The organism is Micromonospora sp. NPDC049903, assembly GCF_044460945.1.
Lineage (GTDB): Bacteria > Actinomycetota > Actinomycetes > Mycobacteriales > Micromonosporaceae > Micromonospora.
Window position 1 is genome coordinate 274,697 of the sequence record NZ_JBITKL010000002.1, and the last position, 55,907, is coordinate 330,603.

Below are 55,907 nucleotides of genomic sequence, written 5' to 3' on the forward strand. Positions count from 1 at the left end.
ACCAGCGGGTGGGCGATGATCGAGCCCGGGCGGCCACCGGTACGCAGCAAGCCCAGCGCCCGGGCCGCCGGATTGACGAGTACGGGTACGTCCTCGGGGTCGAGCACCACCACTCCGGCACGCAGCGAGTCGATCGCGCGGCGGCCGAGCCCGACCTGCACCTCGTCGGCGATCGTGTGCCTCCCCCTACCGAGCCGGAGACCGGCCCACCCACGTCCGGCGGAGCCCGCCGACCGGCGCGCCGCCGGGACGAACCGGGACAGCAACAGTCCGGCGACCACGCCGACCACCAGGGCCGAGGCCACTCCCACCGTCACCGCCCACGTCACCCGGCGATCGTAGGGTCATTGTTAACCCGGCTACCGTACGGAACGGGACGAAGCACTCTCACTTCCGGGAAAGTTCACCTGCGCGTCCGGCTCAGTTCATCGGCGTTCACCTGAGGTCCTCCCGGTGCTCCTAGCTTGGGCGGCGTACCTGCACGAACCCTCGCCGGCACGTGCCGGCGCCGACCGACAGGACGTGAGTATGCGCGACGAGTTCCGGGCCGATCTCGACACGGTCAGCCAGATGCTGGTGGAGATGGCCGAGGGGGTACGGGCGGCGCTGCGCCAGGCGACCCGGGCCCTGCTCACCGCCGACCGGCAGGCGGCCGAATCGGTGATCGCGGGCGACGCCGGGATCGACGCGCTCTACCGGCAGGTGGAGGAGCGGGTCTGTGACCTGCTGGCCCGCCAGGCACCGGTCGCCTCCGACCTGCGCGCCATGATCACCGCGCTGCACGTCGCCGCCGACCTGGAACGGATGGGCGACCTGGCCGACCACGTCGCCAAGACCGCGCTGCGCCGGCACCCGTCGCCGGCCGTGCCGGCGGAGCTGCGGCCGGTCTTCACCGACATGGCCGGCATCGCCGACCGGATGGCCGAGAAGATCGCCTCCGTGCTGGCGCGTCCGGACGCCACCGTCGCCGCCGAGTTGGACGGCGACGACGACGCGATGGACGAGCTGCACAAGGGGCTGTTCGGGGTGCTGCTCGGCGAGGACTGGCCGTACGGCGTGGAGACGGCCATCGACGCCACCCTGCTCGGGCGCTTCTACGAGCGGTTCGCCGACCACGCGGTGAACAGCGGCGAGCACGTCGTCTACCTGATCACCGGCGAGCCCGTCACCCCCGCCTGAGACCGAAGGAAGGGTCCCCTGCTAACGCCTCGTGCATAGCAGGGGACCCTTCCTAACGTTCGGGCCCCACGGGCAGGGTGCGATCAGCGACCCTGGTTGGCCACCGCGGCGGCGGCGGCCTTGGCGGCCTCCGGGTCGAGGTAGGTGCCGCCCAGCGTCTGCGGACGCAACTGCGGGTCCAGGTCGTAGCGCAGCGGGATCCCGGTCGGGATGTTCAGCTTGGCGATCGCCTCGTCGCTGATCTGGTCCAGGTGCTTCACCAGCGCCCGCAGCGAGTTGCCGTGCGCCGCCACCAGCACGGTCCGGCCGGCCAGGATGTCCGGCACGATCGAGTCGTACCAGTACGGCAGCATCCGCTCGACGACGTCCTTGAGGCACTCGGTGCGCGGCATCAGCTCGGTCGGCAGCAGCGCGTACCGGGGGTCGCCGACCTGCGACCACTCGTCGTCGTCCGCGATCGGCGGCGGCGGGGTGTCGTACGAGCGGCGCCAGAGCATGAACTGCTCCTCGCCGTACTCGTTCAGGGTCTGCTTCTTGTCCTTGCCCTGCAGGGCGCCGTAGTGCCGCTCGTTGAGCCGCCACGACCGGCGCACCGCGATCCAGTGCCGGTCGGCGGCGTTCAACGCCAGTTCGGCGGTGCGGATGGCGCGCCGCATCACGCTCGTGTGCACCACGTCGGGGAGCAGGTCGTGCTCGCGCAGCAGCTCGCCGCCGCGGCGCGCCTCGTTCTCCCCCTTCTCGGTCAGGTCCACGTCGACCCAGCCGGTGAAGAGGTTCTTGGCGTTCCAGTCGCTTTCGCCGTGCCGCAGCAGGACCAGCGTCCCGACGGTGGGTCCCTCGCTAGCTGTCATGCGGATCATCCTGCCGCAACCCGCGAGTGGACGCGCGGGAAGGGGGGTGACGACCACCACGTGGAAAACGGGGTGACCGGCCTTCCGGCCGACATCTAAGTTGTAAGGGATCATCTCGATCATTGGTCATTACCGAAACGGGGGTGCGCCGAGGTGCGCGCGATACGGGGCTGGTTCCGGGACACCACAGGCGGGCTACCGAAGACGTTCTGGTATCTCTGGACCGGGACGCTGATCAATCGTCTCGGCTCGTTCGTCCTCGTCTTCCTCGCCATCTACCTCACCCAGGAACGCGGCTTCTCGGCCACCCAGGCGGGCCTGGTGATCGGCGCGTGGGGCGTCGGCGGCGCGGTCGGCACCACCGCCGGCGGTACGCTCACCGACCGCTGGGGACGGCGACCCACCCTGCTCACCGCCCACCTCGGCGCGGCGACCATGATGCTCGCCCTCGGCTTCGCCCGGGACCTGTGGACCATCGCGGCGGGCGCGCTGCTGCTCGGCCTCTTCGCCGAGGCGGCCCGGCCGGCGTTCGGCGCGATGATGATCGACGTGGTGCCGGAGCGCGACCGGCTGCGCGCGTTCTCGCTCAACTACTGGGCGATCAACCTCGGCTTCGCCTGCGCGGCGGTGCTGGCCGGCTTCGCCGCCCAGGCCGGCTACCTGCTGCTGTTCGTGGTCAACGCGTCGACCACGCTGGTCACCGCACTGATCATCTTCATCCGGGTGCGGGAGACCCGCACCGTCACCGTGGGCATGCCCCGCGACGGCAAGCGCACCGGCGCACTGCGCACCATCCTCACCGACCGGGTGTACCTGGGCTTCGTGGCCCTGAACCTGCTCGGTGCGCTGGTCTTCCTTCAGCACATCTCGATGCTGCCGATCGCGATGGCCGACTCCGGCCTGAGCCCGGCCACGTACGGCTCGGTGATCGCGCTCAACGGGGTCCTCATCGTCGCCGGCCAGCTCTTCGTACCCAGGCTCATCCGGGGCCGCAACCGCTCGCACGTGCTCGCCCTGGCGGCGGTGGTGATGGGCGTCGGCTTCGGACTGACCGCCTTCGCCGACGTGGCCTGGTTCTTCGGACTCACCGTGCTGATCTGGACGCTGGGCGAGATGCTCAACTCGCCCTCCAACGCCACCCTCATCGCCGAACTCTCCCCCGGCGAACTGCGCGGTCGCTACCAGGGCGTCTTCTCGCTCTCCTGGCAGCTCGCCGGAGCGGCCGCGCCAATCCTCGGCGGCCTGGTGCGGGAGCAGGCCGGCAACGCCACGCTCTGGCTGGGCTGTGCCGCCATCGGCGCCGTGATGGCCGTCGGTCACCTGGTCTCCGGGCCGGCCCGGGAGCGGCGTGCGCTGGCGCTGCGTACCGCCGGTGCCGCCCCCGTGGTGACCCTCCAGTCGACCGCACCGCAGCCGGCGGCACCTCAGGCGGCCGAGCCGGTGGCGACCGGCAAGAGCTGAGTCCGCCCCTCACGCCACCTCGCCGATCCGCTCGGGCAAGATCTGTTAGGTGTCCGAACAGATCGAGGAGGTCGGGGTGCGGGCCGCAGACCAGCACGACGGCGGTACGCCCACCGGGCCGCGCCGCTGGCTCGCCGACACCGCCGGAGGACTGCCCGCCACCTTCTGGTACCTCTGGGCCGGGCTGCTGATCAACCGGGCCGGCGCGTTCGCGATGCTGTTCCTGTCGCTCTACCTGACCGCCGCCCGAGGGGCCAGCGAGTCGCTGGCCGGGGTGGTCGTCGGGGCGTACGGCGCCGGTGGGGCGGCCGGGGTGCTGCTCGGCGGGGTGCTGGCCGACCGCTGGGGACGACGGTCGACCCTGGTGTTCGCGCACCTGGTCACCGCCGGGCTGATGGTCGCCCTGGCGCTGAGCCAGCACCTCGCGATGATCGCGGCACTCGCCCTGCTGGTCGGCGTGACGCACTCGATGCCCAGCCCGGCGTTCGTCGCGGCGATCGTCGACGTGGTGCCGGAACACCGCCGCTCACGCGCCTTCAACCTCCAGTTCTGGGCGTTCAACCTGGGCATGGCGGTGGCCTCGCTGCTCGCCGGACTGCTGGCCGAGGCGAGCTACGTCGCGCTCTTCCTGGTGGACGCCGCCGCCACGCTGGCCACCGCGTTGCTGATCGCGTGGAAGGTCCCGGAGACGCTGCCCGCCAGGTCGACAATCGCAGCGGGTACGCCACCACAGCCGCTGACATCCGTCCGGCGTCGACAGCGTCGCCCCGGCCTGCACACCGCGCTGACCGACCGGCATTTCCTGGTCTTCGTCGGGCTGACCTTCGTGCTCGCCGTACTGACCATGCAGGCGTCGACGATCATGCCGCTGGCGATGCGCGCGGACGGGCTCGGCCCGTCGGCGTACGGCACGGTGGTGGCCCTCGGCGGGGTGCTGATCGTGTTGGGGCAGCTCTTCGTACCCCGGCTCATCGACCGGCACCGCAAGGGCACCGTCCTGGCCGTCTCCACGGCACTGCTGGCGGTCGGCTTCGGTGCGCTGGCCCTCGCCGACGACCTCGCGTTCTACCTGGGCGCGTGTGTGATCTGGACGATCGGCTCCATGCTGGCCGCGCCGCCGAACGCGCAGATCAACGCCGACCTGGCGCCGCCGGCCCTGCGGGCCCGCTACCAGTCGGTGTTCTACCTGGCCTTCCCGGCGGCGTCGTTCGTGGCGCCGACGCTCGGCGGGTTCAGCCTCCAGCAGTGGGGCGACGGGCACTGGCTGATCGTCGGCGCGCTCGGGCTGGCGGCGGCCGGTGGCCACCTGCTCGCCGGGCCGCCTCGGGAACGCCGGGTGGCCGCGCTGCGGCAGGCTCCGGCGGAACCGGTCGGCACCTCGGTCGCCGCCGCGTCCTGAACGCGCCTGCCGGCGGGAGCTGGTCGTCGACGCCTGTGCGGTATCCGTCACACGCGTGGTGCCCGGTACGCGGGGCGTACCGGGCACTCGCGTCGTACGACCGGCGGCGGCGGGCGGCACTCACCCCCGTAAGCGACGCCCGCTCACGCCGCCGGTCCAAACAGGTGGGGCACCGTCCCCCAACGGTGTTGATCCACCCGTCCCCCGACACCCCACTCGGTGCACGGACCTGATCGATCCGCCGCTCCCCCGAACGGTTCCGAGCGTGGCGCGGTGCAATAAAGTTAGTTCGGCCAGCAGGGGCTATTCAACTCGAACGGCTGTCTTGCCCGTCACAACGCGCAGTTCCGGCCCCCGGACCAGCACGTTTGCCCCTACTTGGCGCCAACAGCGGGTACCCGACCGCGATTCCCGCAAACCTCAGCCGTCCTCCCGATCGGGTGACTCGGTGCGGAAGAAGTTGCTCTGCCGACCGTCCCGCATCTGCTCCTGGAAGATCAGGTTCAGCCGCCGCAGATCGAAGGTGTGGAACCACTCCTCCCAGGTGATCTCGCGGATCCGGCTGCTCTCCCGGTACCCCGGGATGTTGAACGTCAGCACCCCGGCCCGCCCCTCCCGCTCGGTCCCGCTGATGGTCGCCGGCTTCGCGCCGCGCGCCCGGGCCCACCGCTGGATCACCTCGTGGTTGGTGGTGACCAGGCTGCGACCGGGACGCTCCGGCCGATCCTGAAGCGAGGCGATGACCTGGGACGACCGGGTCGATCGCGCGGTCGACTTACCGGTACGCACCGCACCGCCCCGCGACGACGCGGCCTTCGCGACCCCGGCCCGCCCCGACGTGCTCTTGCGGGCCGTGGTGCTCTTGCGGGCGGCGCTGGTCGTCTTCCGGGCCGTACCCGTCGTCGCCTTCCGGGCCGTCGTCGCCTTCCGGGCCGTCGTTGCCTTCCGGGCCGGAGTCGTCTTCCGGGCGGCGGTCGTCTTGCGGGCCGGACCCGAGGTGGTCCTGCGGGCCGTCGTTGCCTTCCGGGCGGTGGTCGCCTTCTGGGCCGGCCGCAACGTGGTCTTGCGGGCCGTCGTCGTCTTGCGGGCCGTCGTCGTCTTGCCGGCCGGGGTCGCCTTGCGGGCGGTGGTCGTCTTCCGGGCCGGGGTGGTGCTCCGGGCCGCAGCGGTGCTCTTGCGGGCGGTCGTCGTCTTGCGGGCCGCAGCGGTCGTCGTCTTGCGGGCCGCAGCGGTCGTCGTCTTGCGGGCCGACGTGGTCCGCTTCGCGGGTGCCGCCTTCGCCCGGCCCGGCGCGGTACGGGCCGACGTGGTCTGCCGCGTCCCGGCCGCCTTCGTGGCCTTGGCCCGACCGGCCGGGCCGCTGCTGCGGCGGGCGGCACCACCCGACCGCATGGCCTTCGCCAGCGTCTTCACCAGTTCGGGCTTGCGCAACGCGGAGATCCCCGAGACGCCGTACCGCCGCAACTGGCCCCGGATGTCCTCCGCCCGCATCTGCGAGATCTCCGACTCCGACATCCGGGCGGTGCTGCTGTTCCGTCGTGTGGTGCTGGTCGCGGTCCCGCCGCGACCCGAGCTGCTTCGCTGAGCCATGGACGCTCACGCTCCTCGACACTCGGTCTCGGCGCGGCGGGTCCCAACGCCGCACCGCGCGGTGCGGCGGCTTACCCGTCAGGAGCGCTCCGAACCCCCGAACGTGCCAAACGGCTCGTCCCGCTGCGGAAACGTCTCGCCCCGCGACGCCGACGGCGCGTCGCGCGGAGCAGGCGCGTCGCGCGGAGCAGGCGCGGCGCGCGGAGCAGGCGCGGCGCGCGGAGCAGGCGCGGCGCGCGGAGCAGGCGCGGCGCGCGGAGCAGGCGCGGCGCGCGGAGCAGGCGCGTTTTGCGGAGACAGCTCGACGCAAAGACGGTCGCCCTGCTACGGCGACGGCTTGGCCTGGCGGAGACGGCTCAGCCTACGGAGACGGCTCGGCCTGCGGAGACGGCTCGAAGAGGTGCGCGAAGGCGGCGAGGTTCGCGGTGGATTCGCCCCGCTTGACCCGCCACTCCCACTCCCGCCGGATCGAACTGCCGAAGCCGATCTCCAGCATCGTGTCGAAGGATTCGTCGGCGTAGGTGAGTACCGCGCCGAGCAGTCGGTCGAGTTCGTCGGCGTCGACACCGGCGGGGTTGACCCGACCGGTCAAGTAGACGTCGCCGACCGCGTCGACCGAGAACGACACCGCGTACATCCGGGCGTTGCGCTGCAACAGCCAGGCCCACAGTTCCTCGCGCCGCTCGTCCGGCTGGCGCATCACGAACGCCTCGATCCGCAGCGCGTGCTCGCCGACGATCAGGTTGCAGATCGTCTTGAGCTTGTGCGTACCGGGCAGGGTCACCGCGTACGACCCCGGGCCGGTGGACTCCCAGTCCAACTCCCGCTCGGCGCAGACCGACTCGATCAGGGCCCCAAGGTCACTCATCGGATCAACTCTACGGCCGGCACTGTCCGTACGCCGTGCTGCCGAGGTGTTAGGAAGGGACCCCTGCTATGCACGAGGCGTTAGTAGGGGTCCCTTCCTTACACGCAGCCCTTACACGCAGCCGTTGCACGGAACTCTTACGCGCAGCGCTACCAGGATCGGGAGGCCGTGAGTTCGGCGGTGAGGCGGGCACGGTGGGCGGCGATCGCCTCGCCGTAGACCGTCAGCAGGCTGGCCGCGGTGCGGTGCCAGGAGAAGTCGCGAGCGTGTCGGGCCGCCGCCACGGACAGCTCGGCCCGGCGGGCCCGGTCCGGCAGCAGACGGCCGAGCGTACGCGCCCAGTCGACGGGATCGTGCCCACGGACCAGGACGCCGCTGACCTGATCGCGTACGGCGGTGACCAGGCCGCCGACGGCGGCGGCCACCACCGGCGTACCGCAGGCCTGGGCCTCCAGCGCGACCAGCCCGAAGCTCTCGTTGTACGACGGCACCGCGACCAGATCGGCCGCCTGATAGAGCAGGGGCAGGTCGGCGCCGGTGCGCGGCGGCAGGAAGTGCACCCGGTCGGCGACACCGAGCGTGGCGGCCAGCTCGATCAGCGCGGTGGGTCGGTCCAGTCCGGTGCCGCTGGGGCCGCCGCAGATCACCACCGCCACCTCCTGCGCCAGGGCCGGGTCCCGGTCGCGTAGGGCCGCGATCGCACGGATCAACACGTCCGGGGCCTTCAGCGGCTGGATCCGACCGACGAAGGCGACCAGGTGCCCCCGGACGGGCAGGCCGAGCCGGGTCCGGGCGGCGACGGTGGCGGCTGCCCGGTCGCCGGAGAGCGGACGGAAGCGGTCGAGGTCCACGCCGGGTTCGACGACCGCGACCCGGGTCGGGTCTGCGTCGTACCGGTCGATCAGGTCCCGCGCCTCGACCTGGGTGTTCGCCACCAGCCGGTCGGACTCGGCGACCACCTGTTCCTCTCCGATGACCCGAGCCTTGGGTTCCGGCCGGTCCCCGGCGGCGAGCCGCGCGTTCTTCACCTTGGCCAGGGTGTGCGCGGTGTGCACCAGCGGTACGCCCCAGCGCTCCTTGGCCAGCCAGCCGACCTGGCCGGAGAGCCAGTAGTGGGAGTGGATCAGGTCGTAGTGGCCCGGTGGGCGGGCCGCCTCGGCGCGCAGCACTCCGGCGGTGAACGCGCAGAGTTGGCCGGGCAGTTCCTCCTTGGTCAGTCCTTCGAGCGGACCGGCCATCACGTGCCGTACCTGCACACCGGGGGCGACCTCCACCACCGGGGGCAGGTCACCGGAGGTGGCGCGGGTGAAGATCTCCACCGCCACGTCCGCCTCGGCGAGCCGCCGGGCAACCTCCAGGATGTAGACGTTCATGCCGCCCGCGTCGCCGGTGCCCGGCTGGTGCAGGGGTGAGGTGTGCACCGAGAGCGTCGCGATCCGCCGGGGGCGGGGCCATGGCAGGGCACCTCGCTGACGTCCGACACCGGTGTGCATTTCCGCCACGTCCGCTCCCTTTGCCACGGTTGATGCCGACGCGCACGACCGGCGCTCCTGCGTCAACCTCCACGCCGGATGTCATCTTCCCGATCGGCGGCCGGAAATACGCCGTCCAGGCACCCCGGCGTGACCGACCTCATCACCAGGGTGCCGCTCCCGGCGGCGACAGCAGGGGCGAGAATGGCCGGATGAGTCGTGTCGCCAGGTCCGCGCGATGGCGACACTGAGGTCCCGGCCGCTCGGTGTGGTGACCCGGGGTACCACCAATCCCAATCGGCTGCGCCGGGTGGACAACTGGATGGTGGAGAACTGCGCGGACGTGCTGCGGGACGCTCCGGACCCGCTGGTGGTCGACCTCGGTTACGGTGCCACGCCGGTGACGGCGGTGGAGCTGCGCGCCCGGCTGGCCGCGCGGGTCCGCGCCGACGTGCGGGTGGTCGGGCTGGAGATCGATCCGGTACGCGTCGACGCCGCCCAGTCTGCCGCCGACCCACCCGGTCTCACCTTCGCCCGGGGCGGCTTCGAGCTGGCCGGGCTCCGGCCGACCGTGGTCCGCGCGTTCAACGTCCTGCGGCAGTACGACGAGAGCGAGGTGGCCGCCGCCTGGGCCACCGTGCTCGCCGGGCTGGCTCCGGGCGGGCTGCTGGTGGAGGGCACCTGCGACGAGCCGGGTCGACTCGGCAGTTGGATCCTGCTCGACGCCACCGGTCCCCTGACGCTGACCCTGGCTGCCCGGCTGACCACGCTGGAGAACCCGGCCGAGCTGGCCGAACGGCTGCCGAAGGCGTTGATCCACCGGAACGTGCCGGGCGAGCCGATCCACGACCTGATCCGCGCCCTGGACGACGCCTGGCGGGCTGCCGCCGGCTACGCCCCGTTCGGCCCGCGCCAACGCTGGCTACGCGCGGTGTCCACGGTGCGCGCCCAGGGCCGGCCCGTGCTGCGCCGTCCCCGCGAGTGGCGTCAGGGCCAACTGACGATCCCTTGGCCCGCCGTCGCCCCGCGGGGGCGCGTGTAAGGAGGGGTCCCCTACTAACGCCTCGTGTATAGGAAGGGTCCCTTCCTTACATCTCAGCCGGCCCGCCCACGGACCGGGCGGTGGGTGCGGCGGGTGCGGTGAGCCGTCAGATGGTGCAGTTGACGAGGACGGGTTCGGGGTGGAGCGTCACGGCGAACCGGGCCTCGACGGTGTCACGGATCTCGCGGGCCAGCGTGATCAGGGCCTCGGTGCTGGCGGTGCCGGACTGGTTCGCCAGCGCCAGGGTGTGCTTGCTGGAGATGGCGACGCCCTCGGGACCGGGATGGCCCTTGCCGAAGCCCGCCTTGTCGATCAGCCAGGCCGCGCTGATCTTGATCCGGTCCCCGGCGCCCGGCCAGGCCGGCGGCTCCCCGATGTCGGCGGCCCGCTGCCGCAGCAGTTCGTAGCCGGCGGTGTCCAGCACCGGGTTGGTGAAGAACGAGCCGACCGAGCGGGTGTCCGGGTCGGTCGGGTCCAGCACCATGCCCTTGCCGGCGCGCAGCCGCAGCACGGTGGCACGCGCCTGGGTCGCCGGCACCCTGTCACCGACCGAGACACCGAGCGTACGGGCCAGTTCCGCGTAGCGCACCGGGCCGGACAGCAGCGAGCGGGCCAGCCGGAAGTCGACCGAGAGCACCACCAGCCGTTGGCTGTACTTGAAGACGCTGGCCCGGTACGCGAAGCCACAGTCCACGGTGGGGACCGTCGTCACCTCCCCGGTGACGCGGTCGTAGACCTGCACGCCGACGATGGTCTCCGCGACCTCCTGCCCGTACGCACCGACGTTCTGGATCGGGGTCGCCCCGGTCGAGCCGGGGATGCCGGACAGGCACTCCAACCCGGACCAGCCGTTGGCCACGGTGGCGGCGACGAGGTCGTCCCACGGCTCGCCGGCCTCGACCCGTACGGTGACGTTCGCCTCGTTCTCGGCGAGCACGCGCAGACCCCGGGACCGGACGAGGACCACGGTGCCGGGGAAGCCGGCGTCGCCGATCACCACGTTGCTACCGCCCGCGAGCAGCAGAACGTCGTCCTGGGCCTCGCGTACCCGGGTGACGATCTCGTCGGCGGTGGTGGCGGTGACAATCCGGCGAGCCGGGCCACCCAAGCGTAATGTGGTGTATTGCGCCAGATCGCCGGTGCTGGCGGGTTCAGCGGCGACTGTCGGCTGGGCGTAGGCGTCGAACACGCCTTTCACCCTAGGCTGGTGGGTAGCCGCGGCACCCATTGGTGGCCGGGTCACCCCCGGGAGGATGGCGATGAGCAGATTGCAGGGCAGCAAGGACTTCTGGATCGGCGCGCTTCGGACGGAGGGTCCGGCGTTCGCCGCTGCGGTGGCCGAAGCCCCGCCCGAGACACCCGTGCTCTCCTGCCCCGGCTGGACGGTCGCCGACCTGGCCCTGCACCTCGCCGGCGTCTACCGCTGGGCGCACGCGATCGTGGGCTCGGGCGGGACGACGGCCCCGGAGCGCCGGGCACAGCCGGTCGAGCCGGTGCCGGGTGTGACCGCTTCGGCGCAGTGGCAGCAGGCGTACGACGAGCTGATGGCCCTCTTCGACACCCTCGACCCGGAGGCTCCGGCGTGGAACTGGGCGCCGCAGCCGAAGAAGGCGGGTTTCTGGCCGCGTCGGATGGCCCACGAGACCGCGGTGCACCGCTGGGACGCCCAGCTCGCCATCGCGGCCGGTGAACCGATCGAGGCCAAGCTCGCGGCCGACGGGGTGAGCGAGGTGCTGGACACCTGGCTGCCGGCGGGTCGGCGGGCGGCGACCGGGCAGTGGCGCGGCGTGGTGCGGTTGAGCGCGAGCGACGCCGCCCAGGAGTGGTATCTGCGGCTGCGCGGCGAGGGGGTGGCCCTGCTCGACACCGGCACCATCCTCGACCACGACGACCACCACGCCCGGGTGCACGTCAACGCCACCGCGAGCGACCTGCTGCTGGCGCTCTGGGGACGGGTCAGCTTCGACACCCTGACCGTGGCCGGCGACCGCGCCCTGCTGGACGGGGTCCGCGCCGCCTGAGTCCGCGTCGGCGGCCGGCCACGCCCGACCGTCGACACGGCCGCTTGACCGGCACGACGGCCAAGCCGACATGGCCGGCACGACGGCCGGTAGAGCCAGCACAGCCGGCGAAGCCGAACGCGGCCGGCACGACAGCCGGCGAAGCCGACGCAGCACGGACATGCCACGGGCGGTCCTCCCGATCGGGAGGAGCGCCCGTGGCCATTCTGTGACCTCGTCGAGAGAGCGCTCTCTTGACATCGATCGACGGCGGACCGCAAGCTTCGTGAGAGCGCTCTCTGGGCCTTATCCACCACCACCCCCGACCTGAGAGGGGTCACCAGACCATGGGCACCTTCCCGCGCCACCGCCTCGCTGCGGTCGCCCTGGCCGCCGTCGGCGCGTTGCTCGTCACCAGCGGCTGCGGTGGCGGCGACGACGCCGAGGACGGCACGATAACCCTCACCGTCGACGTCTTCGGACAGTTCGGCTACGAGGAGCTGTACAAGCAGTACATGGACGCCAACCCCGGCGTGAAGATCGTCGAGCGGGGCACCGGCGGCAACCTCGACGAGTACTCGCCGAAGCTGACCCAGTGGCTCGCGGCGGGCAAGGGCGCCGGTGACGTGGTCGCCATCGAAGAGGGTCTGATGGTCGAGTACAAGGCCAACCCGGACAACTTCGTCAACCTGCTCGACCACGGCGCCGCCGACCTCAAGGGAAACTTCCTGGAGTGGAAGTGGAACCAGGGGCTCACCGCCGACGGCCAGAAGCTGATCGGCCTCGGCACCGACGTCGGCGGCATGGCGATGTGCTACCGCACCGACCTGTTCGACAAGGCCGGGCTGCCGACCGACCGCGAAGAGGTCTCCAAGCTCTGGCCGACCTGGCAGGAGTACATCGCCACCGGCGAGAAGTTCAAGGCGGCGAACACCGGCGCCGCGTTCCTGGACGCCGCGACCAACACGTTCAACACGATCGTGCTCCAGACCGCCGGCAACGCGCAGGGCTACCACTACTACGACACCAGCGACAACCTGGTGGTGGACAGCAACCCGGCGGTGAAGCAGGCCTGGGACACCACCATGGCCATCATCAACGCGGGCCTGTCCGGCAAGTACGGCTCCTGGTCCGACGAGTGGGTCTCCGCCTTCAAGCAGTCCAAGTTCGCCACGATCGCCTGCCCCGCGTGGATGACCGGGGTCATCGAGGGCAACGCCGGTCCGGAGGCCAACGGCAAGTGGGACATCGCCCGGGTGCCCGGTGACGGCGGCAACTGGGGCGGCTCGCACCTGGCCGTACCTCGCCAGAGCAAGAACCAGGACGAGGCGATCAAGCTGGTCAAGTTCCTGACCAGCGCCGAGGGCCACATCGGCGCCTTCAAGGCCAAGGGCCCGCTGCCGTCGTCGCCGCAGGCGCTGGAGGACTCGGCCATCACCGAGGCCACCAACGCGTACTTCTCCGGCGCGCCGGTCGGCCGGATCTTCGGTGAGGGCGCCAAGACCCTCAAGCCGGTCTACATGGGCCCGAAGAACCAGGCCGTACGCACCGAGGTCGAGAACGCGGTCCGCACCGTCGAGCTGGGACAGCGCAACCCCGAGCAGGGGTGGCAGGACGCGATCGCCAACGCCAAGAAGGCTGCCGCCAAGTAGCCGGCCCGACGGTCCCCACCCCGTCGCCGATCCACCGAAACGACGCGTCCACGTCGACGCGACGGCGACCGGCGGATCGGCGCGGGGCGGGGGCGTGGAAAGGAGTCACGGGTCATGGCGTTGCAGCTCGACGCGCACCCGCCGGCCACCCCGGCACCGCGGAACACCCGCCCGCCACGGTCCGGCCGACTGAGCCGGATCGACGCGAAGTACTCGCCCTACCTCTACATCGCCCCGTTCTTCGTGATCTTCGCGATCTTCGGGGCGTGGCCTCTGGCGTACACCTTCTGGGTCTCGCTGCACGACTGGGACCTGCTCGGCAGCAATCCCACCTTCATCGGCGCGGACAACTACACCCAGCTGCTGGTCGACAGCGACTTCTGGCACTCGGTGGTGAACACGCTCGGCATCTTCGTGATCAGCACCGTGCCGCAGTTGCTCCTGGCGCTCTGGCTGGCCAACCTGCTCAACCGGCACCTGCGTTTCCGTACCGGTTGGCGGATGGCGGTGCTGGTCCCCAACGTCACCTCCACGGCCGCCGTGGCGATCGTCTTCGGGGTGCTGTTCGGTCGCGAGTTCGGCATGGTCAACTGGATGCTCGACCTGGTGGGCCTCGATCCGATCGGGTGGAAGTCCGACCGGTTCGCCTCCTGGGTGGCCATCTCCGCCATGGTCGACTGGCGCTGGACCGGCTACAACGCGCTGATCTTCCTGGCCGCCATGCAGGCCATCCCCCGCGACCTGTACGAAGCGGCGGCGATCGACGGCGCGAACCGGGCCCGGCAGTTCTGGGCCGTCACCGTGCCGCTGCTCAAGCCGACGATCATCTTCTGCGTCATCATCTCCACCATCGGCGGGCTCCAGCTCTTCACCGAGCCCCGGCTGTTCCACTCCGGCACCAACGCGATCCGGGGCGGCCCGATGCGCGAGTCGCAGACGCTGACCATGTACATGTTCGAGAACGCCTTCGCGCCCTACTACAACTTCGGCTACGGCTCGGCGGTGGCGTGGCTGCTCTTCGCCCTGATCGCCATCGTCGCGGCGATCAACGTACTGATCATCCGCCGGCTCGGGGCCGGCGCCCGACCGAACGTCGGCGGGCGGAAGGGAGGCCCGCGATGAGCGAGCGAAGCGAGGTGGCGCGATGAGCCGGCTCTGGCGGGCCAGCCCGCTCACGTACTGCGCACTGATCGCCGCCACCGTGATGTCGCTCTTCCCGATCTACTGGATGTTCGTGGTGGCCAGCCGCAGCAGCGACGCGATGGGGCAGTTGCCGCCACCGATGACGCCCGGCGGCAACCTGGGCGCCAACATCGCCCGGCTGTTCGACAACACCGACGCCTACTTCCTGACCGGTCTGATCAACTCCGCGATCGTGGCGACCACGGTCACCGTCTCGGTGGTGTTCTTCTGCAGCCTGGCCGGGTTCGCCTTCGCCAAGCTGCGGTTCCGGGGCCGCAACGCGATGCTGATGGTGATCATCGCCACCATGATGGTGCCCACCCAGCTCGGCGTCATCCCGCTCTACATGCTGATGACGAAGCTGAACCTGAACGACCGGCTGCCCGCCGTGATCCTGCCCGCGCTGGTCACCGGCTTCGGCGTCTTCATGATGCGCCAGTACGCCGGTCAGGCGGTCAGCACCGAGCTGATCGAGGCGGCCCGGGTGGACGGATGCGGTACCGCCCGGATCTACTGGAACGTGGTGGTACCGGCACTGCGGCCGGCCGCCGCCGTGCTCGGCCTGCTCACCTTCATGACCACGTGGAACGATTTCCTCTGGCCGTACGCGGTGCTCAACGACCCGGAGAATCCCACCGTGCAGTTGTCGCTGCGGGCCCTGTCCGACGGCTACTACCAGGACATGTCCCAGGTGTTCACCGGTACGGCCATTGCCACGCTGCCATTACTGCTGGTGTTCGTCCTGTTCGGCCGCCAGATCATCGGCGGGATCATGGAAGGTGCGGTGAAGGCGTGAGCGAGCGTCAGCGAGCGAACCATCGACACAGGGCCGTGCCTCGTGGCGGCACGCAGCGAAGCGGAGTGCCGGCATGAGCGAGTTGAGTTTCCCGGAGAACTTCCTGTGGGGTGCGGCCACGGCGGCGTACCAGATCGAGGGGGCGGCCCGCGACGACGGGCGCGGCGACTCGATCTGGGACACGTTCAGCCGTACGCCGGGCAAGGTCCACGCCGGGCACACCGGCGACGTCGCCTGCGACCACTACCACCGGTACGCCGACGACGTGGCGATGATGGCCGAGCTGGGCCTCCAGGCGTACCGCTTCTCGGTGTCCTGGCCCCGCATCCAGCCCGACGGTAGCGGGCCGGTCAACCCGCGCGGCCTGGACTTCTACGACCGGCTGACCGACGCGCTGCTCGGGCGGGGCATCGACCCGATCGTCACCCTGTACCACTGGGACCTGCCGCAGACGTTGCAGGACCGGGGCGGCTGGACCGACCGGGACACGGCCGAGCACTTCGCCACCTACGCCAGTGCCGTGCACACCCGGCTCGGCGACCGGATCGACACCTGGACGACGCTCAACGAGCCGTGGTGCTCCGCCTACCTCGGGTACGGCAACGGCGTGCACGCGCCCGGGGTGCAGGACGCGGGGGCGGCCTTCTCCGCCGTACACCATCTGCTGCTCGCGCACGGCCTGGCCGCCCAGGCTCTGCGGTCCGGCGGGGCGGCCAGGGTCGGCATCACGCTCAACCCCGCCGACGTGCAGCCCGCCGATGCGGACAGCGCGGCCGATGCCGCCGCCGTACGCCTGGTCGACGGCCTGCACAACCGGATCTTCCTCGACCCGCTGCTGGTCGGCGGGTACCCGGACGACGTCCGCGAGCACGTGGCGCGGCTGGTCGAGCCGACCTTCGTCCGGGACGGCGACGAGAAGATCATCGCGGCGCCGATCGACCTGCTCGGCATCAACTACTACTCCCCCACGTACGTCGCGGGGCGTCCGGACGGCGGCGGGGGCGGTGGCGCGTACCCGGGCACCGAGGGCGCGGTGGAGTTCCTGCCGGCGGTCGGTCCGCTGACCGACATGGGGTGGATGATCGAGCCGGCCGGGCTGACCCGGCTGCTGGAGCGGATCGCCGCCGACTACCCCGGCGTGCCGTTGCTGATCACCGAGAACGGTGCGGCTTTTCCGGACAAGACCGCCGACCCGTCCAGCCCGCTCCAGGACTCGGACCGGATCGCCTACCTCGACGGCCACCTGCGCGCCGCGCACGAGGCCATCGCCCGGGGCGTCGACCTGCGGGGCTATCTCGTATGGTCATTGCTGGACAACTTCGAGTGGGCCGAGGGGTACCGGAAGCGGTTCGGCATCGTGCACGTCGACTACCTCACCCAGCGGCGTACACCGAAGTCGAGTGCCCGGTGGTACCAGGAGGTGATCTCCCGGAACGGGCTGTGACGAGATGGTGGTTTCTCCTATGACGGGGGCACAGCGGCCCACTCTGGAAGCGGTGGCACGACGGGCCGGGGTGTCCCGGGCCACCGTCTCCCGGGTGGTCAACGGCTCGACCACGGTCGCCGAGCCGATCCAGGAGGCGGTCCGTCAGGCGGTGGCCGAGTTGGGGTACGTGCCGAACCTGGCCGCCCGCACCCTCGTCACCCAACGCACCGACTCGATCGCCCTGGTCATGCCGGAGGAGGCCACCCGGGTCTTCTCCGACGACCAGGTGTTCCCGGGCATCATCCGGGGCGCCGCGCAGGAGTTGGAGGCCGCCGACAAGCAGCTCGTGCTGATGCTGGCCGGCTCACCGGCCGGTCACGAGCGGGTGGAGCGGTACACCACCGGCCGGCACGTCGACGGAGTGCTGTTCGCCTCGCTGCACGGCGCCGACCCGCTCCCCGCCAAGCTGGCCGCGCTCGGCATCCCGGTGGTGTGCAGCGGCCGTCCCCTCGACGGCGCGGACATCCCGTACGTCGACGTCGACCAGGTGGCCGGGGTGACCCGCGCAGTCCGGCACCTGATCGACGGGGGCCGCCGCCGGATCGCCACCATCGCCGGCCCGCAGGACATGGTCGCCGGGATCGAGCGGTTGACCGGATACCGGGAGACGGTGGCCGCCGCCGGGCTGCCGGAGATGGTGGCCGTCGGTGACTTCACCCGCGAATCCGGGGCCGCGGCCATGCGGGAACTGCTCGCCGCCCACCCCGACCTGGACGCCGTCTTCGCCGCCTCGGACCTGATGGCGCACGCCGCCATGCGTACGCTCCGCGAGACCGGACGGCGGGTGCCGGACGACGTGGCGGTGATCGGCTTCGACGACATCGAGACCGCCGCCTACACCGATCCGCCGCTGACCACCGTGCGGCAGCCGATAGTCGAGCTGGGCCGGCAGGGCACCCGCCTGCTGCTGCGCCTGGCCGCCGGGGAGGACGTCGAGCCGGCGCTGATCCTCCCCACCGAGCTGATCATCCGCGAGTCCGCCTGAGGTAAGGAAGGGCACCTTATTAACGCCTCGTGCATAGAAGGGGTCCCCTCCTAACACCGAAACCAGGTGGCACCCGGCTCGCCGAGCTGGTTAGCCTGCCCCGCATGTCCAATCCCGTCCGATTGCTGTCCGTGCCCGCCCTCAGCGCCACCGCCCCGTACGCCTATCTGGCCACCGTGGAACCCGCCACCCGCCTGGTCTACACCGCAGGCGCCTGCCCGCTGGACGCCGACGGGAACACCGTCGCCCCCGGTGACTACGCGGCCCAGGCCCGGCAGGTCATGGCCAACCTGGAGACCGCGCTGCGCGCCGCCGGTGCCACGCTCGCCGACGTGGTCAAGAGCACCGTCTACGTGGCGTCGTCCCAGCAGGCCGACCTGGTCGCGACGTGGGACGTGGTACGCGACGCCTTCGGCGACCACGACGCACCGAGCACGCTGCTCGGCGTGGCCGTGCTCGGCTACGACGACCAGCTCGTCGAGGTCGAGGCGATCGCCGCCGTCCCGGCCGGCTAAGGTTCCGGCCGGCTGACGTCGCAGCCAGGAGGCGTCGCAGTCGGCTGACGTCGTAGCCAGGAGGCGTCGCAGCCGGGATGTGTCGCAGCCGGGATGTGTCGCAGCCGGGATGTGTCGCAGCCGGGATGTGTCGCAGCCGGGAGATGTCGCAGCCGGCGATCGTCTCCGGCCTACGCCCGGCACCGACCGGGTTACCGGCCCGGCTGTAGGCCCCGCACCGAGCCTGGTCACCGGTCCGGCAGTAGGCCTCACAGGTAACAGGGCGACCGGCCCGATCCAGGCCCACACCGAACAAGGTGACCGGCCGGGCCCAGGACCCGCACCAAACGGGTGCGCCGACCTGCCGCAAACCGGAACCGGCTGGGTACGCCGCCCGCCGCACACAGGAACCGGTTCGTGCGCTGCTCTGCCGCACACCCGGCTGGCGCCCACTTGAATGCCGCCTGTTGCCGCATCCCGGCTCTCCCCGGGTATGCGAAGGCGGGGTGACCACGAAGGTGGGTAGCTTTGTTGTCGCTGGGACGACAACAGATCTACCCACCTCGCGGTTCAATCGATCCGTGCGGATACCCCGAGACGACGCCGACCCGTTGCAGTGGCTGCTGTTCGAGCAGTCGGGAATTCTCACCTGGGCGCAGGCCACCACCGTGCTGAGCCCGTCCACAGTGCGCCACCTGCTGACCTCCGGGCGATGGAGCCGGGTGTGCAGGGGCGTACTGCGGGCCGAGTCGCCCGGCAGGCCGTACTCGACCGCGCAGGCATGGTGGGCGGCTGTGCTCGCGGCCGGGGAGGATGCGATCCTCGCCGGGCTGGCGGCGGCGACGGCCGGCGGGCTGCGCGGCACCTATCGCTACGACACCGTCGACGTGCTGATCCCGCACCATCGCCACCGCGCCGACCTGCTGCGCCGGCTACCACTCGGCCTGCCTGCGGTGCGGGTACGCCGGGCTCGACACCTGCCCGACACCGACCGCCAGCGGGCGCGCCCCGACCGTACGTCGATGGCCCGATCCCTGGTCGACGCGGCGCAGTGGGTGCGTACCGACGACGAGGCGCAACAGATCCTCGCGGCCGGCTGCCAACAGCGGCGGGTGACCCCGGCGGAGATCGGGACGGTGTTGGATCGGATGCCCCAGGCTCGCCGGGGCGCGCTGATCCGGGAGACGCTGCACGACATCGCGGGCGGCGCGGAGGCGCTCTCCGAGATCGACCTGGCCCGGCTGTGCCGCCGCCACGGGTTGCCGCCGCCGCAGGGACAACATCGGCGGCGGGACACCGACGGTCGGAATCGCTACCTGGACGCCTACTGGCCTCGGTGGTCGCTGCACGTGGAGATCGATGGCGGGCACCACATGGACGCCCGACACTGGGCCGCTGACCTGCGGCGACAGAACAAGATCTGGATCGAGGGCGACCGTATCCTCCGTTTCACCGCCTTCGACGTCCGACACCGCCCGACCGAGGTGGCGGCCCAGATCCGCGCGGCCCTGAAGGCCGCCGGCTGGCAGGGCTGAGGGTGGGTACGGCTGAAGTCGTCCCCGCCGCCCCGACGCGGCGGGGACAGGCTTCTGATGCCCGGCCCCTTGCCTCTTCGCGGTCGCCGTGCAACCGACATCGCGCCCACCTCGCCGAGCCCCACTGCCTCTCTTCCGCCACCTCACGCCCAACGGCGTGCCACCGGACCGCAGCCCTGTGGACCTCCGAGCGGCGGAACGGCGGAGCTGAAGGTGTTAGGAAGGGACCCTTCCTAACACCTCAGAGGGTCAGCGTCAGTGCGACGGGGACAGGCAGCACGGTTGGGCTGTCAAGTCGCAGCACCGCCGCACACAGCTCTGCGAATCCGTCGAGGCCCAACGTCGCGGCACCGCACCGCCGCAGCCGCGCCAACCGCCCGTCGGCAACGCCGACGTCGCGGCACCGCCCGGCCGCAGCCCGCGAACCGCCCGCCAGCGAAGCTGATCGGGGAGGTGGGGTGATGTGTTTGGGGGCCCACCACCACACATAAAACCACCACCCCGCGCTAAAACCCCGGCGGGACCCGCGGGGGGGCCGGGAGGCGCCCCCCCCCGCCCCCCGCCCCCCCCCCCCCCGCCCGCTTTCTTCTTTGGGTTGTGTTGTTTATTTACCCCCACCCCAACCCACCCCACCCCCCCCCCCCCCCCCCCCCGGCGATAAACCCGAGGCGGAACCGGCGGTGGACCGGCTAGCCTCCGCCGGATGCCGCAAGCACCGTTCCTCATCCGCCCGGCCCGCCCCGACGACGCCCCGGCGGTGGTGGCGCTGCGGAGGCTCGTGTTCCCCTTCCTGCTGCGAGGAGTCGCCTCCACCCGACAGTTGATCGCCACACCGCCGCCGGGTCTGCACTGGGCCGGCTTCGTCGCCGAGGTCGACGGGCACATCGTGGGCTGGGTGTGCGCGTCCCGAAACGAGCACACCGCCGAGGCGGTCGGCGAGGTGTCGTTGCTGCACGTACACCCTGACCAGCGGCGACGCGGGATCGGCGGCGCGTTGCTGGCCCAGGCGATCACGCACCTCGCCCCGCTCGACCTGACCCGGCTGCACGGGCGTGCGCTGCCGGAGGCGCTGCCGTTCGCCCGCCGGCACGGCTTCACGCCGAGCCGCCAGGAGCAGTTCTCCGCCCTGGACCTGCACACGCTGCCACCTTTGCCGACACCTCCCGACGGCGTACGGCTGGTGTCGCTGGCGGATGTCGACCCGCGCCACGTGCACCGGGTGGACGTGCTGGCCAGTGCCGACGAGCCGGGCGACGTCGTGTCCGGCGCGATCAGCTACGCCGACTGGCTCGCCACCACCTGGGACAACGTCGGCCTGGACCGGGCGGTCAGCACCGGGGTCGAGGTCGACGGCGAGCTGGCCGCGATCAGCCTGGTGAAGCGGGACGGTACGCGGATGTGGTCCGATTACACCGGCACGGTGCCGCAGCACCGGGGACGTGGACTGGCCCGGCTGGTCAAGCTGGCCGCGCTGCACCGCGCGGCGCAGGGCGGGGTCACCACTGCGTACACCGGGAACGATGCGGCGAACGCGCCGATGCTGGCGGTCAACACCCGGCTCGGTTATCGGCAGGTCGCCACTCAGTGGTCCTGTGTCCGAGAGCTGTGAACAGCGGCCCAGTCCGTGAAGCGGGCCGCCAGGCCGCTGCGGCCCACGTCCGAGCCCTGCTCGCAGAGCTGGCCGGCGGCCTCCTCGCGCAGCGTCGTCAGGTAGGCCACCAACTCGACCCGGCGCGTGCGGTACTCCGCCAGCAAGCACAACTTGGCGGGAGAACACGGCCACCCGGCACCGCACGCCCGGCAGCGCCAGGTGGGGCGCGCGGGCTGGTGCGCGGCGAGGTCACCGTTGCACCGGTCCCGTGCCCGCCGCCGGAGCGCCGCGGGGAGCGACGCACGGGCGGCGAAGCCGCCACGCGCTCCATCCCCGCGACCTGCACGAACAGCGTCCGCCGGGCGGTCGCATTGCCCGCCGCGTTGAGCTGATAGACCTCGATCCAGGCCCATCCGTCGTACGTCGTCAGATCGAGCTTCCGAATCACCCGCACCATGATCGGCTTGCTGAACTGTGGGGACGCTGCCCTGCTCAGGAGGTACACGCCGAGGCAGATCGTCGGACTCGCGTCCGCCCGGCGCACGCTCACCAGCCACGCGCCGGACGGACATCGGCGAGATCCGCCCGCACCTGCGCATAGCGGCGACGGACCCGCAGTGTCCGGTCCTCTTGCACCTCGTGGCCGTACACCTCGATCCACACGCTGCCGTCCCGCGCGATCCGGTCGCCCACCTCGGCCACGTACAACGTCAATTCCCCCGCGCCGGGGCGGTAGGCGCCCTCGGGCACGCGGACCACGTCACCCACGGCCAGGCCCGTACGCGGAACGGGCTCACCCCACCGCGAGGCGGGTACGGCGTTCACAGGCTCGGACACGGTGCCTCCTCCGTCGACGTTGGAGGGGGCCGCCCTGAGTGCTCGCCCACGGGCGACCCCCGACGGCACGACCAGCGGGCCACCCCTCGGCCTCCACTCGCCCGCACCGCTGGCGACACTCTGATATGGAGACCGTTACGCTCGGAAGGCACTTCGAGCGTCCGGGCCGTGCTGACTGAACACGCGCCAGTCCTGAGGCGACATGGGTAGTCGATCTTCGAGGTGGGGGGCCTTGCATGTCTGACATTCCGAATCCTGTGGCGACGTTCATCGTTGGCGAGATCCGCCGCGCACGGGGCACGTCCGGCATGACGCAGGAGGCATTCGGCCGTGCCGCTGGTTTCAGCGCGTCCCACGTCAGCGCAGTCGAAGGCGGCACCAGAGCACTCACGAGCGACTTCATCCGAGGGGCTGACCGCGCATTGAACAACGGCGGCCTGTTCGAGCGTCTAGCGACGAAGCTCGGTGCGCCATCCTGGTTCCTGCCGTGGCTCGATGCCGAGCGCTCCGCGACACAGCTCCGCTACTTCGAGCCGAACCTGATCCCCGGCCTGTTACAGGTGGAGCATTACGCCCGTGTCGTGCTACGGACCGTGGACAGCCTGACCGATGACGAGGTCGAGCAGCGCGTCAAGGGGCGCATGGACAGGCAGACCATCCTGACCGGCGAACGCCCGCCGCAGTTCGTCGCCGTGCTGGACGAAGCAGCGCTTCGCCGAACAGGCGATGACCTCGGCGGGATCATGGCTCAGCAGGTCGCCCACCTGATCGCGCTGACTGAGCTTCCGCATGTCCACGTCCACGTCATCCCACTTGGTAGCGGCCTACACGTCGGACTGTCTGGACCATTCGCGCTGGCGCGGTCGGCAGAAGGCGTGTGGGTCGGCCACCTTGAGAATCAGCTAGGCGGGGACGTCGTCGATAAAGACGATGATGTGGCTACGCTTCAGGCGAGGTGGGAAAGCGTCCGGAATGAGGCGCTACCGCGCCGGCAGTCCATCGACCTTTTGAAGGAAGTTGAGAGCCATCATGGACCTCAGTAACGCCCAGTGGCGCAAGAGCACTCGCAGCGGCGCGAGCGGCGGCAACTGCGTCGAGGTCGCGGACAACCTTCCCGGGGTCATCGGTGTGCGGGACTCCAAGGACCCCACCGGCCCGGCCCTGACCTTCGGCCCGACGGCGTGGCGAACGTTCATCAACCAGCTCGCCGAGCAAGCCTGACCCAGACCTACGACGAAGCGCCCGTCCAATCGTGGGCGGGCGCTTCTCGTCGTCGACCAGATGAGCGCGTCGGCGCAAATCGGTGGAACCGTCGGGTCAGCCCGCCTACGCTGGCCGGACTCAGGTTCGTACGTGGTGAGTGAGGTGCATTGATGACGGTCCGAGCAGCGGCGACCGGCTCCGGTCGACCGCCCTTCGCAGGCACCCTGACCGCATCGAATCCAAGGAGCATCTCCCGTGGATCTGCCACGTATCTTCACCATTCGCGAGAGTAACCACCGCATTCACAACCCGTTCACGCCCGGCAAGCTCGCCGCCCTGGGCCAGGCGCTGCGCTTGGCCCCCGGCACCCGTGTGCTCGACCTGGCCAGCGGGTCGGGCGAGATGCTGTGCACCTGGGCCCGGAACCATCAGGTCACCGGCACCGGGGTGGACATCAGCACGGTTTTCACCGAGCAGGCGCGTGCCCGCGCCGCTGAACTCGGCGTCGCCGACCGGGTCACCTTCGTGCACGACGACGCCTCCGGGTACGTCGCGGACGAGCCGGTCGATCTCGTCGCCTGCATTGGCGCCACCTGGATCGGTGGTGGCCTTCCCGGCACCGTCGAGCTCCTGAGCAGCAGTCTCCGTCCCGGCGGTCTGATGCTCGTCGGCGAGCCGTACTGGCGGCGGGAGGTGCCGGACCAGGAGACCGCCAAAGCATGCCTCGCGCAGGACGCGGACGACTTCCTGCTGCTACCGGAGCTGGTCGAGCGGTTCGGCGACCTCGGGTACGACGTCGTGGAGATGGTGCTGGCCGATCAGGACAGTTGGGACCGGTACCAGGCGGCACAGTGGCTGAACCTTCGCCGCTGGCTCGACGACAACCCCGATGACGAACTGGCCGGCACGGTACGGGCGGAGCTCACCACCGAGCCTGTTCGGTACACGCGGTACCAGCGCGAGTACCTCGGCTGGGGGGTTTTCGCATTGTTGGCCCGCTGAGGCGAGTCCACACGCGGTCGAGAAGGGGCGGGGCGGCATGGCCGCCCCGCCCCTGCAAGCAGCAGGCAGGCGTCAGCCGATCGCCTGGACGCGCTCGGCGACGGCCAACGTGTCCGCACCGAACAGGACCAGTCGGGCCTCGGTGACCGTCGTCGGGCTGGCCGCGCGCAGCACCGAGAGTGCCTGGCGAACCGCGTCGTCGACCGGCCAACCGTAGATCCCGGCGGAGATCAGCGGGAAGGCCACGGTGCTCGCGCCGAGGTCGTCGGCGACGGCCAGGCTGTTGGCGTAGCAGGCGCGCAGCAGCGGTGAGCGGTCCTCGGTGTCCGTCCAGACCGGACCGACGGTGTGCACCACCCAGCGGGCCGGCAGGTCACCGGCGGTGGTCGCGACGGCCTCGCCGGTCGGCAGGCCCCGGCCGTACCGGGAGGCGCGCAGCGCGCGGCACTCGGCGAGGATAGCCGGTCCGCCCCGGCGGTGGATCGCGCCGTCGACTCCCCCGCCGCCGAGCAGCGACGAGTTGGCGGCGTTGACGATCGCGTCCACCCGCTCGGCGGTGATGTCCCCCTCGACCAGCGTGACGTCCATGCTCACGCCTCCGTGATGGGTTGGCCGAGCGTACGACGGGCCAGCAGGGCGGCACCGGCCACCGCCGCCGGCATCAGCAGGACGGCACCGAGCGGGATCAGGAAGCAGACGAAGACGGCCACGCCGAAGCCGAGCGCGGTGGGGCGGTCCGCCTTCAACACGGCCCGACGGTCCCGCAGGCCCTTGCCCCGACGATAGAAGGGCGCGCCGACCAGTTCCACGGCGAGCAGCCAGCCGCCCACCATCGCGCCGATGACGGGTACCACGGTCTGGCCGAGCAACGGGATGAAACCGGCGGCGAACAGCGGAATGCCGACCAGGACGGCCAGCGCCACCAGGCGGAGCGAGTCGGCGATGCTGCGCCGCAGCGACGGCCAGAACGGCACCTCGACCGCGTCGGGGGTGCCGCCGTACCGCTGCTCCACCCGCTCGGAGATCTTCTCGTAGAACGGGTCGCCGATGACCAGCGTGACCGCCGTGAAGGTGAGCACGGTGAGCAGGCCGCCGAGGCCGAGGATCGCCAGGCCGGCGATCACCCGGACCGCGTTGCGCGCGGTCGTCGCCCAGTCGTCGGCGAACGGGGTCACGAACGGGGCCAGGTCGCCGACGAAGTACACCAGGGTGGCGTACACGGTGAGGAAGATCGTCCCGGAGATCAGCGCGGGCACGATGCCGAGCAGCATCAGGCCGGGACTGCGGACGTACAGGGCGATGCCGCGCAGCAGCAGCGCGGCGCCGCCGACGAACCGGCGGGCGCTGCCCACGGCGGCGCCGGGGATCGCGGATGCGTTCACGTCGCAGAGCCTAGTCACCACCGCCACATCAACCGGTTGACGGATCGCCGGGATCAACCGTGGCCGCCGCCGGGCGTCGCCCGTTGGTCGATCCGCTGCCGGGCCGCCGCCGCGACGCTTGAGGGGTACGGGAACGCGGCGGCGGGAGGCGGCATGCCGGTCATCGAGGTGACCAACCTGCACAAGCGATACGGCGAGACGGTGGCGGTGGCGGACGTGTCCTTCACCGTGGCGGCCGGGGAGATCTTCGGTGTGCTCGGGCCGAACGGCGCCGGCAAGAGCACCACTGTGGAATGTGTCGCCGGGCTCCGCGTCCCTGACGGGGGCGGGGTGTCGGTCCTCGGGCTCGACCCCCGCCGGGACGGCACCCGGCTGCGCCAGCACGTCGGCGTACAGCTCCAGGAGAGCCAGCTGCCCGACAGGCTGCGGGTCGCGGAGGCGCTGGAACTGTACGCGTCGTTCTACCGCCGCCCGGCCGACCCGGAGCAACTGATCGAGGAGTCGGGCCTCGGCGCGAAGCGGAACGCCCCGTACGGCAAGCTCTCCGGCGGCCAGAAGCAGCGACTGTCGATCGCGCTGGCCCTGGTCGGCAACCCGAAGATCGCGATTCTGGACGAGCTGACCACGGGCCTGGACCCGCAGGCCCGACGGGACACCTGGGGGCTGATCGAACGGGTTCGGGAGCGGGGCGTGACGATCGTGCTGGTCACCCACTTCATGGAGGAGGCCGAGCGGCTCTGTGACCGGATCGCTGTAATCAACCAGGGGCGGGTGGCGGCCCTGGACAGCCCGGCGGGTCTGGTCGCGGCGGTGGCACCGGAGCAGCGGATCCGGTTCCGGCCGTCCGCCCCGGTGGACGATCGACTGCTCACCGACCTGCCACAGGTGACCACCGTGACCCGCAGCGGCAGCCAGGTGGTGGTGGCCGGCACCGGTGACGTGCTGCACGCGGTCACCTCGGTCCTCGCCCGCAACCAGATCATCGCCGCCGACCTGCGGCTGGAGCAGGCCACGCTGGACGACGCGTTCGTCGAGCTGACCGGGCACCGGCTCACCGACTGAAGGGACGACGATGCACGCTTTCGGCCAGATCCTCAAGACCGAGACCAAGCTCTACCTGCGGGACCTCCCGACGCTGCTGCTCACCGTCCTGCTGCCCACCGGGATCCTGACGGTGCTCGGGCTGATCCCGTCGTTCCGCGAACCGGACCCGAACTTCGGTGGGCAGTCCTTCCTCACGTACTTCACCCCGTCGCTGCTGGTCGCCTCGGTGGCGATGGTCGGGGTGAACGTGCTCCCCTCCGTGCTGGCCACCTACCGTGAGCGCGGCATCCTGCGGCGGCTGGCGACCACCCCGGCCAGCCCGGCGGCGCTGCTGGTCGCCCAGCTCGTACTCGCCCTCGCCGGGATCCTGGCCAGCGCGGTGCTGCTCGCCCTGGTCGCCCGGTTCGCGTTCGGCTCGCCGTTGCCGCAGCATCCCTGGGGGTTCGCCGCCGCCCTGGTCCTGGGTACGGCGGCGTTGCTGGCGCTGGGACTGGTGATCGCGGCGGTGGCCGGCACCGGCCGGTCGGCGCAGGCGATGTCGGTGCCGCTGTTCATGGTGGTGATGTTCTTCGGCGGGGTCTACCTGCCCCGGTTCCTGCTGCCCGACGTCCTGGCCGACCTCGGCGCCTACCTCCCGCCCGGGGTGCAGGCCCTGCTGGACGCCTGGACCGGCACCGCACCGCAGCCGCTGCACCTGGGGATAATGGCGGCGATCGCCCTGACGGCCGGCACCGTCGCGGCGAAACTGTTCCGCTGGCAGTGAGCGGAGGCGAGATGACCAGCAGCGACGAATCCGACGTTCAGCTCGCCGTCTGGCAGGACCGGGAGGCGAAGCTCTACCGGGTGCTGCCCTACGGCGGGCTGGCCGTGGGCACCCTGCTGTCCACCGTCGCGCCGACCGCCCGCAGTCTCCCGTTGGCGGTCATCCTGCCCGTCGCCGGTGCCGCGGCCTGCTGGGTCGCCTGGTTCGTCACCCTGCATCCGGGCTGGCACGGCCGGCGCGGACCGATGACGTTCTTCTACGTGGGGCTGCTCGGCTTCGCCACCACGCTGGTGATCGCCAGCCCGTGGTACGGCTTCTTCGCCTGGGTCGGCTTCGTGTACGCGTTCTTCCTGCCAGGCAGGTGGCCGATGGCCGGGGTGGCCGTCACCGCCGCGTTGCTCGGCACCTCGCAGAGCGGCGGGCTTCCGTCGATCTCCTCACACTGGCTGGTCTGGCTGGTGATGGTGCTGTTCAACCTGGTGGTCGCCGGGGGCGTGAGCTGGTTCGCCTTCGTGGCCGAACGGGAGGGCGAGAAGCGCAAGCGGCTGGTGGCGGAACTGACCGATGCCAACGCACGGCTCGCCGAGACCGTGCGGGAGAACGAGGGGCTGCACGCGCAGCTCATCACGCAGGCCCGGGAGGCCGGGGTGCTCGACGAACGCCAGCGGATGGCCCGGGAGATCCACGACACCCTGGCCCAGGGGCTGACCGGCATCATCACCCAACTGGAGGCGGCCGAGCAGTCGCGGGACCGCTCGGCCGACTGGCACCGGCACGTGGACAACGCCTTGGACCTGGCTCGGGAGAGCCTCACCGAGGCCCGCCGGTCGGTGCGGGCCGTGCGCCCGGAGCCGCTGGAGACGGCCCGGCTGCCCGACGCGCTCGCCGAGTTGGGTGGGCGCTGGTCGGCCCGGCACGGGGTGGCGGCCAGCGTCAGCACCACCGGTACGCCTCGTCCGCTGCACCCGGAGATCGAGGTGACGCTGCTCCGGGCCGCTCAGGAGGCGTTGGCCAACGTGGCCCGACACGCCGCCGCGTCCCGGGTCGGGCTCACCCTGTCGTACATGTCGGACGTGGTGACGCTTGACATCCGCGACGACGGGTCGGGGTTCGACGTCGACGGCGGCGGCGAACCGGACCGGGACGGCGGCTACGGTCTGACCGCGATGCGGCAACGGGTCACCAGGGTCGGTGGTCGGCTGGCCGTCGAGTCCGAACCGGGTACCGGCACCGCCGTCTCCGCGTCCGTGCCGGCGCTGCCGGGAGCGGCCGCATGACCGGCCCGGTACGCCTGCTCATCGTCGACGACCATCCGGTGGTCCGGGACGGTCTGCGGGGCATGTTCACCGGCGACCCCGGGTTCGAGGTGCTCGGCGAGGCGGCGGACGGTGCCGAGGCGCTGGCGCTGGCCGAGGCGCTGCGGCCGGACGTGGTGTTGATGGACCTGCGGATGCCGGGCATGGACGGGGTGACCGCGATCGGGCGGCTGGCCGCCTCCGGCAGCCCGGCGAAGGTGCTGGTGCTGACCACCTACGACACCGACGCCGACGTGCTGCCGGCGATCGAGGCGGGCGCCACCGGCTACCTGCTCAAGGACGCGCCCCGCGAGGAGTTGGTCCGGGCGGTACGCGCCGCCGCCCGGGGCGAGTCGGTGCTCTCCCCCAGCGTCGCCGGACGGCTGATGGGGCGGCTGCGGACCCCGCGTACGCCGGCCGAGGAGCCGCTGAGTCAGCGGGAACTCGAAGTGCTCACGCTCGTCGCCCGAGGCTCGTCGAACCGCGAGGCCGCGGCCCGGCTGTTCATCAGCGAGGCCACCGTCAAGACCCATCTGCTGCACGTGTACGCCAAGCTCGGGGTCAACGACCGGGCGGCAGCGGTGGCCGCCGCGTACGACCGGGGCCTGCTCACCCCCGGCGGGCGGTGACCGGTGCGCGCCGCCCGACTGATCTCGCTGTTGCTGTTGTTGCAGTCCCGGGAGGTGATGACGGCCGCGGAGCTGGCCCGCGAGCTGGAGGTCTCCGAACGCACCGTCTATCGGGACGTGGTGGCGCTCTCCGCCGCCGGGGTGCCGGTCTACGCCGACCGGGGACCGACCGGCGGTTACCGGCTGCTCGGTGGCTACCGGACCCGGTTGACCGGGATGACCCGGGACGAGGCGGAGGCCCTCTTCCTGGCCGGGCTGCCCGGCCCGGCGGGTGAGATGGGACTCGCCGACGCGGTGGCGGCGGCGGAACTCAAGGTGCTCGCCGCGCTGCCACCGAGCCTGCGCGACGCCCCGGCCCGCACCGGACAGCGGTTCCACCTGGACGTGCCGGGCTGGTACCACCACCGGACCGCACCGCCGACCTGGCTGACCGAGCTGGCCGGAGCGGTCTGGCGGGACCGTGTGGTGACGCTGCGCTACCGGCGTGGGGAGCACGAGGTGACCCGCCGGATCCGCCCGTACGGCCTCGTGCTCAAGAGCGGGACCTGGTATCTCGTCGGCCGGGTCGGCGAGGACGTCCGCACCTACCGGGTGGACCGGGTCACCGCCGTCACGACGGAGGAGGAGACCTTCGAGCGGGAACCGGACTTCGACCTGGCGGCGTACTGGCAGCGCCAGGCGGCGTCGTTCCTGCGGAGCATGCTGCGGGCCGAGGTGACGCTCCGGCTGAGCCCGGTCGGCCTGCGCGTGCTCCGGCACCTGGTCGATGCCCCCTTCGGGTACGACGAGGCGGTCGCCGCCGCGAGCGGACCCGACGAACAGGGCTGGTCGACGATCCGGCTGCCCGTCGAGTCCGTCGACGTGGCCTACGCCCAACTGCTCGGGCTCGGGCCGGAGGTGGAGGTCTGCGACCCGCCCGAGTTGCGGGCCCGACTGGCCGAGGCGGCGGCCCGGACGGTCGCCCTCTACGCCACAGGCCGTCAGTCGCCCACCGATGGGGACAGCGGGCGTGGGCGGGCGGCGGTCGAGGACAGCGGGCCGTGAGCCGCCGACCGGCGTGCACAGCCGGTCGGCGGTCGGGGGTCAGCGGTAGCCGGTGACGTCAGCGGGGCGACCGGCGTCGACCACCTCGCTGATGTAGCGGAAGGCGTCCGGCTGACTACCGTCGATGTCGGTGAAGCCGTACACCTGGGACAGCTCACCGGCGGAGACGGACCGGCCGTTCCAGCGGTGCCGGTCGGAGTCGGTGGCGAGTGCGGCGACCGCCCGGCCGACGAAGGCCGGCGTCTCGGAGATCAGGAAGTGCGGATCGGTGGCGACACCGTCCCGCCAGTTCTCCTCGGTCACGCCGAAGTGCTCCAGCATCGCCTCCGACCGCAGCCATCCTGGGCTGAGCGCGACGGCCGTGCCGCCGTACTCCTTCAGCTCGTGCGCCCAGATGAAGGCGAGCCGGTTGACCGAGGTCTTGGCCAGGTCGTAGAAGACCGACAACCGGTAGTTCTCGTCGTTGTACGCCTTCGTGCCGTCGCCGACCTCCACCACCAGCCCACCGGGACGGCGGGTCAGCAGCGGCAACGCGAAGTGGCTGGTGATCACGTGGGTCTCCACCGCCAGCCGCAGCGTCCGGAATCCGGCGTCGAGCGGCTGTTCCCAGACCGGCTTCTCCCAGGTGATCAGCGGATCGGCACCCCACACGTCGTTGACCAGCACGTCGAGTCGGCCCTGCTCGGCGTCGATCCGCTCGACCAGGGCCCGCACCTCGTCCGGCACCAGATGATCGGTCCGGACCGCGATCCCGGTGCCTCCGGCGGCGGTCACCAACTCGGCGGTCTCCTCGATGGTCTCCGGCCGGTTCAGCTCGGAGCGCGCCGCCCGGCTGCTGCGACCGGTGGCGTACACGGTGGCACCGGCCGCGCCGAGTTGCACCGCGATCTGCCGACCGGCTCCCCGGGTGGCCCCGGCGACCAGCGCCACCTTTCCCGTCAACGATGTCGTCATGACGGTCACGTTGCCAGCGATACCTGACAACCGACGTCAGCTTTGGCGACGACGTCCCGCCGGCTCGTGGCGACGAGTCGGATCTGGCGACGCCGACGTCAGCCCTGCCGCCGTCAACCGTCCTACCGTCAGCCCTGCCGGCGGCGTCCGCCCGGCCGGGCGCGAGCGGAGAAGGCCGCCGCTCCGGACCGCGTCCCGCCGGCCGGTGCCGCGCCGGAGCGCGCCGCCTGCGACCGCGCGCCCTGGGACCGACCGGAACCGGCCTGCGCCCCCTGGGCACGCTGACCCCGCCCCGAACCGGTCTGCGCCTCCTGGGATCGACCTGCGCCGCCCTGATTGCCCCGGGACCGGCCGCTGCCGGCCTGACCACCGTGGGACCGGCCGCCGCCGGACTGCGCCGTCTGGGGTCGCGCCGCACCGTTCTGGGTCGCCCCGGTCGGTGCCGACGTACCGCCGCGACGGCCGCCCCGGTTCGAGCGCGGCTCGCGTACCGGCTCGGTGGACTCCACCGGCCGGGCGACGAGCGTCCGCTCCCCCGGGGCGATCTCGCGCAGCAACGCGTCACCCGGACGCAGCCGGGTGGTGGTCGCCCGGATACCCGCCTTGCGGGTCAGCTCCCGCACCTCGGACGCCTGCTGGTCGGTCATCAACGTGACGACCGTGCCGGCCGCTCCCGCCCGGGCGGTACGACCCGACCGGTGCAGGTACGCCTTGTGCTCGGCGGGCGGATCGGCGTGCACCACCAGGGCCACGTCGTCGATGTGGATGCCCCGCGCGGCGATGTCGGTTGCGACGAGCGTCTGCACCTCGCCGTCGGAGAACGCCTGGAGGTTGCGGGCCCGCGCCCCCTGGGCCAGGTTGCCGTGCAGCTCGACGGACTTCACTCCGGCGGCGACCAGGCGACGGGTGAGCGTCTTGGCCCCCCGCTTGGTGCGGGTGAACACCACACTGCGACCCGGCGTGGCGACCAGGTCGACCAGCACGGCGAACCGCTCGTCGGCGAGCACGTGCAACACGTGGTGCGTCATCGCGGTGACCGGCGACCGCGCCGAGTCGACACTGTGCGTGACCGGGTCGGTGAGGAACCGGCGGACGAGCACGTCGACACCGGCGTCCAGGGTGGCGGAGAAGAGCAGACGCTGACCGCCGCGCGGGGTCTGGTCCATCAACCGCCGTACGGTGGGCAGGAAGCCCAGGTCGGCCATGTGGTCGGCCTCGTCGAGCACGGTGATCTCGACCGCGTCCAGGTGCGCGTGACCCGCGTCGACGTGGTCGGCGAGCCGACCCGGGCAGGCCACCACGACGTCGACCCCGGCCCGCAGCCCCTTGATCTGCGGGTTGGCGGCCACACCACCGAAGACGGTCATGGTGCGCAGCGACAGGGCCTGCGCCAGCGGGGCCATCACGGCGTCGATCTGGGAGGCCAGCTCACGGGTGGGCGCGAGGATCAGCGCCCGGGGACGCCCGGCCCGCCGAGGCGCCGGGGTGGCCGCCAGGCGGGTGAGCACCGCCAGCACGAAGGCGTACGTCTTGCCCGAACCGGTGCGGCCACGGCCGAGCACGTCGCGTCCGGCGATCGCGTCGGGCAGCGTGGCCGCCTGGATCGGGAACGGCCGGTCCACCCCGGCCGTGGCGAGGACGCGGGTGAGCGCCTCGGGCACGCCGAGGTCGGCGAAGGTGGGAGTGGTCGAGGAGGTGTTCTGCTGCTGTGGGCGGCGTGCCGCCATGAATGCTCCGAACGTCGAAGAGAGATCCCGCCCGGCGCTGACCGCTTACCGGCCGCGGCGCGTGGCCTGGGAACATCGAGCCGGCCCGCCAGGACAGGGCCGCAAGGTCAGTCTACCCCCTGCCGCCCACCCAGGTGCGGGAGCACGATCTGCTCAGGTGGTGGCGACGTCCTGCCACTTACGCTGGCCGTCCATCCACGCTCCGGCCAGGATCTCCGCCGACCGCAGGCCAGGACACGGAATGATCTTCGACCCGCCGGCGCCGCCGCCGGCCCGGGCCTCGACCTCCCACGACTCGCCGTCGGTGCGGATGAACACATCGCGACGTCCACGCACGGTGCGGTCGCCGTTCCACCAGTGACGCTCGGTTCTCACCCACAGACCGTACAGCAGAAATCGCCACCAAAGATGAGATGATCTTGTAATCTGTCGCGACGATCGGGTAAAGGATGCCGAGGCCGGACCGGCTCGGCGGGTCCGAACAGGCCGTCCGTACGAACTCCGACCGGCGGCTAGTCGGCGAGGCGGATGCGTACCCGGCGGTTCGCCCGGCCCTTGCTCTCGACCTTGACCACCCGGACCTGGCCGATCTGCGCGGTGGACGCCACGTGGGTGCCCCCGTCGGCCTGCACGTCCAGCCCGACGATGTCGACGATGCGCACCTCTGCCTCGTCCGGCGGGATCAGGTTGGACTGGGTACGGATGATGTCCGGCAGGGCCAGCGCCTCCGTACGCGGCAACACCCGGGTCGCCACCGAACGGTCGGCCACCACCTCGGCGTTGACCAGTTCCTCGATCCGGGTCTTGAAGTCCGGCGGCACCTCGGGCAGGTTGAAGTCCATCCGTGCCTCGCCGGGTTCCATGTTGCCGCCGGTGACCAGCGCGCCGAAGTCGCGGAAGACCACCCCGCAGAGCACATGCAACCCCGAGTGGGTACGCATCAGCCGACTGCGCCGCTCGTCCTCCACCGCTCCGGTGACCGTACTGCCGACCGGCGGCAACGGATCACCCTCGGCGGGGATCAGCCAGAGGTCGTCGCCCTTGCGGGTGCCCACGATCCGGGTCTGCACCCCCTGCCACAGCAGGACGCCGTGATCCGGCGGCTGACCGCCACCGCCCGGATAGAAGGCCGAGCGGTCCAGCACGATGCCCTGCCCGGGGTCGCTGTGCAGGACCGTGCACTCCCACTCGCGCAGGGTCGGGTCGGCCAGGTCGAGGCGGTGGGTGCGGCCATGGTGTGTGACGCCCATGACAGCGCAGGCTACCCGTTCAGGAACTCGGAGATCCGGCCGCGCAGATCGGCGCGTTCCGTCCACAGCACGCCGGGGCGGGCGTACCGGTGCAGGGTGGCGCCCGGCAGCACGGCGGCGAGTTCCTCGGCCACCTCCACCGGGTGCAGGTCGTCTCCCTCGGCGGCGATCACCAGGGCCGGCGCGGTCACCGCCGCCAGTGCCCCGGCGTCCGGCACCGGCACCTGCCCCGGCAGGTCGGCCAGTCCGGCGGCGAGTCCGTCACGAAGCAGATGGTCCAGCCGCTGCCGCAGGTACGCCCAACCGGCCGGAGTGTTGCGCACGGCCGGCGGCATCTCGGCCGAGACCACCTCGGCCACCGCCGAGGCGTCCCCGACCTCCACCGCCGCGAGCAGCTCGGTCAGCCGGGCGTGGGCCAGCGGCCCCCGTGGCCGGTCCAGCGCGGCGGGCAGGAAGAAGACCAGCCGGTCGAAGCGGTCCGGGCTCTCCACCAGCAGTCGGCACAGCGCGCCCGCACCGAGACTCACCCCGAAGGCGCGGGTCGCACCGCTGAGATCGGCGACGGCGCGCAGGTCCCGGGCGAGGTCGAGGTAGCTCCACGGGCCGTCCGGCGCGTCCGAGCGACCGTGGCCACGGAACTGGAAGAAGACCTTGCGTCCGTTCACCCCACTGCCGAACGGGCGGGTGGTGGCGATGCCGTTGCCGAAGCCGTGCGCGAACACGGTGACCGGGTCACCGACGCCGGTGACCAGCCGCTCCAGGCGTACGCCGTGCGGGGTGTCGACCAGCTCGGTGTCCGGGTCGGGCAGCGGCGGGCGACCGGTACGCGGTGCGCCCGGCCCCGGCCCGCAGGTGCGGGGTCCGCCGTCCGGTGGTGGTGGCCAGCGGAACGCCCTCACCAAGATCCTCTACCGTCGCCCAGTTCACGCAGGCCGACGCGCACGTCGAGCAGGTAGATGAGGGCGGCGGCGACACCGATCAGCCCGAAGATGCTCAGCGTGCTGCGGGTCAGCAGGGTCAGCAGGGTCGTGACCGCCAGGATCGCGATCCAGCCACCCTTGGGCAGGGTGCCGATGGCGGGGAAGGCATCGGAGCGCTGGGTGACGGCGTGCACGAGTGCCACCCCCTGCACGACCAGTGCGAACACGAACAGGATCAGTTCGATCACGTAGCGGACGTCGAAGACGAAGATCGGCGCGGCGTTGGCCATGACGGCAAGCTTATGCTGGCGACCCCGGTCCCGTCCGACAGGACGGGACCGGGGTCGCCGTGATCGATGCGTCTGTCGTGGTCACTCGGACGCGGGGCGGGTCCGCTTCGTGGCCCGGGGCAGCTTCGCCGACGGCGTGGCCTTCTTGGCGGCGGCCGGCTGCCGGGTGCTCACCTTCGCCGCGGTGGTCTTCCTGGCCGCGGCCTTCTTGGCGGCCGGCTTGGCCTCCACGATCTCGGCGACCTCGGCCGGGCTGGGCGCCTCGGCCTTCTTGCGCCGCGTCACCGGCGCGGCGTCCGGCGCGATCGCGGTGGGCTCCACCGTGGCCTCGGTGGCGTCGATGTCGGCGTTCACCGTCTCGGCGGCCTCCACCACGCCCGCACCGACGACCCGCTCACCGTGCGCGACCAGCGCCCCGTACGCGGCCAGCGCCCGCTCCTGGGCGGCGTGGGCACCGGCGACGACCACGGCGGCGTTGCGGGTCGCCAGCTCACGCAGCCGGTCCAGGTCGGCGGCCTCGCGCAGCTTCTGCACGTCGGCGGCCTCACGCAGCTTCGCCGGGTCGGCGGCCTCACGCAGCCGGTTGAGGTCGGCGACCTCGCGCAGCCGGTTGAGGTCGGCGGCCTCACGCAGCCGGTTGAGGTCGGCCGGCGTGGCCTTCTGCCGCAGCGACTCGGCGGTCTGGTTGGCGTTGCGCAGCGCGTCGTTGGCCTTCTGACGCAGCTCGAACCCGGCGACGACGGCCTTGCCACCGAGGTCGCTCACGACCCGCCCGCCGTCGGCGGTGACCCGGTCGCGCAGCTCGCCGACCACAGTCGGCAGTCGCCGCAACTGCTTCAGGGCGAGGTCGCCGGCACCGGCGGCGGCGTAGAGCGGAGCGGGAATGCGGTCGGTCTTCGGCTGGGTCATGACTTCTCCTCCTGGGCCTCGGCGGAGGCCTTGCGGACCACCGTGCGGGCGGCCTTCTTGGCTGGGGTACGGGTCGGCGCGGGGGCCGGACCGGCCTCCGTCACGGCGACCGATTCGAGAACGGCCTCGGTCGGCGATCCCTCGGCTGTGGTGGGACCGGTGGCGGCCAGGTTCGCCACGTCGGGCGAGGTGAGGTCGGGAACGTCGTTCGCGACGTTCGTCCCACCGGCCACGTCGGTGTGCGCGGCGTCCTCCCGAGCGGCGTCCGCAGCGGCGGTCGCGTCGGCGAGCCGGGCGTTCTCCCGACGGAACGTCTCGTAGATCTGGGTCAGGGACTGCTTCTGGGCCATGGTCAGGTCCGGATCCACCGCGATGGCCGCCAGTACGCCCTGACCCTCCTTGTCGTCGAGGAGCCCGGCGCGCAGGTACATCGCCGGGGTGGAGACCCTCAGCGCACTGGCGAGCTGCTGGAGCACCTCGGCACTGGGACGGCGCAGGCCCCGCTCTATCTGGCTCAGGTAGGGGTTGCTCACCCCGGCCTGCTCGGCGAGCTGCCGCAGCGAGATCTTCGCGTTCCGCCGCAGGTCACGAATGAACCCGCCGACGTCGGGAAGGTCCTTGGAAGTGGCCATGACTCCACGCTAACCGGCACTGCTAGCTCCTGCAAGCAAAACGCTAGCCCGAGTTAGCAGGGTCTCATCGGGCCGGATTCGCGCCCGCGCTCGCTGGTCGTGCCGTCCTCGCCGCCTCCGGTTCGCAGGCCCCGCGCACGGCGGTCACACCGTCCCGCCGCGTGCGGGTTTGCGCCCGCGCGCGCCCGGTCGTACCGTCTCGCCGTGACCAAGATCGAAGTGAATGGCGCACGGTTGGCGTACGACGAGACGGGCTCGGGATCGCCGGTCGTCCTCCTGCACGCCGGCATCGCGGACCGCCGGATGTGGCACGCGCAGCTCGACGCGCTCGCCGTCCGGCACCGGGTGATCGCCGTCGACCTGCGTGGTTACGGCGAATCCGAGCTGCCGTCCACCGCCTTCGCCCACCACGACGACGTGGCCGGGCTGCTCGACGCACTCGACCTGCCCCGGGCCGCCCTGGTCGGTTGCTCGTTCGGCGGCGCGGTGGCGATCGACACCGCCCTGGCTTACCCGGCACGGGTCAGCGCACTCGCCCTGCTCGGCACCGCCGTCTCCGGCCACGAGTGGTCCGAGCAGACGAACGACCTGTGGGAGAGCCTGGTCGGCGAGGTGGACCCGGAGGACTTCGCGGCCACCGCCGCCGGGGAGGTGCGGTTCTGGGTGGTGGGCCCGGAACGGGACCGGGCAGACGTCGACCCGAACCTGGTGGCGTTCGCCACCGCGATGGACGAACGCGCGCTCGCCGCCGAACTGGCGCTCAGCGCGGTGGACATCGCCGAACTGGATCCGCCGGCCAGTGGGCGGCTCGACGAGCTGACCATGCCCGTACTGGTCATGGCCGGTGCGGCGGACGTACCCGACATCCGGCACCTGGCCGACCGCATCGCGGCCGAGGCTCCGCACGCGGTACGCCTGCCCGACGTGCCGGACGCGGCTCACCTGCTGCCCCTGGAGCGCCCGGCGCCGGTGAACGCCGCGCTGCTCGACTTCCTGCCTGCGGCGCAGGGATGAAAGGAGGGGTCCCCTGCTAGCGCCTGCGGTATAGCAGGGGACCCCTGCTAACCACTCAGCCGGCGCGAACGACGGCGCACTCAGCCGGCGGCGAACGACGGCGGTTGCCGAGGCGTCACCAGAGCGGACGGACGGCGCCGACCGGCAGGCCACCGCCGAAGAGCGGCACCTCGGCGAACTCCGCGAGCACCGGCGCGTCGACACCGAGCCGACGCAACGCGGAGACCAGCACCGGCATCCGGGGGCGACCAGCGCCGTCGTCGATCTTCAACGCCACCGCGCCGACGCCGGGCAGCGCCGTCGCGATCACGCCCTCCGCGCCCACCTTCGCCAGCAGCCCCGGTACGCCCCGCATCAGCCGGGTGTCGTCGGCCTCCGTGCCACCGACGATCTCCGGGTGCCCGCGCATGGCGTCGGCCACCGTACGCGGAGCCGTGCCCTCCTCCGCCGTCACCAGCCGCAGGAACGCCCCGGCCAGCCCGGTCAGCGACGCCGACAGCACCGGCGCGCCGCAGCCGTCCACACCGACCGCCACGGCCGACTCCCCGGTCAGCTCCTCGACCGCGTCCCGCAGTCGCTGCTGGAGCGGGTGCTCCGGCCGCCAGTACCCGTCCAGCGGCCAATCGGCGGCACGGCAGGTCAGCACCATCCCGGCGTGCTTGCCGGAACAGTTCATCTGGAGTCGGGTGGGACCGCCCCCGGCCCGCAGCACCGCCTCGCGGGCCTGCTCACCGACCGGCAGGTCGGGCGGGCAGTGCAGCGCGTCCTCGTCTAGACCGGCGGCGGCGAGCAGCCCGGCCACCCGGGCCAGGTGGAACTCCTCCCCCGCGTGGCTGGCCGACACCAGGGCCAGGTCGGCCGACCCGGTCAGCGGCAGCCCGGTGCCGATCATGCCGACCGTCTGCATCGGCTTGTTCGCCGAGCGCGGGAAGACCGGCGAGGTCACGTCACCTGCGGCGTCGACCACCGCGCCGTCGGCGTCGAGCACCACCACCGACCCCCGGTGTACGCCCTCCACGAAGCCGGACCGGACCACCTCGGCGAGGGCCGCGCCGCCCTCGTACGTCTCTCCCACAACGTGGACGGTACCGACGATGCGGTGTGGGCCGGCACCGGGGTGAGCAGGGACGCCACCTCCGGGTGTACAGCGACGGTGGGGAATTCTCCCCTTACATTCCGAGCATCTCGCGCGCCTCGGCGGTGGTCATCGGCGGGCGCTGCGCGAGCTGGGCGAAGCCGACCGCGCGGGCGACGAGCTGCATGTTGGACTCCACCGGCCGCCCCTTGGCGTACGTGATCGTGTCCTCCATGCCGACCCGCAGGTGGCCTCCGGCCGACAGACTCGCCAGCAGCACCGGAATGCTGGTGCGGCCGACACCGGTCGCCGAGAACGTGGTCCCCTCCGGCAGGTCCCGCAGCATCTGCTGGGCCGCGACCAGGGTCGCCGTGGTGCCCGGCATCCCACCCGGCACCCCCATCACGAAGTCGACGTGCACGTGACCGCCGTGCGGCAGCCCGTACCGGCCGAGCAGCCGCTGCAACGCGGTCAGGTGGCCGAGGTCGAAGATCTCGTACTCGGGCACGACGCCCCGCTCCTGCATCCGGGTGTGCAGGTCGACGATGAACTCCCAGCGGTTGAGGAAGACGTCGTCGCCGAAGTTGACCGTGCCCATGGTGCACGAGGCCATGTCCGGTCCCGCCTCCAGCACGGCCAGCCGGTCGGACTCCGGGTCGGTGACCGCCCCACCGGTGGAGAGCTGCACGATCAGGTCGGTGCTCTCCCGCAGCGCCGCCACGGTCTCCCGCAGCCGTCCCTGGTCCAGCGTCGGGCGCGCCTGGCCGTCGCGGATGTGGACATGGATCACGGAGGCGCCCAGCGCCTCGCACTCCTTCGCCGTGAGCAGCAGCTCGTCCAGGGTCACCGGCAGCGCCGGCACCTCCGTCTTGGCCGACTCCGCGCCGGTGGGGGCAACCGTGATCAACGTCGCTGTTGTCATGCCGGCGATCCTAGAACCCCCGGCCCGGTCTCGGGCGCGGGCAGGTGCCGTCAGCGCGAGCAGAGAGCGTCGGCTGAGCAGGGCGTCGGTGTTAGCAGGGGACCCCTGCTATACCGCAGGCGTTAATAAGGTGCCCTTCCTTACATCACTGTGGGTCGATGGCGGCGGTGCTCTCGCCGACCCGGAGCGTGGCGTCGTCGGCGACCGAGCGCTTCACCACGGCCAGCGCGATCTGGCCCTGCTCGTGGTGGTGCACGGCGGTGCCGACGAAGCCGACCGTCCGGTCGCCCAGCGTGATCGGGGTACCGGCGGCCGGGAGCTGGTCGGTCATCACCCCGTCGAGGTGCAGCAGGACCAGCCGACGCGGCGGACGCCCCATGTTGTGCACCCGGGCGACCGTCTCCTGCCCCCGGTAGCAGCCCTTGTCCAGGTGCACGGCGGGGGCGATCAGGTCCACCTCGGCGGGGATGGTCCGGTGGTCGGTGTCGACGCCGACCCGGGCCCGGTGGGCGGCGACCCGCACCGCCTCGTACGCCCACAGCCCGGCGGGCCGCACCCCGCCGTCGCGCAGCCGGTCCACCACCTGCGCCATGGCGGCCCGGGGCACCAGCAGGTCCACGCCGAGCGGTACCCGGCGCGCCCAGCCGCCGCCGGGCAGCGGCTTGACGTCGTACCGGGCGGTCGGGCGGGCGGGCAGCTCACCGGAGCGGAACTTGGCGCCCGGTACGCCGAGCACCTCGGGCTCGGCGAGCGGCGGCACGTCCAGCAGGGCCACCGCGTCGGGCGCCTTCGGCCCGACCAGCGACAGCAGCGCGTACTCGGCGGTGGCGTCGCGGGGCTCGACCCGGCTGAAGAAGCGCATCTTCTCCAGGTAGCCCAACAGGCCCCCGGTGGCGCCGGGCTCGGTGTCCAGCCAGAGGGTGTCGCCGTCCTCGGTCACCATGGCGTGCTGCTCGACGTGCCCGTGCGGCGAGAGCACCAGCAGCTCGGTGCCCTGCCAGGGCCCCAGGTCGGCCAGGTGCTGGGTGGTGAGGGTGTGCAGCCAGGAGATCCGCTCCGCGCCCGGCACCGCGACCACGCCCCGGTGCGACCGGTCCACCAGGCCGACCTCGGTGTCCAGCAGCCGTTGCTCACGCATCGGGTCGCCGTAGTGCGCGGCCACCGACCGTACGCCGGCCGCCGCGTGCGCCGGCTCCGGCTGGTCCCGGCTGGCCTCGTCGATGCTCTCCACGGTCACCGCACCCGCGATGTCGATCATTTCTGCTCCCCGTCCCCGTCTCCGCACCGTTCGCACACGCCGAAGAAGGAGACGTGGCCGATGTCGACCCGGAAGCCCCGCTCCGTCGCCAACTGGTCGGCCAGCGGCCGCAGCAGCTCGGGCTCCATCTCGTCGATCGCGCCGCACTCCCGGCAGACCAGGTGGACGTGCTGGTCCTCACCGGCGGCGTGGTAGGTCGGCGACCCGTGCGACAGATGGGTGTGGGTGACCAGGCCGAGCCGCTCCAGCAGCTCCAACGTGCGATAGATGGTGGTGATGTTGACACCGGCGGCGACCTCGCGGACCGCCGTGTGCACCTGCTCCGGGGTGGCGTGCCCCAGGTCCAGCACCGCTTGCAGGATCAGCTGCCGCTGCGCCGTCAGCCGCAGCCCACGGGCGCGGAGCAGTTCCGCCAGGGAGGATTCGGACACCCTCCGATCATAGTTCGGAGATGCGCGTACCTCCGTGTGCGGGCGTCGGCACTAGGCTCGGCCGCATGGTGGCGTCGCGGATCGGCGTACTGGGCCAGGGCCTGCGACCGCCCGGCGAGCCACTGCTGCGCGGCGACGACCTCGGCGTCCTGCACGGCGACGGGCTGTTCGAGACCATGCACCTGCGCGGTGGTCGGCCGTGGCTGCGGCAGGAGCACCTGGCCCGGATGCGGGCCGGCGCAGCCGCCGTCGAGCTGCCCCTGCCGCCCGACGCCGACCTGGTCGCGCTGCTGGAGGACGTCGCCGCCGGTTGGCCGACCGAGGTCGAGGGCGCGCTCCGGCTGATCTGTACGCGCGGCCCCGAAGGCGGCGGAGGACCCACCGTGTACGCCACCCTCGCCGAGGTGCCGACCACGGCTCGGCTGGCCCGCCGGGACGGGGTACGGGTGGCCACGCTTGCGCTGGGCGTACCCGCGCACGCCCGACCGGATCTCGACTGGCTCCCCGCCGGCCTCAAGTCGACCTCGTACTCGGCGAGCACCGCCGCCCGCCGCTGGGCGGCCCGGGCCGGCGTCGACGACGTGCTCTGGGTCTCCTCCGACGGGTACGTGCTGGAGGGACCGACCGCCAACGTGGTCTGGCTGGACGGGGACACCCTGTGCACGGTGCCGGCCCGGGACACCGGCATCCTGCCCGGCACCACCGTCGCGTGGCTGCTGGCGCACGCCGCCGAGTTGGGCTGCACGGCCGACGAACGGATGGTCACCCCGGCCGGGCTGCGCACCGCCGACGGCGTCTGGCTCACCTCGTCGGTACGCGGCGCGGTGGCGGTGCGCAGTCTCGACGGCACGCCGCTGCCGCCCGGTACGCGTACCGGGGCGGTGCAGGAACTGCTCGGTTTCCCGCTGCCCTGACGGCTGGCCGGGGGGCTGCCCTGACGGCTGGCCGGAAGCCGAACGCCAGACGTCGGTCGGCTCAGCCGGCCACCCGGATCAGGCGTGCCGACAGGTGTGGCGTGAGTGGCTGGCCGACCGCGGCCATGTCCTGCGCGTACAGCAGCGCTCCCTCGACGATGCCGAAGAGCCGGTGCCCGGCGGTCACCTCCTTGGCGGTGGAGGTCCGCACCACCGCGTCGGTGACGAACTCGATCTGCGTGCCCTTGCGCCGCCCGACGTGCAGCTCCATCACGCCGGTGGGGACGGTCAGCAGCGCCTCCAGCTCGTCGGTGACCCGGTCACCGTCGAGCACCGGACGCCACCAGCCCACCTCCCGACCGGCCGGACGCACCGGCTGGCTCTGCTCGTCGAGGATCCACGCCCGCGACTCGTAGTGCAGGAACGGACGGCCGTCGTGGCTGATCCGGATCTCCTGGGCGAAGTCGAAGTCCTCGATGGTGGGGAAGCCACCCCGGCCGCGTCCCCGCCAGACGCCGACGTACGGCAGCAGCCCGTCCAGGCTCGGATGCAGCTTCGGCCCGACCCGCAGGTCGTGGCTCTCCTCGAAGGGGTACGGCTCGACCGGCGGCGCGTTCAGCCACGGCGGCGGTGCCAGCGGATTATCGTCCGACGCGCTCAATTATCTGCCTCTCGCTATGAGGACCGCCAGGTAAACCAGACCGCCGGCGAGCGCGCCCAGGCCGGCGACCAGCAGGCTGACGAACCCGATCTCGGTGACCATCCGGGCCATCTTATGCTGGGCGGCATGGCCCGCACTCTCGTCGTCAAGGCCACCGCCGGCGCCGACGCGCCGGAGCGATGCGCCCAGGCGTTCACCGTCGCCGCCACTGCGGCGGCGGCCGGCGTACACGTCTCGCTCTGGCTCACCGGTGAGTCGACCTGGTTCGCGTTGCCCGGTCGCGCACAGAATTTCGAGCTGCCGCACTCCGCGCCGCTGGCCGAGCTGCTGCACGTGATCCTGGCGACCGGCACGGTGACCGCCTGCACCCAGTGCGCCGCCCGCCGGGACATCGGCACCGGCGACGTCATCCCCGGCGTACGGATCGCCGGTGCCGCCGTCTTCGTGGAGGAGACGATGGCCGAGGGCGCACAGGCGCTCGTGTACTGAGGGCAGCGCGCCGGAACCGGCCCGACAACTCGGGCTAATGCCTACGATTCGGGTGTGACCGAGGCGACCGAGCAGTTCTTCGCGGCGCTGCCGGCCCGGGCTCCGGAGGTACTCCGCGCCCCCGTGGCGGGCAAGCTCCGGATCGACCTCTCCGACGGCCACCACACCGAGCACTGGCTGGTCCGCATGCGACCGGGCGCGGCCGAGGTGGGCCAGGGCCCGGAGTCCGCCGACGCCGTCTGGTACTGCGGCGTGAACCTGTTCGACCGGCTGGTCACCGGCCAGGCGCAGAGCATCTCCGCGGTGTTCCGCAACGAGAGCACGTACACCGGGGACGTGGTCCTGTTCCTCGCCTTCCGGCGCTTCTTCCCGGCACCCCCCGGCACCCGGGACCCGCGTGAGGTCGCTCGCGAGCATGTCAGGCGGACCCGGTGAAGGAACTGGTCAGCATCCTGGACGGCAACACCTTCCTGGTCAGTGACAGGCGCGGCGACATCGAGCCGGCGATCGACTTCCCCACCGGCCTGTTCTCCTTCGACACCCGGTTCCTCTCCACCTGGCTGCTGCTGCTCGACGGCGAGCGGCTGCACGCGCTGTCGATGGACGACTCGGAGTCGCATCGGACCCGGTACTTCCTGGTGCCGGGCGAGCCCACCCACTTCCTGGACGCCAAGGTCTCGGTGATCCGCAGCCGGGCCATCAGCGGCAGCTTCGAGGAGGAGCTGACCGTGCTCAACCACTCCGGGCAGCCGATGACGTTCACCGTCCGGATGGAGATGGGCGCCGACTTCGCCGACCTCTTCGAGATCAAGGACACCCAGCGCAAGCGCGGGGAGCACACCGCCTCCCCCGGCGAGAACGCGTTGCGCCTGGACTACCGCCGGGAGGCGTTCCACCGGGAGACGGTGATCAGCAGCAGCGCACCGGCGGAGGTCGACCTGACCGGGATGACCTTTCCGATCGAGATCGGGCCGCACGGCGAGTGGACCACCCGGCTCACCGTCGCCACCACGATCTACGGCGCCCGGGGCGAGGACGTCCGCAGCAAACTCCCCTTCTCCGGCAGCCGGACGACCGCCGTCATCCAGGCCGAGCACGCCGAGTTCATCGCCAAGGCCCCGAAGCTGAGCTGCGACTACCAGCCGCTGACCGAGGCGTACCGGCGCAGTCTCGACGACCTGGCCGCGCTCCGGTACGAGTCGATCGCGCTCGGCGTCCGCCTGTTGGCCACCGGGCTGCCCTGGTTCATGACCCTGTTCGGCCGGGACAGCATCATCACCTCGCTCCAGGTCCTGCCGTTCCAGCCGGAACTGATCCCACCCACGCTGACGATGCTGGCCGGTCTCCAGGGCCACCGGCTGGACGACTTCCGCGACGAGGACCCCGGCAAGATCCTGCACGAGCTGCGCTATGGCGAGACCGCCGGCTTCGAGGAGCAGCCGCACTCGCCCTACTACGGCGCCGCCGACTCCACGCCGCTGTTCGTGATCCTGCTCGACGAGTACGAGCGGTGGACCGGCGACGTGGCCCTGGTCAAGCGGCTGGAACTGGCTGCCCGGGGCGCGCTGGCCTGGATCGACACGTACGGCGACCTGCTCGGCACCGGCTATCTCTGGTACCAGACCCGCAACCCGAAGACCGGCCTGGAGAACCAGTGCTGGAAGGACTCGTGGGACGCGATCTCCTACGCCGACGGCCGGCTGCCGAGCTTTCCCCGGGCCACCTGTGAACAGCAGGGCTACGCGTACGACGCCAAGCTGCGCGGCGCCCGGATGGCGCGGCTGTTCTGGAACGACCCGGAGTACGCCGACCGGCTGGAACGGGAGGCCGCCGAGCTGAAGGAACGGTTCAACCGGGACTTCTGGCTGCCCGAGAAGGAGTACTACGCGCTGGCCCTGGACGCCGACGGCACGCCGGTGGACGCGCTCAGTTCCAACATCGGGCACCTGCTCTGGAGCGGCATCGTCGAGGAGTCGAGGGCCCGGCGGATCGCCGACCACCTCGTCGGGCCGCGCCTCTTCTCCGGCTGGGGCGTCCGTACCCTCGCCGACGACCAGGGGCGGTACAACCCGATCGGCTACCACGTCGGCACGGTCTGGCCGTTCGACAACTCGCTCATCGCCTGGGGACTGTGGAAGTACGGCTTCCGCGCCCAGGCCGGGCAGATCTGCGAGTCGATCCTGGCGGCGGCGCGCTACTTCGACGGTCGGCTGCCGGAGGCGTTCGCCGGGTACGAGCGCGACCTCACCGAGTACCCGGTGCAGTACCCGACCGCGTGCAGCCCGCAGGCCTGGTCGGCGGGGACGCCGTTGATGCTGCTGCGGGTGATGCTCGGGCTCGAACCGCAGGGCGAGCACCTGATCGTCGACCCGTACGTGCCGCAGGGCATCGGGCGGGTCGAGCTGCTGGACATCCCCGGCCGCTGGGGACGCGCGGACGCGCTGGGTCGCAGCCGCAGTCGCAGCCGGGACGACGCGCTCGGCTGAGCGGGTCAGCCGGCGCAGCCGGTCGCGCCGATCAGCCGGTGCAGCCGGTGGTGGCGGCGAGCACCACCTCGCCCGCGCCCAGGTCGGCGAGGACCGCAACGCCGTCGCGCCGGAAGGCGTACACCTCGCTGGTGTCGACCACCGGCGTGCCGCCCGCCAGCGGTGCGAGCGTGGCCTGCGGCGACGCGGGCAGCGCGCCGGCGGCGGACCGGACGGTACGCGCCGACCCGCCGCCCGGGCACGGCGCGGCCACCACCTCGTCGGGTTCGGTCGCGGTGCTGCCGAGCGTGCGCAGCGCCTCGGTCAGGGCACCGACCTCGGCTCCGGCGGCGTCCGTCCCCGGCGCGGAGTAGTCGTCGCCGACCATTCGGCACCCGGTGTCCGCGGTCAACCGGATCCGGCCGTCGGAGACGGGTCGTCCCAGCACGGTGACGAACTCGCCCGCGTCGGCGCGCAGCCGGGGCCCCTCGGAGGTGACCCGGACGCCGGACCGCCACGCCGTGGGGAGCCGGTCGGAGATCTCCTGGAGTGCGGCCCGTTCCTCGCCCACCGGCACCGCCAGGTCGACGGCCCGGACCAGCTCCGCTCCCTCGGCGAAGGGGGTGATCCGGCAGCCCCGGTCCACCTCGGGGGCGACCAGCGCGGGCACCGCACCCCAGCTCGCCGCCACCAGCTCGCCGATGGCGGCGTCCACCACCGGGCCGGCCTCGGCCAGCGTGCGCTGCTCGCGGACGGTCGGCGGGTCCTGCCGGGCGGAGCGCCAGGTGAGACCGGCGAGCAGCACCGCCCAGGCCACGGTCGCCACGATCAGCCAGCGCGGCCACCGGGATTCGGGGGCCGGGGGCCGGGGACCTGCGGGCGGGGGATACCCCGTCTGGACAGCGCCGCTCACCGGGTCATGGTGTCACGCGTGGTGTAGCGCCTCGCCGGGACGCCCGTCGGCGGCCTCCGGCGGGGTGCTCAGGCGGTAGCCCACCCCCCGGACCGTCTGCACCTGCGGGCCCCCGGGCAGCGCCCGCAGCTTGCGCCGCAACCGCTTCACCGCCGAGTGCAGGATGGCGGTGTCACCGAGGTACGCGCCGCCCCAGACGGAGGCGAACAGCCGCTCGTAGCTCCAGAGCGCGAGCGGCGGGCTCATCAGCCGGGCCAGCAGTTCCCGCTCGGTACGCGTCAGGCCCAGCGGCGCACCCCGCCAGGTGACCAGGTGCCCGGCCCGGTCCACCACGAGGTCGCCCCAGCTCGCCGGTCGGCCGGTCGGCTCGTCGGTCGACACGGCGGGCTCGGCCAGCGGGGCCGGGAACATCGCGCGCAACTGCGCGAGATCACTACAGATCACCACCGGCCCCACCCCGTCCAGCCGCTGCATGACCCGGTGCCGGACCGAGGCGTCGGAGCTGACGCAGACCAGGATCGGTATCTCCTCAACGGACACGTTGCCTCCCCCGAGAGCACCGTGCTGACCTGCGACTTTCCATCAATCGCCAACGACAGTCACCGATGGAGCCCCCGAATCAGACTAACGGTCAGGATCCCGCCACGTCACTGACCGAGTACTGACCGACGCCGTCCATTGATCACTGACTGTCGGAGCAAGAGCATGACTCTCAGCGGGCGGGCGCTCACCATCAGCCACCCACATCGTCCGGTCCGCTCCGCGACGTCGCATCCCGGCGCGCGGGTCTCCGGCCCCGAACGGATCGGGGCCGACGACGTGGGGGAGGAACCTTGTTCACACGACCATCCGCACGGTCATCACGGTGGCGGGCGGTGACGCTGCTGGCCGCCGCCGTACTCGCCGTCACCGCCCAGCCCGCCGTCGCCGCACCGCCCCCGCAGCCGACGGCACACCGGGCCGCCGTCGACCAGGGGCTGCTCGACCGGTTCGACACCGCGTCGACCACGACGTTCCTGGTGTACCTGCGGGAGACCGCTCCGCTGGCCGACGCCGCCCGGCTGCGCGACGCCGACCGTCGGGCGGACGAGGTGCACCGGCTGTTGACCGGCACCGCCAGCCGTACCCAACACGACCTGCGGGCGCTGCTCGACGAGCGCAAGGTGCCGCACACCGCGTACTGGATCGCCAACGCGATCCGGGTCGAGGGTGACAAGGCGCTGCTGGACGAGATCGCCCGACGGCCCGAGGTGGCCAGGCTCTCCCCCAGCCGTAGCTACCCGCTGGTCCGGCCGACCGCCACCGACACCGCCCGGGCCCGCACCGCGGCCGTCGAGTGGGGCCTGACCAACATCGGCGCACCGCAGGTGTGGGACGAGTTCGGCGACCGTGGCGAGGGCGTCGTGGTCGCCAACATCGACAGCGGCGTGCGGTACGACCACCCCGCGCTGGTCGGCTCCTACCGGGGCAACCTCGGCGACGGCTTCGACCACACATACAACTGGTTCGACCCGACCGGCGTCTGCGCCGGCGCCGCACCCTGCGACAACAACGACCACGGCACGCACACCATGGGCACCATGGTCGGTGACGACGGCGACGGCAACCAGATCGGCGTGGCCCCGGGCGCCCGGTGGATCGCCGCCAAGGGCTGCGGCTCGAACAGCTGCGCGGACGCCTCGTTGCTCGCCGCCGGCCAGTGGGTGCTCGCGCCGACCGACGCCGCCGGGCAGAACCCCCGTCCGGACCTGCGCCCCGACATCGTCAACAACTCCTGGGGCGGCGACGGGGGCGACCCGTGGTACCAGCAGACCGTCGCCGCCTGGCGGGCCGCCGGCATGTTCCCGGTCTTCTCCTCCGGCAACGACGGACCGGCCTGCGGCAGCGCCGGCTCGCCCGGTGACAACGCCAACGCGTACGCGGTCGGCGCGTACGACGTGAACAACGCCATCGCCAGCTTCTCCGGCCGAGGCTCCGGCACCGACCAGATCAAGCCCAACATCGCCGCGCCCGGCAGCAACGTCCGCTCCAGCGTCCGCAACGGCGGGTACGCCTCGTTCAGCGGCACCTCGATGGCCGCCCCGCACGTGGCCGGCACGGTCGCGCTGGTCTGGGCGGCGGCGCCGAGTCTGCGCGGGGACGTGGCCGGCACCGAGGCACTGCTCGACCGCACCGCCCGTGACGTCGACGCCACCACCTGCGGGGGCACCCCGGCCGACAACAACGTCTTCGGCGAGGGACGCCTGGACGCGTACGCGGCGGTGCGGGACGCCCCACGCGGCCCGGTGGGCCGGGTCACCGGCGTGGTCACCGACGCGGCCGACGACGACCCGGTCGCCGGTGCCACCGTGACCGACGGCACCCGCACCTCCACCACCGGCGCCGACGGCCGGTACGCGCTCAACGTGCCGGCCGGCGAGAGCAGCCTGACCGTCAGCGCCTACGGCTACGCCGGTCAGTCGGCGACCGTCACGGTGGCCGAGGGCGAGGCCGTCACCCGGAACTTCGCGCTGACGGCGACCCCGACGGTCACGGTCAGCGGAAAGGTCACCGACGGTTCCGGACACGGCTGGCCGTTGTACGCGAAGGTCGAGGTGGCCGGGCGGCCCGGTGGGCCGGTCTTCACCGACCCGGTCACCGGTCGCTACTCGTTCACCGCGCCGGGCGGCAGCACGTACCGCCTCACCGTGACCGCCCACTACCCGGGCTACCGCACGGTGACCCGGGAGGTGCCGGTCGGCGGTGCGGCCACCACGGCCGACGTGGCCGTCCCCGTCGAGGCCGGGTGCACCGCCGCCGGCTACACCGGACGGTTCGGGGCCCCGCTGCTGACCCAGAGCTTCGACGGCACCGGCACCCCGGCCGGTTGGCGGGTCGACAACCGCACCGCCTCCGGTGGCTGGACGTTCACCGACGCCCGCTCGCGCGGCAACCTGACCGGTGGTGCCGGCGGGTTCGCCATCGTCGACAGTGACGCCCTGGGCAGCGGAAACACCCAGGACACCGACCTGATCGCCCCGCCGCTGGACCTCTCCGGCACCGCCGCACCGGTGCTGCGCTTCCGCAGCGACTGGCGGGCCGTCGGGATCACCGACACCGCCGACGTCGACGTCTCCGTCGACTCCGGCGCCACCTGGACCAACGTCTGGCACCAGACCACCAGCCGGCGCGGCCCGCGCGTCGAGGAGGTGGCGCTGACCCCGGCGGCGAACGCCGCCTCGGCCCTGGTCCGCTTCCGGTTCAAGGGCACCTTCGCCTGGTGGTGGCAGGTGGACGACGTGGAGGTGGTCAACCGCGAGTGCACCCCGGTGCCCGGTGGGCTGGTGGTCGGCGCCACCACCGACCGCAACACCGGTGCGCCCGTGGACGGCGTGACCGTGGTCAGCGACGACCGGCCGCAGGACCGCGCGGTGTCGACGGCGACCCCGGAGGACACCGCCGAGCCGGACGGCTTCTACTGGCTCTTCTCCGGCCTGACCGGCACCCACCCGTTCACCGCCAGCCGTCCCCCGTACCAGCCGGCCACCAAGCAGGTCACGGTCGACGCCGACCGGGTCAAGCGGGCCGACTTCGCCCTCGGCGCCGGGCGGCTCACGGTCAGCCCCCCGTCGGTCGTGTCGCACCAGCCCTACAACAGCACCCGGACCACCAAGCTGACCGTGCGCAACACCGGCAGCGCGCCGGCCGCCGTCGAGCTGCTGGAACGCACCGGCACGTTCGAGCTGCTGAACCAGTCCGGCGCACCGCTGCGGGAACAGAAGATGAAGGGGATCAGCAAGGCCCGCACCGGAGTCGCGTACGGCGGGGCGGCACCCGAGGTGCGTACCACGGCCGACGACGCCTGGAGCCCGATCGCCAAGCTGCCGGCCGCGATCTATGACAACGCCGCCGCGTGGCTGGACGGGAAGATCTATTCGGTCGGCGGTGGCGGTGGCACCGGCACCGAGCGGCGGGCCTGGGCGTACGACCCGGGTGCCGACGCCTGGACGGCCCTGCCGGACCTACCGGTGGCCCGTTCCAAGCCGGTCGCGGCAGCGGTCAACGGCAAGCTGTACGTGATCGGCGGCTGGGGCGCGGACGACCGTACGGTGGCTACCGTCGACGTCTTCGATCCGGTCGCCGGCACCTGGAGCACCGTGCCGGGGGCGACCAACCCGGCACCGGCTGCGGCGGCCGGCGGGGCGGTGGTCGACGGGAAGGTGTACCTGGTCGGCGGCTGCGCCGACGCCACCTGCACGGACTCCGACCGGCTGGTGGTCTTCGACCCGGCGACCGGCACGTTCGGCACCCGGGCCGCCTACCCGCACCCGGTGTCCTGGCTGGCCTGCGGCGGGCTCGGTGAGACGGTGCACTGTGCCGGTGGCACCGGCAGCACCGAGTACACCGACGCCTACCGGTACGACCCGACGGCCGACACGTGGAGCGCGCTGCCGAGCATGCCCACCGAGCTGTGGGGCTCCCAGTACGCGGCGGCCGGCGGAATGCTCGTGCTGGCCGGTGGCGTGACGGCCGGCTCGACGGCGGTCAGCAACCGCACCATCGCCTACGACCCGGCCACCGGGGCCTGGCGTGACCTGCCCAACGCCCAGTTCGGCCGGTACCGGGGCGCGGCGGCCTGCGGCGCGTACAAGATCGGTGGCTCGCCCAGCTCCTTCGTGGGCTCGGCGGACAGCGAGCGGCTCGGTGGTCTGGAGCAGTGTGCCGCCGAGGCGGACGTGCCCTGGCTGTCCAGCTCCCCGACCACCTTCACGCTGGCACCGGGCGCCTCCCGGACGGTGACGGTGACGCTCACCGCCACCGCGGCGGCCGGGTTGCAGCAGCCAGGGCGGTACGACGCCGAACTGGCGGTCGCCTCGGACACCCCGTACCCGGTGACGCCGGTGTCGGTGGAGATGAACGTCTCGCCGCCGTCGAGCTGGGGCAAGATCCAGGGCACCGTCACCGGCACCACCTGCGGTGGGGTGACGGTGTCGGTGGCGGCGACCGTCCGGGTGAACCTGATCTCGGCCGGCACCGGCACGACCCTGACCTCCGGCGCCGACGGCAAGTACGCCTGGTGGCTGCCGAAGGGCCGGTACGAGGTGATCGTGGCCAAGGACGGCTGGGTGCCGCAGGTCAAGCGGCACCAGATCGAGGCGGGCATCGTCGGCTCGCTCGACTTCGCCCTTGATCCCGCGTCGACCTGCACCAGAGCGACCGGTATCTGACGCACTACCAGTGGTGGCCGCCGGTCCGTTCACGGACCGGCGGCCATCGCCGCCCTATCCGCCACCCGCTACGCGCGCTGCCGACCTGACGAGGCAGCTCACGAGCGAGAGTCACCGCCAATCTTGGAGAGTTTCCGTTATCAGCTAACGGAAACTCTCCAAGATTGAGATCTCGGCGCGCCCGCCAACTCCTGTCGCGCGTCCGTCCACCCGACTGTTCCTCCTGGTCATCGGCGTTTCCGCCCGGCCGGAGGGTCATCCGGTCGTCGGCCGAACGGACGAAAGCGATCATCGCTCTTGGCGACCAGCGGTACATCACTTAGCGTTAGCAGCACGCCTCAACGCGAGCGGCGTTCACAAACTCTCCCGCCTGCGGATTGGCTGTCATGCTGGAAGTCCTCCTGGTCTCGACCATCACTGTGAGTGCCCTCGCGCTGCTGCTGATCGTCGGTTCGTTCGGGTACGGTTTCGTCCGCCCCGAGGTGGCCTACCGGCCGCGTCACGGGATCCGGCCACCGCGCTACGGCCCGGTACGCGCCGACCAGGTGGCGGTCCTGATCGCCTGCCGCAACGGCGCCGCGACCATCGCCGAGACGGTACGCGCGGCCCGCGCCACCGGCAGCGACGTGTACCTGGTCTCCGACGCCTCGACCGACGACACCGAACACCTCGCTGCGGTCGCCGGCGCACGGGTGCTGGACCTGACCCGCAACGTCGGCAAGCCGGCCGCCCTGCACGCCGGATACGTCGAATTCGATCTCGGTACGCACTACCGGGCGGTCGCCATCCTCGACGACGACGTGGTGGTCGCACCGGACTTCGTCACCGCCGCCCTGGCCGAGTTGACCGAGGAGGTCGGCATCGCGGTGGGCCACAACGTCACGTGGTGGCCGCCGGAGCGGCGGTGGAACCCGTGGCTGGCCAAGCGGGCCTACAGCTACTGGATGTACCAGGCGGTGATCCGTCGGATCCAGAGCCACTTCAACGTCATGAACTGCATCTCCGGCTCGAACTCGGTGTACCGCACCGAACTGCTGGACACCGTGCTGCCGCAGCAGCCGCCGTACATCGTCGACGACACGTACTGGGTGCTGGAGACGCACCGGCGCAACCTCGGCCGGGTCGTGTACGCGCCACGCGCCCTGGCACACCTCCAGGACCCGACCACGCTGCCCGACTGGTACCGGCAGAACCTGCGCTGGATGTGGGGCACCTTCCAGGGCGTCATCGGGCACCGGGTGGGTCGGCACACCAGCCGCTTCGACTTCGCGTACCTGCTGTTGATGCTGCACTGGGTGCTGTATGTGGCCGGCGGCCCGGTGACGCTCTGGCTGCTCGCCACCGCCGGCCCCGGGCTACTGGCCGGGCTGGGGCTCATGCTGGCCGGACAGAGCCTCTGGGTCGGCCTCGCCGCGTGGCGGCTCCGACGCCCCCGCCTACCGCTGTTCCTCCCCGTGATCGTCTTCGCCGACCTGTTGTACCGGGTGATCCTGGTGCACGCCCTGGTGAAGGCGATCCGACAGCCGACGGTCGACCGGTGCGTCTGGGACTCCCCGGCGCGCATGGCGGTCGGCGTGAAGGGCTGAGGGAGGTGACAACATGTCCGCGAACCAGGACCTCCCGCTGACCGGCGCCTCCACCGCCACCGTCGGCCTGCTCGGCAGCATCCTGCTGGGGCTCGGTGCCCTGCTGGTGACCGCCGCCAAGTGGGGTGCCAAGGCCCGCCGCAAGGTCGGCTGACGTACCGCGTCGCGGAAGGGCGCAGACGGCTCGTGGCCCGGGTCCCCCGGTGGTACGGGGGACGCGGGCCACGAGGCCGATCAGAGCGTGGGTCAGTCGGTGACCGTGACGGTCACCTCGGTGACGCCTCGGCCTGCGGTCACGGCGGTGTCGCCGTTGCCGTGCCGGGACAGGGCCCGCAGGGTCCAGTTGCCGGGAGCGGCGAAGAACCGGAACTGACCGGCCGGAGAGGTCACCACCTCGGCGGTGAACTCGCCGGTCGAGTCGAGCAGCCGGACGTAGGCACCCGGCACCGGGTCACCCTCGGCGGCGCGGACGACGCCGGTGATGACGGTTTCCTTCTCCAGGTCGATGCCGGCCGGCAACGGCGCGGCCTGATCCGGTGCGGCGCAACCGGCGGCGGTCGGAGCGGTCATCTCAGGCCTCCCCAGGCTCGTCGCCGAGTGCCACCGGCACACCGACCAGCGAGCCGTACTCGGTCCAGGATCCGTCGTAGTTCTTCACGTTGCGGTGGCCGAGCAGCTCCTGGAGCACGAACCAGGTGTGCGAGGAGCGCTCGCCGATCCGGCAGTACGCGATGGTCTCCTTGCCGTCGTCCAGCCCGGCCTCGCCGTAGATCTTGCGCAGCTCGTCGTCGGACTTGAAGGTGCCGTCCTCGTTGGCCGCCTTCGACCACGGCACGCTGATCGCGGTGGGGATGTGGCCACCCCGCTGGGCCTGCTCCTGCGGCAGGTGAGCGGGGGCGAGCAGGCGGCCGGCGAACTCGTCGGGGCTGCGCACGTCGACCAGGTTCTTGGTGCCGATCGCGGCGACGACCTCGTCGCGGAAGGCCCGGATGCTGGTGTCCGGCTCCTGCGCGACGTACTGCGTCGCGGAGCGGGTCACCTCGTCGCGGACCAGCGGACGGCCGTCCAGCTCCCACTTCTTGCGACCGCCGTCGAGCAGCTTGACGTCGCCGTGGCCGTAGAGCTTGAAGTACCAGTACGCGTACGCGGCGAACCAGTTGTTGTTGCCGCCGTACAGGACGACGACGTCGTCGTTGCTGATGCCGCGCTCGGAGAGCAGCGCCTCGAACTGGGCCTTGTTGACGAAGTCCCGGCGGACCGGGTCCTGCAGGTCGGTCTTCCAGTCGAGCTTGATCGCACCGGCGATGTGACCGGTGGCGTAGGCCGAGGTGTCCTCGTCGACCTCGACGAAGACGACGCCCGGAGCGTCGAGGTTCTTCTCGGCCCACTCGGCCGAGACGAGTGCGGTGTCGCGACTCATCAGATCACTCCCTGGTGAGGATGGATGGTGAGCCAGCGCGCGGAGATCGCTGTGATGAAGGAGTCGCACCACGCGCGGGACCCATAGC

Annotated in this window: 56 protein-coding genes (1 of these 56 cut by a window edge); 29 read left to right on the forward strand and 27 right to left on the reverse strand. The window is 71.9% G+C overall.

Going from position 1 to position 55,907, the window contains the following annotated elements; translation table 11 throughout:
* Positions 1-329 carry the 5' portion of an ATP-binding protein gene (locus ACIBO1_RS06055; RefSeq protein WP_396741880.1) on the reverse strand. It extends 961 nt beyond the left edge of the window, so 329 of the gene's 1,290 nt are visible here — the first part of the coding sequence; its start codon is at positions 327-329; its stop codon lies beyond the left edge, outside the window.
* A gap of 199 nt (positions 330-528) precedes the next feature.
* On the opposite strand from ACIBO1_RS06055, the gene phoU reads away from it, so the two are divergent.
* Positions 529-1,179 (forward strand): phosphate signaling complex protein PhoU, encoded by a 651-nt coding sequence (gene phoU, locus ACIBO1_RS06060; RefSeq protein WP_350693054.1) that lies wholly within the window; start codon positions 529-531, stop codon positions 1,177-1,179.
* An 83-nt stretch (positions 1,180-1,262) separates the two neighbouring features.
* On the opposite strand, the gene ACIBO1_RS06065 is transcribed toward phoU, so the two are convergent.
* Positions 1,263-2,030 carry a phosphoglyceromutase gene (locus tag ACIBO1_RS06065; protein ID WP_350693055.1) on the reverse strand — a complete coding sequence of 256 codons (768 nt, stop codon included), beginning with the start codon at positions 2,028-2,030 and terminating at the stop codon, positions 1,263-1,265.
* 153 nt (positions 2,031-2,183) lie between these two features.
* Here ACIBO1_RS06065 and ACIBO1_RS06070 point away from each other — a divergent pair, with 153 nt between their 5' ends.
* Together ACIBO1_RS06070 and ACIBO1_RS06075 are read left to right on the forward strand one after the other, a co-directional pair.
* Entirely contained in the window at positions 2,184-3,491 is a 1,308-nt protein-coding gene (locus ACIBO1_RS06070; RefSeq protein ID WP_396741882.1) for an MDR family MFS transporter, read from the forward strand.
* A 49-nt stretch (positions 3,492-3,540) separates the two neighbouring features.
* Positions 3,541-4,890 carry an MFS transporter gene (locus ACIBO1_RS06075; protein ID WP_396741884.1) on the forward strand — a complete coding sequence of 450 codons (1,350 nt, stop codon included), beginning with the start codon at positions 3,541-3,543 and terminating at the stop codon, positions 4,888-4,890.
* 420 nt (positions 4,891-5,310) lie between these two features.
* On the opposite strand, the gene ACIBO1_RS06080 is transcribed toward ACIBO1_RS06075, so the two are convergent.
* From ACIBO1_RS06080 to mshA, 3 genes are all read right to left on the reverse strand, one after another.
* A complete protein-coding gene (locus tag ACIBO1_RS06080; protein ID WP_396742453.1) occupies positions 5,311-5,946 on the reverse strand; it encodes a hypothetical protein in 636 nt (211 codons plus the stop codon).
* Positions 5,947-6,841: 895 nt separating this feature from the next.
* On the reverse strand, positions 6,842-7,348 hold the full coding sequence (locus ACIBO1_RS06085; RefSeq protein WP_350693060.1) for a YbjN domain-containing protein: 507 nt from the start codon (positions 7,346-7,348) through the stop codon (positions 6,842-6,844).
* A gap of 149 nt (positions 7,349-7,497) precedes the next feature.
* Entirely contained in the window at positions 7,498-8,850 is a 1,353-nt protein-coding gene (gene mshA, locus ACIBO1_RS06090; RefSeq protein ID WP_396741886.1) for a D-inositol-3-phosphate glycosyltransferase, read from the reverse strand.
* 208 nt (positions 8,851-9,058) lie between these two features.
* Between mshA and ACIBO1_RS06095 the strand changes: the two genes are divergently transcribed.
* The gene (locus tag ACIBO1_RS06095; RefSeq protein WP_396741888.1) at positions 9,059-9,862 is read left to right on the forward strand and encodes a class I SAM-dependent methyltransferase; all 804 of its coding nucleotides are present in this window, start codon (positions 9,059-9,061) and stop codon (positions 9,860-9,862) included.
* Positions 9,863-9,968: 106 nt separating this feature from the next.
* Here ACIBO1_RS06095 and ACIBO1_RS06100 read toward each other — a convergent pair whose 3' ends face one another.
* Positions 9,969-11,051 carry a UDP-N-acetylmuramate dehydrogenase gene (locus ACIBO1_RS06100; RefSeq protein WP_396741890.1) on the reverse strand — a complete coding sequence of 361 codons (1,083 nt, stop codon included), beginning with the start codon at positions 11,049-11,051 and terminating at the stop codon, positions 9,969-9,971.
* Positions 11,052-11,121: 70 nt separating this feature from the next.
* Here ACIBO1_RS06100 and ACIBO1_RS06105 point away from each other — a divergent pair, with 70 nt between their 5' ends.
* The 9 genes from ACIBO1_RS06105 to ACIBO1_RS06145 all read left to right on the forward strand — a co-directional run bounded on the left by ACIBO1_RS06105 (position 11,122) and on the right by ACIBO1_RS06145 (position 21,601).
* Positions 11,122-11,883 carry a maleylpyruvate isomerase family mycothiol-dependent enzyme gene (locus ACIBO1_RS06105; protein WP_396741892.1) on the forward strand — a complete coding sequence of 254 codons (762 nt, stop codon included), beginning with the start codon at positions 11,122-11,124 and terminating at the stop codon, positions 11,881-11,883.
* Between the two features lie 326 nt (positions 11,884-12,209).
* Positions 12,210-13,514: an extracellular solute-binding protein gene (locus tag ACIBO1_RS06110; RefSeq protein ID WP_350693067.1), complete on the forward strand. Its 1,305-nt coding sequence runs from the start codon at positions 12,210-12,212 to the stop codon at positions 13,512-13,514.
* Positions 13,515-13,628: 114 nt separating this feature from the next.
* Complete coding sequence (locus ACIBO1_RS06115) at positions 13,629-14,636, forward strand: sugar ABC transporter permease (protein ID WP_350693068.1); 1,008 nt, start codon at positions 13,629-13,631, stop codon at positions 14,634-14,636.
* 22 nt (positions 14,637-14,658) lie between these two features.
* Positions 14,659-15,492: a carbohydrate ABC transporter permease gene (locus tag ACIBO1_RS06120; protein ID WP_350693069.1), complete on the forward strand. Its 834-nt coding sequence runs from the start codon at positions 14,659-14,661 to the stop codon at positions 15,490-15,492.
* 73 nt (positions 15,493-15,565) lie between these two features.
* Entirely contained in the window at positions 15,566-16,936 is a 1,371-nt protein-coding gene (locus ACIBO1_RS06125; protein WP_396741895.1) for a GH1 family beta-glucosidase, read from the forward strand.
* Between the two features lie 19 nt (positions 16,937-16,955).
* On the forward strand, positions 16,956-17,963 hold the full coding sequence (locus ACIBO1_RS06130; RefSeq protein ID WP_350693073.1) for a LacI family DNA-binding transcriptional regulator: 1,008 nt from the start codon (positions 16,956-16,958) through the stop codon (positions 17,961-17,963).
* A 104-nt stretch (positions 17,964-18,067) separates the two neighbouring features.
* Complete coding sequence (locus ACIBO1_RS06135) at positions 18,068-18,478, forward strand: RidA family protein (protein ID WP_396741897.1); 411 nt, start codon at positions 18,068-18,070, stop codon at positions 18,476-18,478.
* Between the two features lie 560 nt (positions 18,479-19,038).
* Positions 19,039-19,992 (forward strand): endonuclease domain-containing protein, encoded by a 954-nt coding sequence (locus ACIBO1_RS06140; protein WP_396741899.1) that lies wholly within the window; start codon positions 19,039-19,041, stop codon positions 19,990-19,992.
* A gap of 703 nt (positions 19,993-20,695) precedes the next feature.
* Complete coding sequence (locus tag ACIBO1_RS06145) at positions 20,696-21,601, forward strand: GNAT family N-acetyltransferase (RefSeq protein WP_396741901.1); 906 nt, start codon at positions 20,696-20,698, stop codon at positions 21,599-21,601.
* A 528-nt stretch (positions 21,602-22,129) separates the two neighbouring features.
* On the opposite strand, the gene ACIBO1_RS06150 is transcribed toward ACIBO1_RS06145, so the two are convergent.
* Complete coding sequence (locus ACIBO1_RS06150) at positions 22,130-22,420, reverse strand: hypothetical protein (protein WP_396741903.1); 291 nt, start codon at positions 22,418-22,420, stop codon at positions 22,130-22,132.
* A gap of 236 nt (positions 22,421-22,656) precedes the next feature.
* Between ACIBO1_RS06150 and ACIBO1_RS06155 the strand changes: the two genes are divergently transcribed.
* From ACIBO1_RS06155 to ACIBO1_RS06165, 3 genes are all read left to right on the forward strand, one after another.
* Positions 22,657-23,463 carry a helix-turn-helix domain-containing protein gene (locus ACIBO1_RS06155; protein WP_396741905.1) on the forward strand — a complete coding sequence of 269 codons (807 nt, stop codon included), beginning with the start codon at positions 22,657-22,659 and terminating at the stop codon, positions 23,461-23,463.
* A complete protein-coding gene (locus ACIBO1_RS06160; RefSeq protein WP_396741907.1) occupies positions 23,450-23,641 on the forward strand; it encodes a DUF397 domain-containing protein in 192 nt (63 codons plus the stop codon). The genes ACIBO1_RS06155 and ACIBO1_RS06160 overlap by 14 nt, the downstream gene beginning before the upstream one ends.
* Positions 23,642-23,878: 237 nt before the next feature.
* Positions 23,879-24,625, forward strand: coding sequence for an SAM-dependent methyltransferase (locus ACIBO1_RS06165; protein WP_396741909.1), 747 nt, complete (start codon positions 23,879-23,881; stop codon positions 24,623-24,625).
* Between the two features lie 72 nt (positions 24,626-24,697).
* Here the strand turns inward: ACIBO1_RS06165 and ACIBO1_RS06170 are convergent, their stop codons facing one another.
* Together ACIBO1_RS06170 and ACIBO1_RS06175 are read right to left on the reverse strand one after the other, a co-directional pair.
* Complete coding sequence (locus tag ACIBO1_RS06170; protein ID WP_396741911.1) at positions 24,698-25,213, reverse strand: O-acetyl-ADP-ribose deacetylase; 516 nt, start codon at positions 25,211-25,213, stop codon at positions 24,698-24,700.
* 2 nt (positions 25,214-25,215) lie between these two features.
* Positions 25,216-26,007 carry an EI24 domain-containing protein gene (locus tag ACIBO1_RS06175; RefSeq protein ID WP_396741913.1) on the reverse strand — a complete coding sequence of 264 codons (792 nt, stop codon included), beginning with the start codon at positions 26,005-26,007 and terminating at the stop codon, positions 25,216-25,218.
* 153 nt (positions 26,008-26,160) lie between these two features.
* Between ACIBO1_RS06175 and ACIBO1_RS06180 the strand changes: the two genes are divergently transcribed.
* Genes ACIBO1_RS06180 through ACIBO1_RS06200 form a run of 5 tightly spaced genes read left to right on the forward strand, consistent with a single transcriptional unit; the run spans position 26,161 to position 30,782 of the window.
* A complete protein-coding gene (locus ACIBO1_RS06180; protein WP_396741915.1) occupies positions 26,161-27,069 on the forward strand; it encodes an ABC transporter ATP-binding protein in 909 nt (302 codons plus the stop codon).
* Between the two features lie 10 nt (positions 27,070-27,079).
* Positions 27,080-27,814, forward strand: coding sequence for an ABC transporter permease (locus ACIBO1_RS06185; protein WP_396741917.1), 735 nt, complete (start codon positions 27,080-27,082; stop codon positions 27,812-27,814).
* An 11-nt stretch (positions 27,815-27,825) separates the two neighbouring features.
* Positions 27,826-29,091, forward strand: a complete 1,266-nt coding sequence (locus ACIBO1_RS06190; RefSeq protein WP_396741919.1) for a histidine kinase — start codon at positions 27,826-27,828, stop codon at positions 29,089-29,091.
* Positions 29,088-29,738: a response regulator gene (locus ACIBO1_RS06195; RefSeq protein WP_396741921.1), complete on the forward strand. Its 651-nt coding sequence runs from the start codon at positions 29,088-29,090 to the stop codon at positions 29,736-29,738. The genes ACIBO1_RS06190 and ACIBO1_RS06195 overlap by 4 nt, the downstream gene beginning before the upstream one ends.
* 3 nt (positions 29,739-29,741) lie before the next feature.
* Positions 29,742-30,782, forward strand: coding sequence for a helix-turn-helix transcriptional regulator (locus ACIBO1_RS06200; protein ID WP_396741923.1), 1,041 nt, complete (start codon positions 29,742-29,744; stop codon positions 30,780-30,782).
* A 39-nt stretch (positions 30,783-30,821) separates the two neighbouring features.
* Here the strand turns inward: ACIBO1_RS06200 and ACIBO1_RS06205 are convergent, their stop codons facing one another.
* The 8 genes from ACIBO1_RS06205 to ACIBO1_RS06240 form a co-directional block, all read right to left on the reverse strand.
* Entirely contained in the window at positions 30,822-31,736 is a 915-nt protein-coding gene (locus ACIBO1_RS06205; protein ID WP_396741925.1) for an SDR family oxidoreductase, read from the reverse strand.
* A gap of 128 nt (positions 31,737-31,864) precedes the next feature.
* Positions 31,865-33,463, reverse strand: a complete 1,599-nt coding sequence (locus tag ACIBO1_RS06210) for a DEAD/DEAH box helicase (RefSeq protein WP_396741927.1) — start codon at positions 33,461-33,463, stop codon at positions 31,865-31,867.
* Between the two features lie 153 nt (positions 33,464-33,616).
* A complete protein-coding gene (locus tag ACIBO1_RS06215) occupies positions 33,617-33,838 on the reverse strand; it encodes a hypothetical protein (RefSeq protein WP_350693098.1) in 222 nt (73 codons plus the stop codon).
* 137 nt (positions 33,839-33,975) lie between these two features.
* Entirely contained in the window at positions 33,976-34,713 is a 738-nt protein-coding gene (locus ACIBO1_RS06220; RefSeq protein ID WP_396741929.1) for an alanyl-tRNA editing protein, read from the reverse strand.
* 11 nt (positions 34,714-34,724) lie between these two features.
* Positions 34,725-35,612, reverse strand: coding sequence for an alpha/beta fold hydrolase (locus tag ACIBO1_RS06225; protein WP_396741931.1), 888 nt, complete (start codon positions 35,610-35,612; stop codon positions 34,725-34,727).
* Positions 35,609-35,923 (reverse strand): DUF2516 family protein, encoded by a 315-nt coding sequence (locus ACIBO1_RS06230; protein ID WP_350693103.1) that lies wholly within the window; start codon positions 35,921-35,923, stop codon positions 35,609-35,611. The genes ACIBO1_RS06225 and ACIBO1_RS06230 overlap by 4 nt, the downstream gene beginning before the upstream one ends.
* A gap of 81 nt (positions 35,924-36,004) precedes the next feature.
* Complete coding sequence (locus tag ACIBO1_RS06235) at positions 36,005-36,832, reverse strand: hypothetical protein (protein WP_396741933.1); 828 nt, start codon at positions 36,830-36,832, stop codon at positions 36,005-36,007.
* Positions 36,829-37,464 (reverse strand): helix-turn-helix domain-containing protein, encoded by a 636-nt coding sequence (locus tag ACIBO1_RS06240; protein WP_396741935.1) that lies wholly within the window; start codon positions 37,462-37,464, stop codon positions 36,829-36,831. The genes ACIBO1_RS06235 and ACIBO1_RS06240 overlap by 4 nt, the downstream gene beginning before the upstream one ends.
* 204 nt (positions 37,465-37,668) lie before the next feature.
* Between ACIBO1_RS06240 and ACIBO1_RS06245 the strand changes: the two genes are divergently transcribed.
* The gene (locus tag ACIBO1_RS06245) at positions 37,669-38,478 is read left to right on the forward strand and encodes an alpha/beta fold hydrolase (protein ID WP_396741937.1); all 810 of its coding nucleotides are present in this window, start codon (positions 37,669-37,671) and stop codon (positions 38,476-38,478) included.
* 115 nt (positions 38,479-38,593) lie between these two features.
* Here the strand turns inward: ACIBO1_RS06245 and ACIBO1_RS06250 are convergent, their stop codons facing one another.
* The 4 genes from ACIBO1_RS06250 to ACIBO1_RS06265 all read right to left on the reverse strand — a co-directional run bounded on the left by ACIBO1_RS06250 (position 38,594) and on the right by ACIBO1_RS06265 (position 42,164).
* Positions 38,594-39,574, reverse strand: a complete 981-nt coding sequence (locus ACIBO1_RS06250; RefSeq protein WP_396742455.1) for an asparaginase — start codon at positions 39,572-39,574, stop codon at positions 38,594-38,596.
* Between the two features lie 73 nt (positions 39,575-39,647).
* Positions 39,648-40,475 carry a 3-keto-5-aminohexanoate cleavage protein gene (locus ACIBO1_RS06255; RefSeq protein WP_396741939.1) on the reverse strand — a complete coding sequence of 276 codons (828 nt, stop codon included), beginning with the start codon at positions 40,473-40,475 and terminating at the stop codon, positions 39,648-39,650.
* Positions 40,476-40,620: 145 nt separating this feature from the next.
* Positions 40,621-41,733 carry a YgfZ/GcvT domain-containing protein gene (locus ACIBO1_RS06260; RefSeq protein WP_396741941.1) on the reverse strand — a complete coding sequence of 371 codons (1,113 nt, stop codon included), beginning with the start codon at positions 41,731-41,733 and terminating at the stop codon, positions 40,621-40,623.
* Entirely contained in the window at positions 41,730-42,164 is a 435-nt protein-coding gene (locus ACIBO1_RS06265; protein ID WP_350693115.1) for a Fur family transcriptional regulator, read from the reverse strand. Before ACIBO1_RS06265 ends, ACIBO1_RS06260 begins: the two co-directional genes overlap by 4 nt.
* A gap of 65 nt (positions 42,165-42,229) precedes the next feature.
* Between ACIBO1_RS06265 and ACIBO1_RS06270 the strand changes: the two genes are divergently transcribed.
* Entirely contained in the window at positions 42,230-43,078 is an 849-nt protein-coding gene (locus ACIBO1_RS06270) for an aminotransferase class IV (RefSeq protein WP_396741943.1), read from the forward strand.
* Positions 43,079-43,139: 61 nt separating this feature from the next.
* Here the strand turns inward: ACIBO1_RS06270 and ACIBO1_RS06275 are convergent, their stop codons facing one another.
* Together ACIBO1_RS06275 and mtfM are read right to left on the reverse strand one after the other, a co-directional pair.
* Positions 43,140-43,739 (reverse strand): FABP family protein, encoded by a 600-nt coding sequence (locus tag ACIBO1_RS06275; protein WP_131051516.1) that lies wholly within the window; start codon positions 43,737-43,739, stop codon positions 43,140-43,142.
* Positions 43,740-43,841 (reverse strand): small membrane protein MtfM, encoded by a 102-nt coding sequence (gene mtfM / locus ACIBO1_RS06280; protein WP_396741946.1) that lies wholly within the window; start codon positions 43,839-43,841, stop codon positions 43,740-43,742.
* A 12-nt stretch (positions 43,842-43,853) separates the two neighbouring features.
* On the opposite strand from mtfM, the gene ACIBO1_RS06285 reads away from it, so the two are divergent.
* From ACIBO1_RS06285 to ACIBO1_RS06295, 3 genes are read left to right on the forward strand one after another with little or no spacing between them, the layout of a single operon-like run.
* Complete coding sequence (locus tag ACIBO1_RS06285; RefSeq protein ID WP_396741948.1) at positions 43,854-44,228, forward strand: DsrE family protein; 375 nt, start codon at positions 43,854-43,856, stop codon at positions 44,226-44,228.
* A 54-nt stretch (positions 44,229-44,282) separates the two neighbouring features.
* The gene (locus ACIBO1_RS06290) at positions 44,283-44,663 is read left to right on the forward strand and encodes an SCP2 sterol-binding domain-containing protein (RefSeq protein WP_350693122.1); all 381 of its coding nucleotides are present in this window, start codon (positions 44,283-44,285) and stop codon (positions 44,661-44,663) included.
* Positions 44,660-46,714, forward strand: a complete 2,055-nt coding sequence (locus tag ACIBO1_RS06295) for a glycogen debranching N-terminal domain-containing protein (protein ID WP_396741950.1) — start codon at positions 44,660-44,662, stop codon at positions 46,712-46,714. Before ACIBO1_RS06290 ends, ACIBO1_RS06295 begins: the two co-directional genes overlap by 4 nt.
* A 31-nt stretch (positions 46,715-46,745) precedes the next feature.
* Here the strand turns inward: ACIBO1_RS06295 and ACIBO1_RS06300 are convergent, their stop codons facing one another.
* Complete coding sequence (locus ACIBO1_RS06300; RefSeq protein ID WP_396741952.1) at positions 46,746-47,606, reverse strand: hypothetical protein; 861 nt, start codon at positions 47,604-47,606, stop codon at positions 46,746-46,748.
* Between the two features lie 12 nt (positions 47,607-47,618).
* Positions 47,619-48,146: a winged helix-turn-helix domain-containing protein gene (locus ACIBO1_RS06305; RefSeq protein ID WP_396741954.1), complete on the reverse strand. Its 528-nt coding sequence runs from the start codon at positions 48,144-48,146 to the stop codon at positions 47,619-47,621.
* 293 nt (positions 48,147-48,439) lie between these two features.
* On the opposite strand from ACIBO1_RS06305, the gene ACIBO1_RS06310 reads away from it, so the two are divergent.
* The 3 genes from ACIBO1_RS06310 (at position 48,440) to ACIBO1_RS06320 (ending at position 54,553) form a co-directional block, all read left to right on the forward strand.
* Complete coding sequence (locus tag ACIBO1_RS06310) at positions 48,440-52,813, forward strand: S8 family serine peptidase (RefSeq protein WP_396741956.1); 4,374 nt, start codon at positions 48,440-48,442, stop codon at positions 52,811-52,813.
* 386 nt (positions 52,814-53,199) lie between these two features.
* Positions 53,200-54,399 (forward strand): glycosyltransferase, encoded by a 1,200-nt coding sequence (locus tag ACIBO1_RS06315; protein ID WP_396741958.1) that lies wholly within the window; start codon positions 53,200-53,202, stop codon positions 54,397-54,399.
* Positions 54,400-54,412: 13 nt separating this feature from the next.
* Positions 54,413-54,553, forward strand: coding sequence for a hypothetical protein (locus tag ACIBO1_RS06320; protein ID WP_162854347.1), 141 nt, complete (start codon positions 54,413-54,415; stop codon positions 54,551-54,553).
* A gap of 92 nt (positions 54,554-54,645) precedes the next feature.
* Here ACIBO1_RS06320 and ACIBO1_RS06325 read toward each other — a convergent pair whose 3' ends face one another.
* Together ACIBO1_RS06325 and ACIBO1_RS06330 are read right to left on the reverse strand one after the other, a co-directional pair.
* Positions 54,646-54,969: a DUF1416 domain-containing protein gene (locus tag ACIBO1_RS06325; RefSeq protein ID WP_350699336.1), complete on the reverse strand. Its 324-nt coding sequence runs from the start codon at positions 54,967-54,969 to the stop codon at positions 54,646-54,648.
* Position 54,970: 1 nt separating this feature from the next.
* Entirely contained in the window at positions 54,971-55,819 is an 849-nt protein-coding gene (locus ACIBO1_RS06330) for a sulfurtransferase (protein ID WP_350699335.1), read from the reverse strand.
* Between the last annotated feature and the right edge of the window lie 88 nt (positions 55,820-55,907).

Bases quoted from the DNA above. Each gene is read 5' to 3' on its own strand.
- ACIBO1_RS06135 (WP_396741897.1), top strand. From the start codon at position 18,068: ATGTCCAATCCCGTCCGATTGCTGTCCGTGCCCGCCCTCAGCGCCACC.
- ACIBO1_RS06235 (WP_396741933.1), bottom strand. From the start codon at position 36,832: ATGACCCAGCCGAAGACCGACCGCATTCCCGCTCCGCTCTACGCCGCC.
- ACIBO1_RS06325 (WP_350699336.1), bottom strand. From the start codon at position 54,969: ATGACCGCTCCGACCGCCGCCGGTTGCGCCGCACCGGATCAGGCCGCG.
- ACIBO1_RS06240 (WP_396741935.1), bottom strand. From the start codon at position 37,464: ATGGCCACTTCCAAGGACCTTCCCGACGTCGGCGGGTTCATTCGTGAC.
- ACIBO1_RS06105 (WP_396741892.1), top strand. From the start codon at position 11,122: ATGAGCAGATTGCAGGGCAGCAAGGACTTCTGGATCGGCGCGCTTCGG.
- ACIBO1_RS06220 (WP_396741929.1), bottom strand. From the start codon at position 34,713: ATGGGCGTCACACACCATGGCCGCACCCACCGCCTCGACCTGGCCGAC.
- ACIBO1_RS06285 (WP_396741948.1), top strand. From the start codon at position 43,854: ATGCTGGGCGGCATGGCCCGCACTCTCGTCGTCAAGGCCACCGCCGGC.
- ACIBO1_RS06210 (WP_396741927.1), bottom strand. From the start codon at position 33,463: ATGGCGGCACGCCGCCCACAGCAGCAGAACACCTCCTCGACCACTCCC.
- ACIBO1_RS06145 (WP_396741901.1), top strand. From the start codon at position 20,696: ATGCCGCAAGCACCGTTCCTCATCCGCCCGGCCCGCCCCGACGACGCC.
- ACIBO1_RS06255 (WP_396741939.1), bottom strand. From the start codon at position 40,475: ATGACAACAGCGACGTTGATCACGGTTGCCCCCACCGGCGCGGAGTCG.
- ACIBO1_RS06160 (WP_396741907.1), top strand. From the start codon at position 23,450: ATGGACCTCAGTAACGCCCAGTGGCGCAAGAGCACTCGCAGCGGCGCG.
- ACIBO1_RS06320 (WP_162854347.1), top strand. From the start codon at position 54,413: ATGTCCGCGAACCAGGACCTCCCGCTGACCGGCGCCTCCACCGCCACC.
- ACIBO1_RS06170 (WP_396741911.1), bottom strand. From the start codon at position 25,213: ATGGACGTCACGCTGGTCGAGGGGGACATCACCGCCGAGCGGGTGGAC.
- ACIBO1_RS06130 (WP_350693073.1), top strand. From the start codon at position 16,956: ATGACGGGGGCACAGCGGCCCACTCTGGAAGCGGTGGCACGACGGGCC.
- ACIBO1_RS06195 (WP_396741921.1), top strand. From the start codon at position 29,088: ATGACCGGCCCGGTACGCCTGCTCATCGTCGACGACCATCCGGTGGTC.
- ACIBO1_RS06120 (WP_350693069.1), top strand. From the start codon at position 14,659: ATGAGCCGGCTCTGGCGGGCCAGCCCGCTCACGTACTGCGCACTGATC.
- ACIBO1_RS06270 (WP_396741943.1), top strand. From the start codon at position 42,230: ATGGTGGCGTCGCGGATCGGCGTACTGGGCCAGGGCCTGCGACCGCCC.
- ACIBO1_RS06190 (WP_396741919.1), top strand. From the start codon at position 27,826: ATGACCAGCAGCGACGAATCCGACGTTCAGCTCGCCGTCTGGCAGGAC.
- ACIBO1_RS06180 (WP_396741915.1), top strand. From the start codon at position 26,161: ATGCCGGTCATCGAGGTGACCAACCTGCACAAGCGATACGGCGAGACG.
- ACIBO1_RS06125 (WP_396741895.1), top strand. From the start codon at position 15,566: ATGAGCGAGTTGAGTTTCCCGGAGAACTTCCTGTGGGGTGCGGCCACG.
- ACIBO1_RS06260 (WP_396741941.1), bottom strand. From the start codon at position 41,733: ATGATCGACATCGCGGGTGCGGTGACCGTGGAGAGCATCGACGAGGCC.
- ACIBO1_RS06085 (WP_350693060.1), bottom strand. From the start codon at position 7,348: ATGAGTGACCTTGGGGCCCTGATCGAGTCGGTCTGCGCCGAGCGGGAG.
- ACIBO1_RS06115 (WP_350693068.1), top strand. From the start codon at position 13,629: ATGGCGTTGCAGCTCGACGCGCACCCGCCGGCCACCCCGGCACCGCGG.
- ACIBO1_RS06155 (WP_396741905.1), top strand. From the start codon at position 22,657: ATGTCTGACATTCCGAATCCTGTGGCGACGTTCATCGTTGGCGAGATC.
- phoU (WP_350693054.1), top strand. From the start codon at position 529: ATGCGCGACGAGTTCCGGGCCGATCTCGACACGGTCAGCCAGATGCTG.
- ACIBO1_RS06330 (WP_350699335.1), bottom strand. From the start codon at position 55,819: ATGAGTCGCGACACCGCACTCGTCTCGGCCGAGTGGGCCGAGAAGAAC.
- ACIBO1_RS06315 (WP_396741958.1), top strand. From the start codon at position 53,200: ATGCTGGAAGTCCTCCTGGTCTCGACCATCACTGTGAGTGCCCTCGCG.
- ACIBO1_RS06110 (WP_350693067.1), top strand. From the start codon at position 12,210: ATGGGCACCTTCCCGCGCCACCGCCTCGCTGCGGTCGCCCTGGCCGCC.
- mtfM (WP_396741946.1), bottom strand. From the start codon at position 43,841: ATGGTCACCGAGATCGGGTTCGTCAGCCTGCTGGTCGCCGGCCTGGGC.
- ACIBO1_RS06230 (WP_350693103.1), bottom strand. From the start codon at position 35,923: ATGGCCAACGCCGCGCCGATCTTCGTCTTCGACGTCCGCTACGTGATC.
- ACIBO1_RS06185 (WP_396741917.1), top strand. From the start codon at position 27,080: ATGCACGCTTTCGGCCAGATCCTCAAGACCGAGACCAAGCTCTACCTG.
- ACIBO1_RS06095 (WP_396741888.1), top strand. From the start codon at position 9,059: ATGGCGACACTGAGGTCCCGGCCGCTCGGTGTGGTGACCCGGGGTACC.
- ACIBO1_RS06205 (WP_396741925.1), bottom strand. From the start codon at position 31,736: ATGACGACATCGTTGACGGGAAAGGTGGCGCTGGTCGCCGGGGCCACC.
- ACIBO1_RS06065 (WP_350693055.1), bottom strand. From the start codon at position 2,030: ATGACAGCTAGCGAGGGACCCACCGTCGGGACGCTGGTCCTGCTGCGG.